This is a genomic window from Deltaproteobacteria bacterium (genome assembly GCA_016183175.1).
Taxonomy (GTDB): Bacteria; UBA10199; UBA10199; order UBA10199; family SBBF01; genus JACPFC01.
Window position 1 is genome coordinate 57,672 of record JACPFC010000026.1, and the last position, 57,164, is coordinate 114,835.

At 55.2% G+C, this 57,164-nt stretch carries 56 protein-coding genes (1 of these 56 only partly in view); 33 read left to right on the forward strand and 23 right to left on the reverse strand.

Annotation, left to right across the window (positions count from 1 at the left end; genetic code table 11):
• The 8 genes in view from HYU99_03270 to HYU99_03305 are tightly spaced (at most 40 nt apart) and all read right to left on the reverse strand, a layout consistent with a single transcriptional unit that may run on beyond the window.
• Positions 1-13, reverse strand: the 5' end (the start) of a protein-coding gene (locus tag HYU99_03270) for a gamma-glutamyl-gamma-aminobutyrate hydrolase family protein (protein ID MBI2339377.1). The gene continues 584 nt to the left of window position 1, outside the view; 13 of the gene's 597 nt are visible here — the first part of the coding sequence; the start codon lies at positions 11-13; its stop codon lies beyond the left edge, outside the window.
• Positions 10-2,343, reverse strand: a complete 2,334-nt coding sequence (locus tag HYU99_03275) for a phosphoenolpyruvate synthase (GenBank protein MBI2339378.1) — start codon at positions 2,341-2,343, stop codon at positions 10-12. Before HYU99_03275 ends, HYU99_03270 begins: the two co-directional genes overlap by 4 nt.
• Positions 2,340-3,110 (reverse strand): class I SAM-dependent methyltransferase, encoded by a 771-nt coding sequence (locus HYU99_03280; GenBank protein MBI2339379.1) that lies wholly within the window; start codon positions 3,108-3,110, stop codon positions 2,340-2,342. Before HYU99_03280 ends, HYU99_03275 begins: the two co-directional genes overlap by 4 nt.
• On the reverse strand, positions 3,107-3,667 hold the full coding sequence (locus HYU99_03285) for an adenylyl-sulfate kinase (GenBank protein ID MBI2339380.1): 561 nt from the start codon (positions 3,665-3,667) through the stop codon (positions 3,107-3,109). The genes HYU99_03280 and HYU99_03285 overlap by 4 nt, the downstream gene beginning before the upstream one ends.
• Complete coding sequence (locus HYU99_03290) at positions 3,652-4,506, reverse strand: aldo/keto reductase (GenBank protein ID MBI2339381.1); 855 nt, start codon at positions 4,504-4,506, stop codon at positions 3,652-3,654. The genes HYU99_03285 and HYU99_03290 overlap by 16 nt, the downstream gene beginning before the upstream one ends.
• A 40-nt stretch (positions 4,507-4,546) precedes the next feature.
• Entirely contained in the window at positions 4,547-6,745 is a 2,199-nt protein-coding gene (gene pseC, locus HYU99_03295; GenBank protein MBI2339382.1) for a UDP-4-amino-4,6-dideoxy-N-acetyl-beta-L-altrosamine transaminase, read from the reverse strand.
• Complete coding sequence (pseB, locus tag HYU99_03300) at positions 6,693-7,733, reverse strand: UDP-N-acetylglucosamine 4,6-dehydratase (inverting) (GenBank protein MBI2339383.1); 1,041 nt, start codon at positions 7,731-7,733, stop codon at positions 6,693-6,695. The genes pseC and pseB overlap by 53 nt, the downstream gene beginning before the upstream one ends.
• A 4-nt stretch (positions 7,734-7,737) precedes the next feature.
• A complete protein-coding gene (locus tag HYU99_03305; protein MBI2339384.1) occupies positions 7,738-8,232 on the reverse strand; it encodes a winged helix-turn-helix transcriptional regulator in 495 nt (164 codons plus the stop codon).
• 315 nt (positions 8,233-8,547) lie between these two features.
• Between HYU99_03305 and HYU99_03310 the strand changes: the two genes are divergently transcribed.
• Positions 8,548-9,675 (forward strand): hypothetical protein, encoded by a 1,128-nt coding sequence (locus HYU99_03310; GenBank protein MBI2339385.1) that lies wholly within the window; start codon positions 8,548-8,550, stop codon positions 9,673-9,675.
• A 21-nt stretch (positions 9,676-9,696) separates the two neighbouring features.
• Complete coding sequence (locus tag HYU99_03315; GenBank protein ID MBI2339386.1) at positions 9,697-10,818, forward strand: SLBB domain-containing protein; 1,122 nt, start codon at positions 9,697-9,699, stop codon at positions 10,816-10,818.
• Positions 10,819-10,834: 16 nt separating this feature from the next.
• Here HYU99_03315 and HYU99_03320 read toward each other — a convergent pair whose 3' ends face one another.
• The 6 genes from HYU99_03320 to HYU99_03345 all read right to left on the reverse strand — a co-directional run bounded on the left by HYU99_03320 (position 10,835) and on the right by HYU99_03345 (position 17,382).
• Positions 10,835-13,516: an FG-GAP repeat protein gene (locus HYU99_03320; protein MBI2339387.1), complete on the reverse strand. Its 2,682-nt coding sequence runs from the start codon at positions 13,514-13,516 to the stop codon at positions 10,835-10,837.
• A 1-nt stretch (position 13,517) separates the two neighbouring features.
• Entirely contained in the window at positions 13,518-14,828 is a 1,311-nt protein-coding gene (locus HYU99_03325; GenBank protein ID MBI2339388.1) for a hypothetical protein, read from the reverse strand.
• Between the two features lie 72 nt (positions 14,829-14,900).
• Positions 14,901-15,290 carry a type II toxin-antitoxin system VapC family toxin gene (locus tag HYU99_03330; protein ID MBI2339389.1) on the reverse strand — a complete coding sequence of 130 codons (390 nt, stop codon included), beginning with the start codon at positions 15,288-15,290 and terminating at the stop codon, positions 14,901-14,903.
• Positions 15,287-15,526, reverse strand: coding sequence for a type II toxin-antitoxin system Phd/YefM family antitoxin (locus HYU99_03335; GenBank protein MBI2339390.1), 240 nt, complete (start codon positions 15,524-15,526; stop codon positions 15,287-15,289). The genes HYU99_03330 and HYU99_03335 overlap by 4 nt, the downstream gene beginning before the upstream one ends.
• 42 nt (positions 15,527-15,568) lie before the next feature.
• Complete coding sequence (locus tag HYU99_03340) at positions 15,569-16,075, reverse strand: hypothetical protein (protein MBI2339391.1); 507 nt, start codon at positions 16,073-16,075, stop codon at positions 15,569-15,571.
• A gap of 2 nt (positions 16,076-16,077) precedes the next feature.
• Positions 16,078-17,382 carry a UDP-glucose/GDP-mannose dehydrogenase family protein gene (locus HYU99_03345; GenBank protein MBI2339392.1) on the reverse strand — a complete coding sequence of 435 codons (1,305 nt, stop codon included), beginning with the start codon at positions 17,380-17,382 and terminating at the stop codon, positions 16,078-16,080.
• Between the two features lie 107 nt (positions 17,383-17,489).
• On the opposite strand from HYU99_03345, the gene lsrF reads away from it, so the two are divergent.
• Together lsrF and HYU99_03355 are read left to right on the forward strand one after the other, a co-directional pair.
• Positions 17,490-18,266 carry a 3-hydroxy-5-phosphonooxypentane-2,4-dione thiolase gene (gene lsrF, locus HYU99_03350; GenBank protein ID MBI2339393.1) on the forward strand — a complete coding sequence of 259 codons (777 nt, stop codon included), beginning with the start codon at positions 17,490-17,492 and terminating at the stop codon, positions 18,264-18,266.
• Positions 18,263-19,291 (forward strand): alcohol dehydrogenase catalytic domain-containing protein, encoded by a 1,029-nt coding sequence (locus HYU99_03355; GenBank protein MBI2339394.1) that lies wholly within the window; start codon positions 18,263-18,265, stop codon positions 19,289-19,291. The genes lsrF and HYU99_03355 overlap by 4 nt, the downstream gene beginning before the upstream one ends.
• A 71-nt stretch (positions 19,292-19,362) precedes the next feature.
• On the opposite strand, the gene HYU99_03360 is transcribed toward HYU99_03355, so the two are convergent.
• Positions 19,363-20,391: an alcohol dehydrogenase catalytic domain-containing protein gene (locus HYU99_03360; protein MBI2339395.1), complete on the reverse strand. Its 1,029-nt coding sequence runs from the start codon at positions 20,389-20,391 to the stop codon at positions 19,363-19,365.
• A 145-nt stretch (positions 20,392-20,536) separates the two neighbouring features.
• Here HYU99_03360 and HYU99_03365 point away from each other — a divergent pair, with 145 nt between their 5' ends.
• The 17 genes from HYU99_03365 to HYU99_03445 all read left to right on the forward strand — a co-directional run bounded on the left by HYU99_03365 (position 20,537) and on the right by HYU99_03445 (position 37,596).
• Entirely contained in the window at positions 20,537-22,159 is a 1,623-nt protein-coding gene (locus HYU99_03365; GenBank protein ID MBI2339396.1) for a ChaN family lipoprotein, read from the forward strand.
• A 7-nt stretch (positions 22,160-22,166) separates the two neighbouring features.
• Complete coding sequence (locus tag HYU99_03370; protein ID MBI2339397.1) at positions 22,167-22,724, forward strand: DUF177 domain-containing protein; 558 nt, start codon at positions 22,167-22,169, stop codon at positions 22,722-22,724.
• A gap of 52 nt (positions 22,725-22,776) precedes the next feature.
• Positions 22,777-22,959, forward strand: a complete 183-nt coding sequence (gene rpmF / locus HYU99_03375) for a 50S ribosomal protein L32 (protein MBI2339398.1) — start codon at positions 22,777-22,779, stop codon at positions 22,957-22,959.
• A gap of 11 nt (positions 22,960-22,970) precedes the next feature.
• A complete protein-coding gene (acpP, locus tag HYU99_03380) occupies positions 22,971-23,225 on the forward strand; it encodes an acyl carrier protein (protein ID MBI2339399.1) in 255 nt (84 codons plus the stop codon).
• Between the two features lie 6 nt (positions 23,226-23,231).
• Positions 23,232-23,681, forward strand: coding sequence for a ribose 5-phosphate isomerase B (gene rpiB, locus HYU99_03385; GenBank protein ID MBI2339400.1), 450 nt, complete (start codon positions 23,232-23,234; stop codon positions 23,679-23,681).
• Between the two features lie 90 nt (positions 23,682-23,771).
• Positions 23,772-25,013, forward strand: coding sequence for a serine hydroxymethyltransferase (locus HYU99_03390; protein ID MBI2339401.1), 1,242 nt, complete (start codon positions 23,772-23,774; stop codon positions 25,011-25,013).
• 113 nt (positions 25,014-25,126) lie between these two features.
• Positions 25,127-25,585 (forward strand): transcriptional repressor NrdR, encoded by a 459-nt coding sequence (nrdR, locus tag HYU99_03395; GenBank protein ID MBI2339402.1) that lies wholly within the window; start codon positions 25,127-25,129, stop codon positions 25,583-25,585.
• Positions 25,586-25,726: 141 nt separating this feature from the next.
• Positions 25,727-26,842, forward strand: a complete 1,116-nt coding sequence (gene ribD, locus HYU99_03400) for a bifunctional diaminohydroxyphosphoribosylaminopyrimidine deaminase/5-amino-6-(5-phosphoribosylamino)uracil reductase RibD (protein ID MBI2339403.1) — start codon at positions 25,727-25,729, stop codon at positions 26,840-26,842.
• Positions 26,843-27,008: 166 nt separating this feature from the next.
• The gene (locus HYU99_03405; GenBank protein MBI2339404.1) at positions 27,009-29,852 is read left to right on the forward strand and encodes a hypothetical protein; all 2,844 of its coding nucleotides are present in this window, start codon (positions 27,009-27,011) and stop codon (positions 29,850-29,852) included.
• Positions 29,853-29,854: 2 nt separating this feature from the next.
• Positions 29,855-30,646, forward strand: a complete 792-nt coding sequence (locus HYU99_03410; protein ID MBI2339405.1) for a hypothetical protein — start codon at positions 29,855-29,857, stop codon at positions 30,644-30,646.
• A gap of 84 nt (positions 30,647-30,730) precedes the next feature.
• Entirely contained in the window at positions 30,731-30,961 is a 231-nt protein-coding gene (locus HYU99_03415; protein ID MBI2339406.1) for a hypothetical protein, read from the forward strand.
• Complete coding sequence (locus tag HYU99_03420) at positions 30,958-31,377, forward strand: PIN domain-containing protein (protein ID MBI2339407.1); 420 nt, start codon at positions 30,958-30,960, stop codon at positions 31,375-31,377. Before HYU99_03415 ends, HYU99_03420 begins: the two co-directional genes overlap by 4 nt.
• 255 nt (positions 31,378-31,632) lie before the next feature.
• Positions 31,633-31,848, forward strand: coding sequence for an AbrB/MazE/SpoVT family DNA-binding domain-containing protein (locus tag HYU99_03425; GenBank protein ID MBI2339408.1), 216 nt, complete (start codon positions 31,633-31,635; stop codon positions 31,846-31,848).
• Complete coding sequence (locus HYU99_03430; GenBank protein ID MBI2339409.1) at positions 31,845-32,213, forward strand: type II toxin-antitoxin system VapC family toxin; 369 nt, start codon at positions 31,845-31,847, stop codon at positions 32,211-32,213. The genes HYU99_03425 and HYU99_03430 overlap by 4 nt, the downstream gene beginning before the upstream one ends.
• A 128-nt stretch (positions 32,214-32,341) precedes the next feature.
• Entirely contained in the window at positions 32,342-36,892 is a 4,551-nt protein-coding gene (locus tag HYU99_03435; protein MBI2339410.1) for a 1-acyl-sn-glycerol-3-phosphate acyltransferase, read from the forward strand.
• A 44-nt stretch (positions 36,893-36,936) separates the two neighbouring features.
• A complete protein-coding gene (locus tag HYU99_03440) occupies positions 36,937-37,164 on the forward strand; it encodes an AbrB/MazE/SpoVT family DNA-binding domain-containing protein (protein ID MBI2339411.1) in 228 nt (75 codons plus the stop codon).
• Positions 37,165-37,173: 9 nt separating this feature from the next.
• The gene (locus HYU99_03445; protein MBI2339412.1) at positions 37,174-37,596 is read left to right on the forward strand and encodes a type II toxin-antitoxin system death-on-curing family toxin; all 423 of its coding nucleotides are present in this window, start codon (positions 37,174-37,176) and stop codon (positions 37,594-37,596) included.
• A gap of 92 nt (positions 37,597-37,688) precedes the next feature.
• Here HYU99_03445 and HYU99_03450 read toward each other — a convergent pair whose 3' ends face one another.
• Together HYU99_03450 and HYU99_03455 are read right to left on the reverse strand one after the other, a co-directional pair.
• Complete coding sequence (locus HYU99_03450; GenBank protein ID MBI2339413.1) at positions 37,689-38,093, reverse strand: type II toxin-antitoxin system VapC family toxin; 405 nt, start codon at positions 38,091-38,093, stop codon at positions 37,689-37,691.
• Positions 38,077-38,346 (reverse strand): type II toxin-antitoxin system Phd/YefM family antitoxin, encoded by a 270-nt coding sequence (locus HYU99_03455; protein ID MBI2339414.1) that lies wholly within the window; start codon positions 38,344-38,346, stop codon positions 38,077-38,079. The genes HYU99_03450 and HYU99_03455 overlap by 17 nt, the downstream gene beginning before the upstream one ends.
• A gap of 108 nt (positions 38,347-38,454) precedes the next feature.
• Here HYU99_03455 and HYU99_03460 point away from each other — a divergent pair, with 108 nt between their 5' ends.
• The 9 genes from HYU99_03460 (at position 38,455) to pnp (ending at position 46,039) form a co-directional block, all read left to right on the forward strand.
• Positions 38,455-39,075, forward strand: coding sequence for a riboflavin synthase (locus HYU99_03460; GenBank protein ID MBI2339415.1), 621 nt, complete (start codon positions 38,455-38,457; stop codon positions 39,073-39,075).
• A 7-nt stretch (positions 39,076-39,082) separates the two neighbouring features.
• A complete protein-coding gene (locus tag HYU99_03465) occupies positions 39,083-40,309 on the forward strand; it encodes a bifunctional 3,4-dihydroxy-2-butanone-4-phosphate synthase/GTP cyclohydrolase II (GenBank protein ID MBI2339416.1) in 1,227 nt (408 codons plus the stop codon).
• Positions 40,310-40,419: 110 nt separating this feature from the next.
• Positions 40,420-40,914: a 6,7-dimethyl-8-ribityllumazine synthase gene (locus HYU99_03470; protein MBI2339417.1), complete on the forward strand. Its 495-nt coding sequence runs from the start codon at positions 40,420-40,422 to the stop codon at positions 40,912-40,914.
• Positions 40,915-40,981: 67 nt separating this feature from the next.
• On the forward strand, positions 40,982-41,383 hold the full coding sequence (gene nusB / locus HYU99_03475) for a transcription antitermination factor NusB (GenBank protein MBI2339418.1): 402 nt from the start codon (positions 40,982-40,984) through the stop codon (positions 41,381-41,383).
• Positions 41,380-41,913 (forward strand): hypothetical protein, encoded by a 534-nt coding sequence (locus tag HYU99_03480; GenBank protein ID MBI2339419.1) that lies wholly within the window; start codon positions 41,380-41,382, stop codon positions 41,911-41,913. The genes nusB and HYU99_03480 overlap by 4 nt, the downstream gene beginning before the upstream one ends.
• Entirely contained in the window at positions 41,914-42,531 is a 618-nt protein-coding gene (locus tag HYU99_03485; protein ID MBI2339420.1) for an RNA polymerase sigma factor, read from the forward strand.
• A gap of 30 nt (positions 42,532-42,561) precedes the next feature.
• Positions 42,562-43,488: a hypothetical protein gene (locus HYU99_03490; protein ID MBI2339421.1), complete on the forward strand. Its 927-nt coding sequence runs from the start codon at positions 42,562-42,564 to the stop codon at positions 43,486-43,488.
• Positions 43,489-43,516: 28 nt separating this feature from the next.
• A complete protein-coding gene (gene rpsO / locus HYU99_03495; GenBank protein ID MBI2339422.1) occupies positions 43,517-43,786 on the forward strand; it encodes a 30S ribosomal protein S15 in 270 nt (89 codons plus the stop codon).
• A 168-nt stretch (positions 43,787-43,954) separates the two neighbouring features.
• On the forward strand, positions 43,955-46,039 hold the full coding sequence (gene pnp / locus HYU99_03500) for a polyribonucleotide nucleotidyltransferase (protein ID MBI2339423.1): 2,085 nt from the start codon (positions 43,955-43,957) through the stop codon (positions 46,037-46,039).
• Positions 46,040-46,172: 133 nt separating this feature from the next.
• Here pnp and HYU99_03505 read toward each other — a convergent pair whose 3' ends face one another.
• The 6 genes from HYU99_03505 to acs form a co-directional block, all read right to left on the reverse strand.
• Complete coding sequence (locus HYU99_03505; GenBank protein ID MBI2339424.1) at positions 46,173-47,636, reverse strand: hypothetical protein; 1,464 nt, start codon at positions 47,634-47,636, stop codon at positions 46,173-46,175.
• 237 nt (positions 47,637-47,873) lie between these two features.
• On the reverse strand, positions 47,874-49,565 hold the full coding sequence (locus HYU99_03510) for a sigma 54-interacting transcriptional regulator (protein MBI2339425.1): 1,692 nt from the start codon (positions 49,563-49,565) through the stop codon (positions 47,874-47,876).
• A gap of 7 nt (positions 49,566-49,572) precedes the next feature.
• Positions 49,573-51,630: a tetratricopeptide repeat protein gene (locus HYU99_03515; GenBank protein ID MBI2339426.1), complete on the reverse strand. Its 2,058-nt coding sequence runs from the start codon at positions 51,628-51,630 to the stop codon at positions 49,573-49,575.
• 225 nt (positions 51,631-51,855) lie between these two features.
• The gene (locus HYU99_03520) at positions 51,856-52,116 is read right to left on the reverse strand and encodes a hypothetical protein (GenBank protein MBI2339427.1); all 261 of its coding nucleotides are present in this window, start codon (positions 52,114-52,116) and stop codon (positions 51,856-51,858) included.
• A 52-nt stretch (positions 52,117-52,168) separates the two neighbouring features.
• Entirely contained in the window at positions 52,169-53,644 is a 1,476-nt protein-coding gene (locus HYU99_03525) for a hypothetical protein (GenBank protein MBI2339428.1), read from the reverse strand.
• Positions 53,645-53,687: 43 nt separating this feature from the next.
• Complete coding sequence (gene acs / locus HYU99_03530; protein MBI2339429.1) at positions 53,688-55,697, reverse strand: acetate--CoA ligase; 2,010 nt, start codon at positions 55,695-55,697, stop codon at positions 53,688-53,690.
• 99 nt (positions 55,698-55,796) lie between these two features.
• Here acs and HYU99_03535 point away from each other — a divergent pair, with 99 nt between their 5' ends.
• The 3 genes from HYU99_03535 to HYU99_03545 all read left to right on the forward strand — a co-directional run.
• Positions 55,797-55,994 carry a hypothetical protein gene (locus HYU99_03535; protein ID MBI2339430.1) on the forward strand — a complete coding sequence of 66 codons (198 nt, stop codon included), beginning with the start codon at positions 55,797-55,799 and terminating at the stop codon, positions 55,992-55,994.
• A 3-nt stretch (positions 55,995-55,997) separates the two neighbouring features.
• The gene (locus HYU99_03540; protein MBI2339431.1) at positions 55,998-56,756 is read left to right on the forward strand and encodes an undecaprenyl-diphosphate phosphatase; all 759 of its coding nucleotides are present in this window, start codon (positions 55,998-56,000) and stop codon (positions 56,754-56,756) included.
• Positions 56,757-56,882: 126 nt separating this feature from the next.
• On the forward strand, positions 56,883-57,164 hold a 282-nt coding region (locus HYU99_03545), incomplete at its 3' end, for an alanine dehydrogenase (protein MBI2339432.1).

Sequence of the window (57,164 nt, forward strand, 5' to 3'; positions counted from 1 at the left end):
CGATGAACCTCATCGGATGACGGATACCCTCTTGTCGGAACAGTCGATATCAAGCATCTCGGCCTTTGCCCATCTTGAATAGAAAATTTCCCCGGCGCCGATCACCGCCGGAACGCCAAGTTCACCCGCCCGGACAGCCATGTGGGAGTTGGCCCCGCCGTACATCGTAATCAACGCGGCGATGCGACGGGAGAAAACCCAGTCATAGCCCGGGTCCGCGCTCGGTATCATGAGAATACTGCCGACGAGTTTTTGGCGGTTCTCATGGTGGACGTGGGCCACCGGGCCTCTGGCCTTTTGGAGGGTGATAAAATTCGGCGCGCTCTCGGGCAGGTGGAAATGCCATACATCCTCCGGTTTCGTAATCAGGGGGGGCAGGGACAGGCTTCTTGTGAGCGAATAATTTTCCTGTCCCGAGGCGATGCTTTTCTTCAAAACCGACGCGGCATCCGCGCTCGACGAATAAAGCTCCTTGATGCAGTTGATATCCGCGTAGGAGCATTGTTCAGGGCTGAATCCGTTTTCATTCCCCAGTTCCCTGAATAATTTGAGGATCTCGCTGACGTTGACGGTAAAGATAAATTTGGCATATTCCCTTGCCGCGACGGCCTTGCCGATGAAATCATAAAGCTCATGGGCATCCAGTTGCAACGGGTGATGTTTCAGAAGTTTGCCGGTTTGCCGCAGTTGATCCGGAGACGGAATAAATCGGCGATTTTCCCGGCGGTTCTTTTTTGGGGAGGGGGCCCATGTGAAGTACTGATCGGGTTCCTCGTCGTACCGGGGGGACAGAATGTCGTAGGTCCCGGGCCTCAAGTGGCCGTATTTTTTTAAAAAGGTCTTGCGGCTTAAATATTGAAAGTCCTGATTCATCTGTGAGCCGATCGTATTCAAACTTCTTGTAAAGAGGTCATATTCGGACCGGTTAAGGATGCCGACACGCTGTAACGATTGAAGAAGTTGCACGGCAATGAATCCGGTGCGCGCCAAACCGGCGAAGGGAAGGGTTCCGTACCGCTTGCAATCTTCCAGGAGCCAGTAGATTTTCGAGACATTGTTCTGCGGGCTTTGCATGATGACGGAATGGCGCTTTTGAAGATCATTTATCTTCTCCAGGTCCTCATGCCATAGCCCGTCTTCGCCGTGAATAATTCTGTTGGTGAGCGCGCCAAGACTTTTTTCCAAACGGGCGCAATCCGGTTTGCTGAAGCCGTTTTTCCGGAGCTCTTCGGAACGGGCGGTGAAATCAAAGGTGTAGCACGTATAAAGAATTTCAAATTCGACCTTGTCATGGTCGGTCGGAGACTCCAGAAGAGACTTGAGGTAGTAATTCACCAAACGCTCCGAGAGCTCGGCGTCAATATCCGCGGGAACGAATGAGTTGAAGTCAACGCGGACGTCGATGTAAGGGAATCCGTGAAAACTGATCAATAAAGGGAAGCTTCGGAGGCTTTTATAGCCGTAGTTATCCCTCTGGTAGGCCCAAATGCTGTCCGTGATCAGTTCTTTATAGAGGGACAGGGTCAGGGGACGAGGCCGAACGCCGATCATCTCGGCCGGATTCCAGTCGGGCATGACGCCATAAATGGTTTTTGAGCCGTGGAGGTATGGGTGCGGTTGCATGGATTCTTTTATCTTGCGGTAAATCATCCCCAGGGCCTTTTCGTGCCTTTCCGTCGAGATGTCGGGTTTGGGAACACCCACGAGAGGACGGGCCTGCAGGAGATAGAGATGACCTTCGGCGCCGACGGCAAATTCGATATCAAGAGAATCCGTTTCCAGGAGAGATTCCAGCTCCCAAACCAGTTTGACGATCCTGCCCCATTGAGGAGAAGGCGCTTTTCTGTGCTTGTAACAGTAAAACATCTTCAGGTTGTTTGATCCGCCTGAAGTGACCGTGGATGTCCCCCGGCCGGCATCATCGTAATTAACGACGATGTAGGGTCCGCCGGTATTCGGATCCCTGCTGAAGGCCACTCCGCTTAAGGCGACATCCTGCAACATCGGTTGAAGGAACACCTGGTCCCCGTCGTTCCCGATGCCGTAAGATTGAATGACCTTTGAGATTGCCTTGCGGACCGCCCTCTCTCCGCTCACATCCTTTACAGAAAGATGGCGGCCGGCCATGGATTCCTTGAAAGAATCCTCAACATACGCACTGCTTCGCACAATCAATGGAATCTCATCCAGCCACCCGGCCTCCCGAATCCGGTGGATCATTCGGGATGGCGATTCCTCCCATTCTTTCACCGTCATCCGGATTTGAGGGAGAACCCTTGCCGACTTTAGGACCGCCTCGAGGCGTTCCAGCGTTTCCGCCTTGGTTCCAAAGCGAACCGTCATTGAAGTTTTTTTTGGACAGTCCACGCGCGAGTCTTGTACGGCACAACAATGCGATCGAGGCCCGAAATTTCACTTTCAATCCGGTCGAGTATTTCCTGAAATTTGAGTTCGCCGGCCTGCGCCTGCAGGTCATTCACCGACCTCCAAACGCCGAGGTATCTTTGCCGATCCATCGTTTCTTCGTGCGGGGCCTCCATAAAGATTGGATGATGAAAGTGGCCGGTGCCGATGAGCGTTTGTTCGAGGCCCCGGGTGTATTTTTCCGCACCGGAAGAAACCCTCTTCAAACCGGGCGCCATCGCACAGACAATTTCCTCGATCCGCTTCTGCAAGGGGCTTTTTTCCAGGTCACGCGGATTCCATAAGGCGCTAAAAAACCCTCCCGGTCTTAAAATGCGGTGAAACTCGGCGAGTGCGGCGATGGAATTCGTCCAGTGAAAAGACGAGGCCATCAAAATCCAGTCGACCGAGGCATCGGACAACCCCGTTTCCTCGGCGGTTCCTTTTGACCATTTGACCCGGGAGCGATCCCTGCAAAGACGCAACCCTTCTTCCCGCATCGCCTCATTGGGCTCGATGGCATAGCCGGAAAGACCAAGATCCATGAGGATCCCGGTCAACTTGCCGGTTCCCGCCCCGATATCGGCGACGAGGAACCCGTCACGGGCGGCGTCCATGTAAAGGGCAAGGGCCTTCAGGACCTGTTTGGAATAGCCGGGTCTGTGGAAATAGTGTTTGGCGAGTTCCGTATAATCACCCGGTTTCATAATCGCCCGTCCTCAAAGGCCGAAAAAAGGAACCGCGCCAGGGAAGCGGGCGTTTGCGTCCCGTCGTTGTCGATGATGGCGTCGGGATTTTTTGGTTCTTCCGCCGGCAGGTCGATGCCCATCACATTTCTTATTTTTCCCCGCAAGGCCCTGCTGTAGAGCTTTTTTGCGTCTCTCTTGATGAGGACTTTCATGGGGGCCCGGACAAAGATTTCCCTGTAATTCCTGATATGGGCCCTGTTCCACGCATGCAATGCCCGAAACAGGGAAATGGTCGCGCAAACCACGTGAATTCCCTGATCCGAAAGGACCTTGCAGAGGCGCGCGTTTCTTGCCGCTATTTTTCTGCGGTGCGCGAGCGAATGGTCGAGAGGACTGTCGAAGACCCTCCGAAGGACATCGCCATCCAGGAAAACGGCATTTTGTCTGTTTTTCTTCAGGCGCCGGTAAAACAATTTTCCGATGGTCGTCTTGCCGGCCCCCGCCAAACCGGTGAACCAGAAAACGGTTCCATGTCGGCCGTTGATTCGGGCCTCCTGTTTTAATGGGGAGGCCATAGCGCGGGATTCAGGATCCGGTCGTCGACGGAACCGAAAACCATGTGGATCCGTTTTGGCAGGGAGGGGTCAACATCCCTTTTCCAACAGGAAATGTTTTGCTTCAGTTGGGACACGCTCTCCGCGCCGAAGACAACGGAAGCGCGAGGGGCCGCCGATTTGATATAGAGCAGGGCGAGTTCCGGGCGCTCCATCACCAGTTCACGGCAAACCGAATCGAGATTTTTCAAAATGGATTTTGCAAAGGCCATTTTCTCCGGCAACTCTTCCGGTTTCATGAGGAGGAGCCCCTGCAAAAAAATACTGCGGACATAGATGCCCTTCCCAAGCCTCTCCGCCAGGCCAAAAACTCCCTGGTCAAGAAAGCGGCGGTCGAAGAGGTTCATGGGAACCTGAACCAGATCGATCCCCTCTGTTTCAAGGGCTTGAAGGGCCCTCTCCGGCCGGTATACCGAGACCCCGATTTTCCGGACGACCTTTTCCTCCTTAAAACGAAGAAGGGTTTCTCCCAGGCCCCGGTTCCAGTGGTCGAGGAATTTCTCCCGGTGCAGGAGGATGCCGGAGAGTTGGGACAACCCGAGTCGTTCAAGGCTTTCGGAAAGGGCCTCTTTGAGGGCTTGTCCGTGAAGATGATTGAGTGAGGGATGAAATTTTGTAAAAACCCCAGCCTTTTGGGAAAGGCCCAGGGCTTTCAGGGCCTGCCCCAGAACCGTCTCGCTCGTTCCATAGTCCTGGGCCGTATCAAATTCCCGGATACCGTTCTCCCAGGCCTCTGCAACAATCTCCTCCGATTCCGACGGACCGGGTTGGCCCTTCCGGTTGGCGATTCCGTAAGGCATCCCGAGTTGCGCCGTGCCCAAAACAAGTCTCGTCGGACGGTCAGCCAACCCGCGAAATCCTTTCCGGCTGGACAACCGATCGGATCGACTGAATCACCCTTTGAACGTCGCTGTCCAACATCGCGGGAAAGAGTGGAATCGAGAGGCACTGGTCGTAGTATTTTTCCGCATGGGGACAATCGCCCCGTTGGGTGCCGAACCGGTTCCTGAAGAGGGGCTGTGTATGGACCGGGATGAAGTGGACCTGGGTTTTGACCCCCTTTTCTTCCAGTTGCGCCATCACGTCGGCCCGCGGCAGACCCCGTTTCTCGAAATCGATCAGGAGGACGTAAAGATGGAAGTTGTTTTGACAAAAGGCGGATTCGTAAGGCGTGATCGCCAGATCCAGTTTCTCAAAATGGGCGTTGTATTGGTCGACGATTTCACGCCTCCGCTTCATGAATCGGGGCAGTTTTCGGGCCTGGGAGATGCCGAGGGCGCACTGAATGTCCGTGATGCGGTAGTTGAAACCGAGTTCGACCTGTTCGTAATACCAGGGAGGGATTGAGGCCTGAAAGTCGGACCTCAACTCCGGATTGACGAACTCGGCCGGATCGCTGGTCATGCCGTGGTTTCGCAATCGCTTGAGCCTCCGGTAGAGTTCCTCATCGTTGGTGAGAACGGCGCCTCCCTCGCCGGTGGTGATATGCTTGACGGGATGAAAACTCAAGACCGCCATATCCGAAAAGGAGCAGGAACCCACCTGCGTTCCCTTGTAGGTCGAGCCGAGGGCGTGGGCGGCGTCTTCAATGATGTATATTTTATGGCCAAACTTCTTCTCCGCCCGGTTTTTAATCCGTGTCATTGCCTCCATATCGCAACTCTGGCCGGCAAAATGCACGGGGATGACGGCCTTGACGCGCCCGGTTATTTTCATTTCCACGGTTTCCGGCGACAGATTATAGGTTCTCGGGTCGATATCGCCGAACACGGGTCTTGCCCCGCAATAGACAATGCAGTTTGCCGAGGCCACGAAGGTGTTGGGAGAGGTAATGACTTCGTCTCCGGGACCGATGTTGGCGGACAGACAGGCGATATGGAGGGCGGAGGTCCCCGAATTGACGGCCACCGCGAACTTTGAGCCGGTAATCCGGCACAAGGCGTCCTCGAACTCGCCGACCTTTGGCCCCTGGGTCAAATAACTTGATTTCAGGACCGCGATGACGGAGCGGATATCGTCGTCGTCGATGCTTTGCCTCCCGTAAGGAGACATGGAACGCCTTGCGCTGTCGTCCGCGTAGGGTTTCCTCTTGATGATTTTTGGGAAGCCGCTTTTGTAATCCCCGTAAAACTTCTCGATCGAATCATCGATGGTCGGCAGGGCGCAATCGAGCGCCTCTGCCAGCTTGCCGACGTTGAGGGTGAGGTCGGTTCCCCTCTTGGCGTCGAAGTTGAACTCTTCGATCGGCGTCGGCTCGACAAGAGACCGGTCCAGTCGAAACCGGTCGGCGAGCCTCACGGCGAATTCGTACTTCGAAATGCCGATGGGACTCCCGCAATTGTAGATGCCGAGCAGGTCTTTCCGCGCCGCCAGTTCCAATACCCATGCCAGTTCCAGCGTGTAGATGGAAGAAAAGCGGGCATTGACAAAACCCTTGATCACTTGTCCCTCCTTAAGCCGATGGATAATCCATTCGGCGAGGCCTTCTTTTTCCTGAATGTTCCATCCAAAGATGTTTGTCCGGAAAACGAGCGTATGGGGATGTTTAAGCGCTTCAAGCTCTCCTTCGTATTTGCTTTTCCCATAATAATTCGGAGGGCTGGGGGGGTCGGTCTCCGAGTAATCTCCCCTTTGACCGTCGTAAACGAGGTCGGTTGATATGTAGATGAGTTTTGCGTCGCAATCCTCAAGACTTTCGACAACGGCCTGCGTGCCCAGGATGTTCGTCTTTTTTGCAAGCTCCCGGTTCCTTTCGCACAAGTCGACATCCGCCAAAGAGGCGCAGTGAATGACGACATCGGGCTTAAAGCCCTTGACAACGGGCTTAAGGGAGTCCTGCGACAGGAGATCGACCCGTTGCGTTTCAACCCCGTCAATGGAAACGGGATGGGAACAATACAATCCGAGCAGGTCGAATTTCCCGCGAAATGCGTGGGCGAGATTGCTCCCAAGCATGCCGCTTACGCCCGTAATGAGGATTTTTTCCCTATTGGGGAACGGCCTCGAGGCCCCAACGCGATTTTTCGATGGAATAGTCATCGGCGGTTTTTTCAATCAGGTCCCGGAGTTGTTCAACCGTGAGCCAGTCTTTGTTCTGATCGGAGGTGTATTTGAAATCGTTCCTGCAAAGTCCCGCATTTCCGTTGCCGGCCGACAATAATTCCTCCAGAGACCGCGGATGGCTTTGAATAATGAAATGTTCCCTGAATTCCACGGTATGACGGGCCTCTTCCCCGCTGATCAGCGTTTCGTGAAGCTTTTCGCCGGGACGAACCCCGATGATGTCAAATCGGCATTCAGGGTCGATCGCTCTCGCCAGATCGACAATTTTCATGGAGGGAATCTGGGGCACGAAGACCTCGCCTCCCCGGACGATCTTGAGCGCCATGAGGACGAAATGGACCGCCTGGTCGAGGGTGATCCAGAAACGGGTCATGCGGGGATCGGTGATCGGTATAACGCCGGCCTTTGCCTTCTCTTTGAAGAAAGGGACCACGGAGCCCCTGCTCCCGAGAACATTTCCGTAGCGGACCACGGCGAACCGGACATTCTGGAATCCGCCATAGGCCTTGGCCGCGCAGAACAGTTTGTCGGCGCAAAGTTTGGTGGCCCCATAGAGATTGAGGGGATTGCAGGCCTTGTCCGTCGAGAGGGCAATGACCCGCGACACGTTATTGTAAATGGCCGCTTCAATCACGTTCATGGCGCCGATGACGTTTGTCTTGATGCATTCTGCGGGGTTGTATTCCGCGGCCGGGACCTGCTTCAAGGCGGCGGCATGGATGACGTAGTCAACCTGACGGAAGGCGAGCATCAGCCGGTCCTTGTCGCGCACATCCCCGAGAAAGTAGCGGATGCAGGGATATTTTTCGGCATCCCATCGCTGGGACATTTCGAACTGTTTGAGTTCATCCCGGCTGAAGACGATCAATTTGTTGGGCGCGTAGTTTTCCAGGATTATCTGCACCATCTTCTTGCCGAAAGAACCGGTGCCGCCCGTGATGAGGATGTTTTTGTTGTTGAGCATCAGACTACTCCTTGTTCACGTTGTTGATATATTCCATGATATTGACGACCTTTCCCGGCGCTTTGAGGGTGGAGCCGGTGAGGTTCAAGACCACCACATCGGGATCATCGCTCCTTTCCTTCAGGATAACGGCCGAATCGTTAAAATGCCTGCGCATGACGCGTTCGACGATATCCATCAGTTCGCCGTCGCCGTGAATGAAGAAATTCCTGTGGTTGTTGTCCACGTAATGGGAAATCAGAAATCCGATTTTGATTTCCAGCTCCCGATATCGGTGGATGGTATTCAGGACCGCCTGGTAGGAGCGTTGCGCCATTTGAACGGTTGCCTTGGGCGTCAAAAGATAATTCAGCTTCTTTTTGTTCAGGGCCTTCACCCGGATATAGCCCCGGCTGATCAATTTTTTCAAGATGGCATTGATCAAACCGATGGAGACCCCCGGTTTTTTTGCGAGCTCCCGCTGGGAGGTCTCCTCGTACGGCGAGGAAATATGGGACAACAGCTGAATTTCCCTTTGGGTCAGCAAAGGCAGGCTACCGCCCGCTCCCTGGAAAAAAGAGTCTGGAAATCAGGGAGATGAAAAGGCCGCCGGCAAAAAACCACATACGAACAACACTGTTCACAAAATGTTCATTTATCGAATGTCCGGGAATATTCAAAAAACGCCGGGCTATATTCAAAATTTATCCGTCGACTGTCAAGAATAAACTCCGGGGCCCGAAAATATTTTTTGACAAAGGGGTTCTTTAAGAGTAGGGAAAAAACCCGCTTGGCGCTTGGACGCCGGTTTAAGCCGGTAAAGAGGTTTTAAATCGTGAGTGATACAGGGTACGAAGTGAATGTGCTTGACGGTTATCGGATTGTCCGAAAACGGATCCGGTTGATTGCCGCGGTGGTTTTCATCACGACCTTTTCTTCGGTTGTCTGGAGTCTTGTTCTTCCCAAGATTTATCGGAGCGAGGCGCTGATCCTGGTTTCGGGCGGTTTATCGGGGGTGGGGGTCACCGAGCTCCTGGCTCTCCAGCTAAGCTTTGGCGGGGGCATGACGGGCGGAGGAGGCGCAGGGGGAAAACTGGTGGCGTTTTTTCACAGCCGGACGATGGCCGAAAGGATCATTACGCGGTTTGATCTTATGAAATATTATTATAAAGACGCCTGGGACGCGGAAAAAAACGATTGGAAGGCGGCGGATCCCGCCGACAAACCCTCCCTGCAGACGGCGGTCGTCAGTTTCAAACAATCGGCATCCTTCTCGGAAGACAGGAAAAAGGGGACGGTCAAGATCAGCGTGGAGTTTACCGATCCCGTATTGGCTACCCAGGTGGCCAACGGCATCGTGGATGAACTGCAACGATTCGTCGATGAAAGCGAATTCACCGAGTCCAAAAGAAAGCGGGTTTTCATCGGCAATCAGCTTTTGGCCAACCGGCGCGAACTTCTTGAGGCGGGAAAGGAACTTTCCGAATACTACCAGCGGAACCGGATATCGGCAACCCTGGCGCAGGTGGATGTGCCCCTGGAATTCTCCGAAACGGAGCGGAACATACCCACGCGCCTGGCGTCCTCTTCCGATGCGGTCATCCCGGAACAGATTCGGAATTTGCAGGAGACCGTGAAAAAGATGGATGCCGCGGCGCCAAAGGGGGAGGTGGTCCACGGAATTCCCCAGCAGGTGTATCTGGAGTATGTGGTCCAAAAGAGGGAAATTCTCAAGGTTCTGGCCGGCCTGCTTTCCCAGCAGTATGAGATGTCCAAGATTGAAGAGGCGAGGGAAAACATTTCTTTTGAGGTGCTGGATAAGGCGCTGGTTCCCGAAAAAAGGGTGAAGCCCCAGCGGCGCCGTATCGTGATGACCGCTTTTGTCTTCAGTATTTTTGCGGCCCTGTTTCTTGCCTTTGTTCTGGAGTATTTTCAGAAAATTCGGCCCCGGCAGGAACGATAGAATATGCGGGGCAAAGGGAAAATGTTTAATCAGCGGAACAATATTGTCATCGCCTGTCTCTTCGGTTGCCTGTTGTTGATGCCTTTTTCCGCCTTTTCCCAGGAAGGCTTCGGTCAGGCCCTGGGCGTCCGAAAATCGCTTTCAGGCACGGCAGACAGTAAAGGCAGGGAAGTGCGGAGTTTTGGTTCGCAAAATCAGACCGTCGAGGTGGAGTCGAGTTCTATTCCGTTCAGCGCCCTGAATCCGGCGGGATCGGGAACCGAAAGCCCTGTTTTTTACAATGTTCATGTCCTGGGAGAAGTCGGTCGTCCGGGCGTTTATAAAATCAGGCCTTCCGATCGGGTTACCGACGCCCTTCAATATGCGGGGGGGCAGTTGCCGAACGGCTCGACACGCCGCCTGCAATTAAGGCGGGAAGGGTCGACAAGAATTCTCGATCTTTTTGCCTACAAATACAACGGCCTGCTCGACAATAATCCTTATCTGATGGAAAACGATGTGATCTTTGTGCCGGTCAAGAAGGGGGAAATTCAGGTTGAGGGACCGGTCAACCGCCCCGGAAATTACGAAATAACCCGCCCCATTTCTCTTGCAAAAGCCGTTGCGATGGCGGGGGGTTTTTCGGTCGGCCTTTCCGCAAAGACCCCGATCCGCATTGTCCGTTTCAACGGCGAGGAAAAAAAGGAGATTATCGAAGTGGAAAACAGCAGGGACGAAATGGCGGGATTTGAGGTCAAAAAGGGGGACGCCATCGTCGTTCCCCATATTTTGATCGCCGACAAGGAATTCGACTACAATTTGAAACGCATTCCCGGAGACAACATTTTTTATCCGACAATCGATGACAATGTCTATGTGATCGGGGCGGTGTCCTTGCCCGGCGCCTACGAATTCAAGCCGCACTATACCTATAAAGAATATGTCAGTCTCGCGGGGCCGGTGCGGGATGCAAAAATGAGAAGCATCCGGCTGATCCGGAGCAATGGGAAAAAACTGCGCGTCAGGAAAAGCACCACAATTAATGCGGGCGATACCCTTGTTGTCCCCCAGCGTTACTGGAAACCGGAGGTAGTTGCCGGTTGGCTGGGAACCGTCACGAATCTTACTCTTTCCACGCTTGTCATTACCGACCGTTTTAAATAAGCGGATTATTTTTGCTTTAAAATTCGCGGCCCAGGATAAGATAGGCCGCTCCTGCATCGGAGCCGCCGCTGTCTTCGGCAGGAGCCCCCGCCAAAAAATCATCGATGGCATCACCGTCGACATCCCCCGCGGGAGCCACGGATCCGGCGGCATCCGAGGCCGCTTCTCCCGTGAATTTGACTTCTGCGTCGGAGAGATCCGTTGTGCCGGTCGCCGGGCCGTAGATGAGGTAGACGGCGCCGGCGTCGGCGGCAGACCCGTCATTTGACGGGGCCCCCACCAGAATATCCGGCGTGCCGTCGTCATTCGGATCGCCGGCGGAAGAAACAAAGGTGCCGGCGCTGTCCCCCGTGTTTTCACCCGTGAATCTTGCGTTGGCGCCTGAAAGAGAAAGGGAACCGCTTAAAGGGCCCAGGACAAGATAGGCGGCCCCCGCACCACTGCTTTCTCCGGAGGCCCCCACAAGCATGTCATCATAGCCGTCGCCGTTATGATCGCCGGCGGGGGCGACAGATGTGCCGGCATAAGCATTGTCCTCCACCCCTTCCATTTGACCGTCGGCGGCAGAAAGGTCAACGGCGCCGGAAACAGGGCCATCGATCAGATAGGCCATCCCTGCCGCCAAACCGGCCGAATCGTTCCCGATGGCGCCGATTAAAATATCGCCGGTTCCATCGCCGTATACATCTCCCGCCGATGCGACCGCCCATCCGGCCGAATCAGAGGCGTCTTCCCCCAGCAATATCGCCTCCGCCCCGGAGAGGTTCCGGGTTCCACTGACGGGGCCGTGGACCAGGTAGGCCGCGCCGGCAGTGATGCCTCCCGCATCATTGTAGATGGCTCCCACGAGCACATCATCATTGCCGTCCCCATCCATATCCCCGGCGGAGGAGGTGGAATACCCTGCCAGATCGCCACCTGCCTCGCCGATAAGCTTTGCCCCCCCGGAAGAAAGATCGGCAGTCCCTGTGAGAGGACCATAGACGATATATGCGGCGCCGGCGTCGGAGCCGCCGCCATCCTCCTGATAGGCGCCGACGATAAGGTCGACATTTCCGTCCCCATCCACATCCCCGGCGGAGGAGACGGCATAACCGGCCATATCGCCATCCGCCTCGCCCAGAAGTTTGGCGCCGGCGGTCGAAAGGTCCACCGAGCCGCTGACGGGTCCGTAGACGACATAAACGGCGCCGGCCCCCGTTGCGGCGGAACTTTCGCCGTATGCACCCACCAGGATATCGTCAAATCCATCGGCGTCAAAATCGCCGGCCGGGGCCAGGGACCGTCCTGCATCGTTGTCGTCGGTTTCTCCAATCAACTTGGCGTCGGCGTCGGCAAGACTGTTTGTGGCGGGTTCACAACCATCGGATGTCCCGTCGCAATTGCTGTCCATGCCGTCGAAACAGGTATCGGTTGACGCCGGATGAGTGGAACTGTCCCCGTCATCACAGTCATCATTTGTTGCGGCCACGCCGGCCGGAGGGTCGCAATAATCAACCGCACTGGCGGTTTCGTCTCCGTAGCCGTCGCCGTCGATATCGGTGTAATAAGAGCTTTTTCCCGTTGCTGAAGAATCATCGTCATCGGCCAGGCCGTCGCAGTCTTCGTCGGTGTCGGAGGCATCACAGATCTCCGTGGCCGAGGGGTTAATCGAAGAATCGCTGTCGTCGCAGTCGGTGTTTGTTGCGGCATAGCCGCTTCCCGGATCGTCACAAAACAGAGTGCCTGTTGTGTCCGACTCATCGCCGTATCCGTCCCCATCGCTGTCGGCATACCATGTGCCCTGGCCCGTAACGGATGAGTCGTCATCGTCGGTTGCGCCGTCGCAGTCGTTGTCGATGGTGTCACAGATTTCCGTGGCCACAGGATTAATGGCCGAATTGGCATCATCACAATCATCGTTCGTTGTCGAGACGCCGGAAGAGGGAGGGTCGCAGTAGTCGGTTCCTGTTGCATCGTTCGTGTCACCATATCCATCGTTGTCGGCATCGGTGTACCGGGTGACCTTGCCTTCAGCTCCATCCGGATCGGCATCATCAGCATATCCGTTGCAGTTTTCGTCAACGTCGTCGGGGTCGCACTCTTCGAAGGCAGAGGGATTAATGGATGGATCGGTGTCGTTACAATCCCCCTCGCAGGAGGCCAGACCATCCCCATCGCCATCGTCGATGTCGGCGATGTCGTCACAGTTTCTGTCTTCGGTGTCACACTCGGTGGGAGCGCCGGGGTAGTAATCGGCGGCGGAATCGTTGCAGTCGTCGTTGGTCGCGGCATAGCCGCTTTCCGGATCGTCACAAAACAGAGTGCCTGTTGTGTCCAACTCATCGCCGTATCCGTCCCCATCGCTGTCGGCGTACCAAGTGGTTGCATCGGTTACATTGTCGTCTTCGTCGTCAATCAGGGAGTTGCAGTCGTTGTCGATTTCATCGCAGACTTCGGCGGCCGAGGGGTTGGTGGCGGCATCGGCGTCATTGCAATCATCGCCGTTGTCCGCATATCCGGCCGTTCCGGCGCAGACGCTTGCCAGAAGGTCGCTTGCGCCGTAGCCATCTCCGTCATCATCTACGAAGGCATCTATGGTGCCGCCAATTTTTGGATCGTTGGGATCACAGTCGTCACTGTCCCAGTAGCCGTCTTCGTCGGCATCGTTGGCCTTGTAGCCGCAGGCGGACAACAAATATAAAAGAAGCGGGTTCATATTAAAAAGTGACTCCCAGTCCCAATTGATATGAGTTCACGGCAAAGGGGGCTCCGGAGGTCCATTCGGGATTCTCCGCGACTTCCCCTTCAATCCCAATCACGGCATGCTGAACGCCGAGCTCCAAAAATACCGACCTGTCCGAGGGGGATTTTTTTTCGATCAAAAACGAGGCCCCCAAAACCGGCGTCTGAATAATAGAGAGGTTTTTAAGTTCAACGTCCGCGCTCCCGACGCCGATTCGCTGGTCGGCCGGCGCGCCAAACGGGGAATCAAAGTTGGCGCCGTGGCCTAAAGAGATTCCGGCGCCAAAGACCGCCGGCTTTGTCCGGAAAAGGGCATGGAGCCTTAAACTCCCCTGCAGATAAGAATTGTCCAGGGCGTACGGGACATCTTCCGTTCCCTGCTGGGTTGTGACGCCGTAGCCAAGCCGTCCCCCCGCTCGGAGACCCAGCTTCCGCGTCAACAACGTTTCGGCAAACGCGCCGGCGAAGAGAGACAGATCTCCCCCTCTCATGACATAAGAGGGGCCGTAGGTGGGAGATGTTGTCCGGCCTCCTCCCATGAGGCCAAGTTCACCATGAATCTGCTGTTTTGCTTTTGTCAAAGGAGGAGCTGTTGCCGCCGCTTCCTTCCGGCCGTTGGTTTTGCCGAGTTTTACTTCCTGATAATTTTCAGAGCCGTTCTTTTCAATCGACTGGAACGTCCAGGTCCGCTGATCTTCCGCGGAGAGAGAAGGCGCCCCTTCCGCGATGGGGACGAACCGGTAATCGATTTCCACAACAGGCAGAAGCCCTTTAAACGATCCTGTTGCCTTGAGTTGGGCATCGGCGGACTCGATGCTTTTTCTTTGATCGGGAGCTATAGGCATTGCGGAAGGGACAAGGGAGTAAGACGATCCCGCGGGGGAAGTGATGTCGACACAACCATACTCTCTTTCGATATAGGCGATGTCCCCCTCCACTTCGGTTTTTACGGAGCCGATCGGATTGCTCTGAAGGGCCAGTTGTTCCCTCCGGTAGAAGGCAAGGGAATCGCCGCGTTCCCTGGCCGCCAAGGCCCCCCAGTGGTGGACCTCCGCATCAATGGGGACATTCAGCGCGAGGATGTCTTGATAATTGTCCTCGACGCCGTCCCATTTGCCTGTCCGCACCAGTTTTTTAACTTCTTCCTTGAGACGGACATATTCGGCCCCTTTCCTGGTGGGCCTCTCCTTTTCCTCTGGAGCCATGGCGATGCCGTCATCTTCCAGCAAATACCAAGGTTCCGTGGCAGAGGGAGCGGTTAATGGCGGTAAATAAGGGGTGTCCATAGGTATTCAACGGTTGTTATCGGCTGATTCTTAAAAAAGTTGCGTTAATAATTATAAAAACAAAAATAATTATTAAGAAAGGGTTTGAAGCCAGTTGGCCTTCAGGAGATTCATGTCCATGGTAGCCAGGGGGATATCGTAGACAAGGGATGTGGCCGCCAAAAAGCGGTCGGCGGGGTCCTGGTGGGGGAGATCGACCTCGCGGCTTTTAATGGCGACCTCGGTGTTTAGGGGGGCCTCATGCAGAGGCGCTTGTTCCAGGCACCTGCGCACCCACCTGACCGGGTCGGTATTAACGCCAAATTTCCCCTTTTGGATCAAAATGATTGTTTCCCAAATTGAAATGGGGGAAAGCCAGAGATCTTCGGTGTGATGATCGAGGGTGTTACGCAAGGAGGCCGGCATGTTTGGAGAGGTCGACACATACCAAAGCCAGATATGCGTATCGAGGAGAATTTTCATTCCTTGAATACTTCCCAATCATCTGTTCCCAAAGGGCTGACAATATCGCCAATGAATGTGACACTATCTTTCATGCACCCGTACGAGGATCTCTTGACAGGAGGTTTTGGAGGAGGGGCGACCATGGCAATCGGAACCCCCTTTTTTGTGACAACCAAAGACTCTCCCGTATTCTTCACTCGTTCCAATAACTTAAGGCATGTAGCCTTAAATTGAGAGATCGCAATGGTTTCCATTTAATAGTAGATTACCATGGTCAATGACTATAGTCAACACTGTCATGCGACCTTCAGTTTTTCCACCTCTGTCCAATGTACCGTGGCGTGCATTTCGTAGTTGATCAGTTTCAAAAGGACCTGCACCCGCCCACAGGCGGGAACCGGTTTTTCGATGATTCCGATCAGTTCTTTAAGCATCCCTTTCCGCACCCGAATCCGGTCGCCCCTCTTTAAAAATGTCTGCCGTTCGATGATCCCGTTGTCATTGGCGTGGGAGCGGATGGTCTGGATAATCTCATCCGACATCGGGACCGGCCTGTTTTCGAACGTGATCACTTTGTTGACGCCGCGCGTGTATTTGACGAGATGGAAATTCCGGTCCTCGCCGAAGTCGGTGTGAACGAACAGATAAGAGGGGAAGAGGGGGGCGGTCCGGAAAAAGGAGGTTGTCGACCGGTACATCAGGTCTTTGATGACGGGATAAAAAGTTTCAAATCCCCCCTGTTTGAGGAGTCGGCAGACATCGTTTTCGCGCCGGGGTTTGGCCTGGACGACATACCATTTCATATTTATACCCCAATCCCATAATAAGTGAACCCCAACTCCTTCAGATGGCTGGCATTCAGAATATTCCGCCCGTCAAAAACCACCGGTTGTCCCATTATTTTTTTCATCCGCTCGTAATCGGGGCTCCGGAATTCATTCCAGTCGGCGGCGATGACAAGGGCGTCGGCGCCGGTCAGGCAATCGTAGCTTGATTTTTCACAGGAAATTTTCGGACCGTAGATTTTTTGGGCGCGGGACATGGCCTGCGGATCGAAGGCCGAAACGCGGCAGTCCGCTTCCAGCAACTGTTCAATCAAAACCAGGGCGGGTGATTCGCGGATGTCATCGGTCTTGGCCTTGAAGGCCAGCCCCCAAACGGCCATTTTGAGCCCTTTCAATTTTTCTTTCCCCCCAAAGTGGCGGATGATTTTTTCAGGCAGAACCTTTTTCTGCCTCTTGTTGGCCTCGCCCGCGGAATGGACGACTTCAAGGGGCACGCCCCATTCCCGCCCCATGTTCAAAAGCGCGGCCACATCCTTGGGAAAGCAGGAGCCTCCGTAACCCATTCCGGGAAAAAGAAAGGCGGAGCCGATGCGCGGGTCGCTTCCGATCCCCTGGCGCACATCATTGATATTTGCCCCCGCCCTTTCGCACAGATTGGCCATTTCGTTCATAAAGGAGATGCGTGTGACCAGCATGGCGTTGGCGGCATACTTTGTCAGCTCGGCGCTCCGCCGGCTCATGACGATCAAACGATCCCTCCGCCGCGTGAAGGGGGCGTACAATTCACGGAGGAGAGGTTCGATAGGGTCGTGATCGAGCCCCACGACAATCCGGTCGGGCTTCATGAAGTCGTTGACCGCATCCCCCTCTTTCAAAAATTCCGGATTCGAAAAGACGACAAAAGGATGGCTTAATTTTTCCCGGAAGACCGCCTCGATCTTTTCGCCGGTCCCCACAGGCACGGTGCTTTTGGTGCCGAGGAGGATCTTCTTTTTGGCGACCCCGGCAATGCCGAAGGCGACATCCAGCACATGCGAAAGATCGGCCGAACCGTCTTCGTTGGGGGGGGTTCCGACGGCGATAAAGCAGACCTCCGATTTGTTGACCCCTTCGGACAAATCGGTGGTAAAGCGGAGACGCCCCTCGCGGCGGTTGAACCGGACCATCGGTTCCAGTCCCGGCTCGAAAATAGGGATGCGCCCCTCATTGAGGTCGGCAACCTTTTTTTCGTCGACATCCACGCAGATGACATCGTTTCCCGCTTCCGCAAAACAGGCGCCGGTGACAAGTCCCACGTAGCCGGTTCCGATGATGCAAATTTTCATGGCAGGGTTCTTATATTGAACCTCATGGAGAGAAGCAAGAAAGGAATAGACTGCCGGCAACATTCGGTTGACAGCAAAGGAGGCTTTAGTTTAATCATGCAAATCCAATGTCTTGGGGCCTTCAAAATCGTCTCTCGCAGATCATCAGGCCGGACACAGGCAGAACGGTGATGCTGGCGGTGGATCACGGTTATTTTCTGGGGCCGACTTCCGGCCTGGAAAATCCGGGCAAGACGATCGCACCGCTTCTCCCTTACGCCGACAGCATGATGCTGACCCGCGGGGTCTTGCGCACCTCGGTGGATCCACGCCTTGCCAAGCCTGTTATCTTAAGGGTTTCCGGGGGCTCCAGCATTTTGAAGGAGCTTTCCAACGAAGAGATCACCACCACCATCGAAGAGGCGATTCGTTTGAATGTGTCTGCCGTCACCTGCTCCATCTTTGTCGGCGCCGAGTACGAAAAACAGACGCTCCTGAATCTGGCCCATCTGGTGAACGAGGCTGAAGCCTGCGGCATTCCGGTCCTTGCCGTCACCGCAGTCGGGAAAGAAATGGTCCGCGATGCCCGTTATCTGGCCCTTGCCTGCAGGATCGCGGCCGAACTGGGGGCCCATTTCGTCAAAACGTATTATTGCAAAGACTTTGATCAGGTTGTCGGTTCCTGTCCGGTTCCTGTCGTGATCGCCGGCGGGAAAAAAACGCCCGAACGGGAGGCCCTTGAGTTAAGCTGGAACGCCGTCAACGAAGGGGCCGTGGGGGTCGACATGGGGCGCAATATTTTTCAGTCCGAAAATCCGGTTTCCATGATTCAAGCCGTCAGAGCCATTGTCCACGAAAAAGCCACGGTCGATAAGGCCTATCGATTGTTTTTCTCCCGTCCATGAAAGTTGCCGTCTATTATAACAATCGGGACATCCGCATTGAAGAGCGTCCGGTTCCCTCCGTGAAAGAGGGGGAACTCCTGATCAAGATCCATTCCGCGAGCATCTGCGGAAGCGACGTTACGGAATGGTACCGTGTGGAAAAGGTCGGCCGGGTCCTCGGCCATGAGATAGCGGGCGAAGTTGCGGAAGTGGGCGCTGGGGTTGCCGCCTACAAAAAGGGGGACCGCGTTGTCGCCTCCCATCATGTCCCCTGCTATCAATGCCACTACTGCCGGCTGGGGCACCACACCTTGTGCAGTACGCTCAAGACGACCAATTTCGATCCCGGCGGTTTTGCCCAATTAATCCGTCTTCCCGCCATTAATGTCCGCCATGGCGTGTATCGTCTTCCGGATCATGTGTCGTACGAGGAGGGAACCTTCACCGAACCGCTGGCCTGCGCCATCCGCGGCCAGCGAAAGGCCGATGTCCGAAAGGGGCAAACGGTGCTCATCATCGGGAGCGGGATTTCCGGACTTCTTCACCTTCTCCTGGCCAGGGCCAATGGAATCGACCGCATCAGCGCCGTGGATATCGATGAATCGAGGCTTAAGGCGGCCGGGGATTTCGGCGCCGACCAAGTTTGGCACGCCTCGGAGGACATCGGCAAAAGGCTTCTTGAGTGGAACGAAAACCGCCTTGCCGATTGCGTCATCGTCTGTTCGGGGGCAGAGACCTCGATCAGGCAGGCGCTCGACTGCGTCGGCCTTGGCGGAACCGTTTTGTTCTTTGCACTTATCGGCCCCGACTGTGTTTTTCCCATGCCGATGAACCGCATTTTCTGGCAAAAAGGGGCGACCCTCATGAATTCCTACGCCGCGAGCCCGGAAGACCACCATGAGTCCCTTGAACTCATCGGTTCCGGAAGGATCCCCGTCAGGAAGATGATCACCCATCGTCTGCCGTTGGGCCGGATCGGGGAAGGTTTTCAACTTGCGGCGGAGGCCAAAAAATCGCTGAAGGTGATTATTGATCCGAATAATTAAATCGGGGGCTTTGCCGCTGGCGCCCCCGTACCCCCCGTTCGCTCGCGCTTCATTACTCCGACGCTTGCTCACTAAGGTATAATTGCGATCTTGAGCGGATTGGTGGGCATCCCTTTTCTGAAGATCTGATGGAGTTCGCCGAGCCTCTTTTCTCCCTGAATCAACGCTTCGATGTTGATCTTTCCCTCCGCGATCAACCCCAGCGATTTTTCAAAGTGGTAAGGGGTGTGGTGAAAGACGCCATGGCAGGAAATTTCATCGTAATGAAGCCGGTGGGTATCCAGGGAAACATGCGTCCCTTTGGCGCATCCGCCGTAAAACCAGACGCTTCCCCCTTTTCGGACAAGTTCGGCGGCCAGCTCCCATGTTGCCGGTTGACCCGCGGCGTCAATGACGATATCGGGCCCCCGGTTATCGGTGAGCTTGAGGATTTCCTTTTGAAATCCCTCCTGCAAAATCGAAAAGGTGTGATTGGCCCCAAGCCTGTGTGCCAGGTTCAATTTTTCTTCGCCCCGTCCGATGACGATCAATTTGATGCTACGGAGTCTGCACAACTGGGTGAACAGGAGGCCGCAGGTGCCGGCGCCGATGACACACAGGGTTTGCCCCTCTTTTAGCGGAAGACGGTCAAAGCAATGCAGGACGCAGGCCAGCGGTTCCGTTAATGCGGCCTCCTTGAAGGAAAGTGGGCCGGGAATTTTGTAGAGATTTTTTTCAACAATTTGGGCGGGAACGCGGATGTATTCCGCATAGGCCCCGTTTAAAAATTCAAGGTTTTCGCACAGGTTCCACCTTTGTTCCCGGCAGAAAAAACATCCACCGCAGGGGGCCGAATTGGCCGCCACGACGCGATCCCCTTCCCGAAAGCCTTTAACCGCCGGACCGATCTCCGCAATCGCGCCGGCAAGCTCGTGCCCAAAAGGAGAGGGGAGGTTTTTGACCAGAACCGGATGCCCCTGGCGAAAAAGCTTGAAGTCGGTGCCGCAGGTCAGCGCCGTGCCGACTTTGATCAAGACCTCTCCCGGACCGACGCGGGGCACATCGACTTCTTCAATCCGGATTTGTTCGGGGCCGTACCAGAGGGCCGCTTGCATTTTCATAATTTTGCATGTTTTCTTCTGCGGCGTTGCACCACACGTCACATGATTTGGATCCGCCACGCCGTTGTAAATTACTTGAGCAGGTGTTCTTTTAAATCTTTCGGCCTTGCTTGTCAACGACGGAGTCGGAGGATAGAATAGGCCCGTGCCTCCCCTTTCCCCCCGCCAGGAACTTCTTCGGCTTCAGAAGCGGATTTTTCTCAAGAACAGGCAAATCATCGGGGCCTCCGTCATTCATTCCGACCGGTCATTTACGGCTTACGAAGAGCGATACTTGAAAGGAGTGCGAAATTTCAAGTCGGCCGCGGGCGTGGAAGAGGTTGTCGAGGCGATGGCGAAGGCCGACATCATCTACGTGGGGGATTACCATACGCTCAACCAGTCACAGAGGTCTTTTTTGCGCGTGCTCCGGTCGTTTATCCCGAGGACGCGAAAATTTTGCATCGGGTTGGAGGTCATCGGGTGGCGGCATCAGGAGTTTTTGATGCAATATGTGCAGGGCCGGATCGGCGACCGGACCTTCCTGAAAAAAATCGGTTTCCGGGAACACTGGTTTTTCGACTTGTGGGATCACTTCCGCCCGATATTCGATTTTGCCCGGTATCACCGGATTCCCCTCTACGGCATCGAGGCTTATCCCCAGGACGGAGCCGGGCTTCAGAGGCGGGATGCCGGTTGTGCGCGGCTCATTCATGAGATTTACCGGGAAGACCCGACGCGAAAGATTTTTGTGTTCATCGGCGATTTGCACCTCGCCCGGGCGCACCTCCCCGCCGAGGTCAACCGGGTTTTCAAAAGGGAGGGGATTCGGCCCAAAACCGTCACGCTGTTCCAAAACAGCGCATCCATCTACTGGAAGCTGGCCGAAAAAGGGATGGAGCATCAGGCGCAGGTCGTCAAAATTTCGGAAAACGAATTTTGCCGGATGCACACCCCCCCGATTATCGCCCAGCAGTCGTATCTCAACTGGCTGGAGCATGAGGAGGGGGTGTTCGACTATGCCGACGCCAAGCAGACTTTTATGGACTATGTCGACCAGATCGCCGGTTTTTTGGGCCTTTCTGCCGGCCCCGAAAAGGAGAATGTGGAGGTTTTTACCTGCGGCGATTTGAGTTTTTTGAGGAAACTTGGGGAGTCGGGGCAATTTTCCCCCCGCGAACTGCGGGAGATCAAGCGGCAGATATTGCGATCGGAGAGCTATTACATTCCCCGGATGAAATATGTCTATCTCGCCGATGTCTCCATCAACCACGCCTCCGAGGAGGCCTCGCACTATCTCAAGAACCTGTGCTCCGGCGAGGAATTCGCGCGGCCGATGCAGGACGCCTTTTACGCCAATGCCCTCCACGAGGCGGTCGGTTTTTTCGGCTCCCGGATCATCAACCACCGCCGAAAGTGCCGCCGCCCCTCGGAGTACGTAAAACTGATCCGTTATTTAAGCCGCAACCGCCGGGCCTTGAAGGGGAGAGAGCTGGAATTTCAGACCGCGATTCTTTTTCTGGATCATGAGCGAAAGGCGAAGAAGGGCGTTGCCTTTCACCCCAACACAATCAAGTCTCTGTCCACCGACCTGTTTTTATCGGTGACCCACGCGATTGGGTATTCTCTCGGGGAAAGGATGTTCCACGGACTTTTGGGAGGGCAGTTGACCAAGGGCTATGCCCGCGAGCTTTTTTACGATCCCATGGAGGAGGAGGGGGAGCCGGTGAGGAGATATTTTGAATTGCTGAAAAAATTGAAGGGGGTGAAACTGCCGAAGAGGGTTTAGGGTTTTTATGAAACTTACCGTCTCTTCAATTCCGCTCGAAGGCCAAACCATCGAGCTGACACCTCGTTTAAGCTGGTTATGCGAGATCGTCGCCGAGGCGCTCTCCGGGTTAAACGGCTCCGCCGAAAGCCTTGCGGGAAGTTTGAGCCTGAACCGCGTGGACAGGATTGTGAGCCTCCGGGGGGAGATGGGTGTCGACATCAATCCGGCCTGCGACCGCTGTCTGACGGCGTTTGTTCAAAGACTGCATGTGCCTCTGCATATCGATTTGTCTCCCCGGACGGAAATCGGCGATTCCGCCGGCTCCCCGTGGAGTGATGAAGAAATGGAGACGAGCGCCGCCGACCTCGATTTCAGCTTTTACCAGGAGCCTGAAATAGATCTTAAGGAGATCATCCGCGAGCAGGTGGTCCTGGCCCTTCCGCTTCAATTTCTTTGCGCCGAAAATTGCCGCGGTCTCTGCCCCCGGTGCGGCGCGAATCTCAATGTCGAGCTGTGCCGTTGCCTGCCCGACAATCCGGCCGATCCGCGATGGGGCCCCCTCAAAAAATGGAAGCAGGCTTGACACCAAACCGGGGGCGTAGTAATCGGTTCAGCTTCTTTTTTTGGAGTAGAAAATGTCAATTCCCAAGCGCCGTGTCTCCAAGTCCAAACGAAATATGCGCCGTTCACACGATGCCTTGAAGGCGATTTCGCTGTCGGTCTGCCCCCGGTGCCGGTTGCCCAAACCTGCACATCGCGTCTGTATTCACTGCGGTTATTACCGCGACCGTGAAGTCATCAAAATGGACCAGGTATAGCGAGGATGGATATGTCTACCAGAAAACGCGCCCAGGCGATTGAAACGCGAATCAAGGAAATCATCGCCGAACAGCTCGGATTAAAGGAAGAAGAAATCAAAAACGAGGCCTCCTTTTTGGACGACCTTGGCGCCGATTCGCTGGACATCGTGGAACTGGTGATGGCGATGGAAGAGGAATTCGAGATGGAAATCCCCGACGAAGACGCCGAAAAAATTCTCAAGGTGCAGGACGCCGTCGATTATGTGGTTAACAAGAGTCAGTGAGTTTTTATGAAACTCATCATCGCCTGCGACCATGGCGGTTACCTCCTCAAGAAAGAAATTCTCAACGCCCTGAAAGAATCCAAAATCGCCTTTGAAGATCTGGGTTGCGATTCCGAAAATTCGGTCGATTATCCCGATTACGCCGGCCTTGTCGCTTCGAGGGTTTCCAGGGGGGAGGCCGACCGGGGGATCCTGGTCTGCGGCACCGGCGTCGGCATGGCGATTGCCGCCAACAAGTTCAGGGGGGTGCGGGCGGCGGCCCTGACCGATCCGTTTTCCGCCCGGATGGCCCGTGAACACAACGATCTGAATGTCCTCTGCCTCGGTGGGCGGGTGATGGGGCCCGGGCCGGCCAAAGAACTGGTGGAGATATTTTTGAACACGCCGTTTGCGGGGGGGAGGCACGAGGCTCGAATTTCGAAAATCAAGAAACTGGAGCAGAAGAATTGTAAATAATTGTGCCCGCGGGCCCGCGTTCCCGTGTAAACACGGGCACCCAGGCACCCGGGCACACAGGCACACAGGCACTTAAGACACCCAGGCACGATGAACCGTCAGTCTTTAAAACAATTCGACCCCGAAATTTACGACGCGATCCAAAAAGAAATCGACCGGCAGTCGTCCACGCTTGAGATGATCGCCTCGGAAAATTTTGTATCCCCGGCGGTGCTGGAGGCGCTTGGTTCCGTCATGACCAACAAGTATGCCGAGGGGTATCCGCACAAGCGCTACTACGGCGGATGTGAATTTGTCGACCAGGCCGAGGATCTGGCGATCGAACGGGCCAAAAAACTCTTCGGCGCCGACCATGCCAATGTCCAGCCGCACAGCGGCTCGCAGGCCAACATGGCGGTCTATCTGGCGGCATGCAAACCGGGAGACACGGTGATGGGGCAGAACCTGTCCGAGGGGGGGCATTTGACCCACGGCTCGCCGGTTAATTTTTCCGGTCAACTGTTCAAGGTCGTTTCCTACGGCCTGCATCCCGATACGGGGCGCCTCGACTACGACCGGATTCGCGATTTGGCCAGGGAGCACCGCCCCAAGCTTATTGTCTGCGGCGCCTCCGCCTACCCGCGCCAAATCGATTTCAAAATCTTTCGCGAAGTAGCCGACGAGGTGGGGGCCCAGGTGATGGCGGATATCGCCCATCCGGCCGGTCTTGTGGCGGCCGGTCTCCATCCCAACCCTATCCCCCATTGCGAATATGTCACCACCACGACGCACAAAACTCTCCGCGGTCCCAGAGGGGGGATGATCCTCTGCCGCGAGGCGGCGGCCAAAGAGGTGAACAGGAAAATTTTTCCCGGCATTCAGGGGGGGCCGCTCATGCATGTCATCGCCGCCAAGGCGGTGGCCTTTAAGGAGGCGCTGGAGCCTTCGTTCAAAGAATATTGCGGACAGATCATCAAAAATGCGCAAGCCCTCGCCAAAATATTTCTCGATTCCGGCTACAACCTCGTTTCGGGGGGGACCGACAATCATCTCATCCTTGTCGATCTGAAGAAGAGGACCATTTCCGGAAAAGACGCGGAAGAGGCGCTGGGGAAGGCGGGCATCACCGTCAACAAGAACACCGTCCCCTTTGATCCCCGTTCCCCCTTTGTCACCAGCGGCATTCGTGTCGGCACACCGGCCTTGACCACCCGCGGCATGAAGGAGGCCGAGATGAAACAGATCGGCGCCTGGATGGTCGAGGTTTTAAACGATATTGCCGACGGGAAAAAACTCGCTGAGGTGCATAAAAACGTCGAAGAATTGTGCAAGAGGTTCCCGTTGTACCGATGATAATTAAGCGAACAATCCGGCTTTGCCGGTTGTGAGCGCGGGGGCATTGTGAGGCCGAGCCGTAACAGTAATGCGAGTAGCCACCATCGAGGCCGAACAGGGCCCCCATTATAATGAAATGCCCCTTTTGCAACCACCCCGAAAGCAAGGTCATCGATTCCCGTGAATCGGGGGAGGGGGACATTATCCGCCGGCGGCGCGAATGCGAGGCCTGCCAGAGGCGCTATACAACCTACGAACGAATCGAAGAGATTCTGCCGCTGATCGTCAAAAAAGACGGCCGGCGCGAGCCGTACGACCGCCTGAAAATCGTGAACGGCCTTAAAAAGGCGTGCGAAAAAAGGCCGGTTCCGGCGGAGGTGATCGAGGGGATCGCCGACGAGATCGAACAGGCCCTCCAGGAAAACGGCGAAAAGGAGGTTTCCTCCCGTTTTATCGGCCAGAGGATCATGTCGTCCCTGCAAAAAATCGACCCCGTGGCCTATGTCCGTTTTGCCTCCGTCTACCGTTCGTTCAAGGATGTGAATGAATTCATGGAGGAGTTGAAGGGGATTGTGGAGGGAAAAAAGTAAAATGACAAAGTTCAAATGTCAAAGGAAACTCCAAAAAAACAATGTCAAAAAAAACCTTTGTTGTTTGCTTTTTTGGCATTCCTTTGGAATTTGAACTTTGAACTTTGACATTTTAATATGGTTAAGCGCGATGTTTATTTCATGTCCCGGTGCCTCCAGTTGGCCCAAAAGGCCGCTGGACACACATCCCCCAATCCTTTGGTCGGCGCTGTCATCGTCAAAAATGGCAAACTCCTCGCCGGAGGCTACCACCACAAAGCGGGTCTGCCTCACGCCGAGATTGAAGCCCTGAAAAAAATCAGCTTTAGGGCGGAAGGCGCTACCCTCTATTGCAACCTCGAACCCTGTTTTCACCACGGCCGGACGCCGCCGTGCGTTCATCCGATTATTAAGAGCGGCATCAAACGGGTGGTGATCGCCCACCGCGACCCGAATCCGCTGGTTGCTGGAAGATCGGTCCGCCTCCTTAAAAAATCGGGGATTCAGGTCACCGAAGGGGTTTTGGAAAAAGAGGCGCGGCATTTGAACCGGTTTTTTCTGACTTGGGTGACAAAGAAAAGGCCGTATGTGATTTTGAAGGCAGGGGTGAGCCTCGATGGAAAAATTGCAGGAGGGAAAAAATGGATCACCAGTCCCCCCTCCCGCCGCCGTGTCCATCAACTCCGTTCCCAAGTTGACGCTATTCTGGTCGGCGCACACACAATCAGAACCGACAACCCGCGTTTAAACGTTCGGGGAATCAAGGGAGCGAAACAGCCCTTAAGGATTATCTTAGGGAGTAGGCGTCAGATTCCTGTAAATGCAAGAATTTTTGCGGGGATCCAGCCATGTCCCCCTGAAAATCTGGATTCCCGCTTGCGCGGGAATGACAGATTGATGTTTTTTAGAGGTGCCCTACCGACCCTTATGCGAAAACTGGCCCGGCGAAACGTAACCTCGATTCTGGTAGAAGGGGGGGCCAAGGTTTTTGCCTCGTTTATCAAAAATAGCCTTTGCGACGAGCTCATCCTCTTTATCGCCCCGAAAATTTTGGGACCAAGTGCCCTTGATGTCTTTCCGCCATCACTGCTGAAAAAATTTCCATTTAAGATTTCCTCAATAACCCCTTCCGGCCCAGACTTGGAGGTTCGGTTTGGGACAAAGAAAAAAGGGGCTATTGCCAAGGCCTGCCAAAATGCCAATAAGGATGCGAAAACCAATCGGTTGATCCGGGAGTGGCAGGGTTTTGACGAAAAAGCGGATGGTGAATGGAAATGACCGGAAAATTTCCAAGACGGGGAGATATCCGGGGACATTGTCAGCTCGTAAGGTTTACTTTCCATAAAATTTATTAATTAAAAAACCGCGCAACTTTTTCGGCGTTGCGCCGATAATCGGATTAAATCCCTGGCAGGTTGCCGTTTTTTGATTTAGGGCACAAACAATGGCCGACTTATTTTCACCCCTTTCCTTTGCGGGCTCTGCCGTTTCCGCTCTTGCTACTTATGCCCGTGCAGAGGTCGCTGAATATCTCGACGAAAACCTCTCTCCGGCAAAACTTGCCGGCGAGGCGCTCCGTAACGGCAAAGAATATCTCGATCTCATCGGAGACGCCGCGCGTTTTCTTCCGGCGCCGTTTAGCCCCTCTCCCATCCTTGCCTCCACCTCAACAGCGGGCGACGGCTCCGTCACAGGAGGGGGCGGTGTCGAGGAGGCAGGGCCGACTTCCGGCGTTACTGAAGCCCCTCCGGCAGACGTGGCAGACCCACCGGCCGCGGCGCCGGAAGATCCGGCGCTTACGGATGAGGTAATTGGCCAGCGCCTCCAACGTTACGGCCTCCAAAACAATGAGTTTAACCGAAGGGCCTACCGTCAGGCCTACAACATCGGCAAAAGGGATGTCCCGCTCGATCTGACCGACGCGCAGATAAAAAAAATGGGGCTGACCGATCTCCCCAAGACAGTGAAGGGTGTTCCCGTCTGGGACATCGACCATACCAATTTCTTCTGGCGGCAATCGATTCCCACCACGGCTCTGGACTATGTCATCGGACAAATTGACGGTTTCCTGGAAAGAATGCATTCCCCCCTTCGCTGGAAAGGCGAAGCCCCCATTGTTGTCAATAATCAGTGGGGGGCGGGGCGCCAGGCCATGTTGCTGGGCTTTGCCGACGGTTCCGAAAAAGTCATTCCCGTTGACAGCCGCGGATTTCCTTGGCGGCTGGCCGATCTCTCCATGCAATCGCCCGCCTTTGCCAAAGCCCTTTTGGGGATCGAACCCGAAGAGATGAACCGGATGAAAATCGAACGGGGGCATGACGCCACCCGTGAGGAGCTGATTCGAAAAGTCCGGACGGCGCCCAATATTTTCACGTATGAGAATCTGCCGGCCGTGGTCAAGGAGGCCTTCGACCAGTATACGCGCAATCCCGAAGAGATGACCCCGGCCGAGTGGCTTGTCGTCGCATTGGAAACCAGAAAACCGGGAAGTTCCAAGACCAAACCGTGGTATTATCACGTCGTTGGCGAAAGGGTGATGGTAGCGCTTCACTCTCTGGGAGTGGGCCATGTGGACGACCGGCGGGAAACAGCCAGAAACGTCACGACGCCCGCCGCGCGAAGCCGTATTGTCCTCCTCACAAACCCCGAAGAGGTGGGAGAATTTGCCTGGGGAGGGGCCGCTACGATTCAGGCCGACCTTGTCAGGGGGACCTCGACGCATCAGACTTCCCTCATCCTTCAGGCGGTGGAACGACTCACACTCCCGTTGACGGGGGAAGATGCCTCCTCCGGGGAGACTGCACAGGATGCGTTGCGCACCGGGGAGCAGGTGATCCAGATCCCCCTTTCACGCGGTGCAGGGGAGAAAAGCGTCATTGTCCTGCGCGTGCCGAAACCGCTTCCGGAAGGATCCTACGACTCCTCGGCTGACACGGTAATCATGTATGTCCCGTCTGTTGATTTTAATAAACAGTATTTCGGTTCGAAAAGTCAGGCCCGCGGAACCATGGTCCGGGCGCACCTGGATGGCGCTACCCCTCCCATGAGGTTGTCGACGGAATATATCCGTTATCTCGCCTCCAAGGGGGGATTTTCCATGCTGGAGATGGGGGGTTCTCTTTATCTCGCAAAAAGCCTGGTTGGAGAGGAGATGGATTGGCGGGAGGTGGGGCCGGAGGTCGGCATTTTTTCGGCCTTTGGGTTAGTGGGGGGTGCGATGGGGGAGCTCCGTTTTTACCGGGGACCTTTCGCCAACATCCTGACCCCCTTTGCCGCCATGTCGGCGGTGCAGGTCTATTACCACCGCGAGGTGACGCCGGTGGCCAACGCCGGAGTGGCCGGCGGTTTTGCCTTGGCGCACTGGGGGGCCCATCGCTTCATCACCCAGCCGTTCATTGTCCAGCCGCTGGGGGCCCGTGCCATCCGTGCCATGCAAGCCGGCGAAGCGGGCAAGGCGCGTCTGGTGCAGATGGGCATGAGGGGAGCCGCCGGCGCGGTGAGCTTTGGCCTTTCCACCGTCCTTTTTACCGGTTTGGAGTGGTGGGCCCGCGACAGCAGGATTGAATATTATGAAAATTTCCGCCAAAACATAACCGACCGTCTCCTGAACAGTTATGTTGATTACCGCAAAAAGGCCTCTGTTCTGGAGGCAAAGGCCGCACGGGGAGAGGCAATATCGTCGGGAGAATCTGGGGAAGTCGATCGCCTCTTTAGCGGCTTTGAAGAAAATTTGGGGGACTCCGCCAATACCCCCTATCTGGTTGCAGGCGATTTTCCCGACATTGAAGGGAAACACTACATCGAATCGCAGATTCAATATGCAACGCTCGGCAGAGAACTGGAACAGGAGGGGGATGAATATGTCCGGACCACCCTCTATGAAAAGGGGTTTTCGGTCGGCCAAACCGACCTGATCAAGGCGGAACTGGACAAATATTTTAAAGACTCTGGAAAATTGGAAGAATTAAACCGCGCCAAACAGACTGCCGAGCGGGCAACAAAGGTGCTGGAGGCAAGACGGATGCAGAAGGTGATCGTGGATCAGGAACATCTGGAAGAGGCGGGAAACGAAATTTTAGGCCGGCTTGAGGGGAAGGTTTCCCTCGAAGAGGTCAAGGCCGTTTTTGAAGGGCTTAAAGGATACGAGCTGGCCTATGTCTGCGCCATGCTCCTTGAAAAGGAGCGCGGGAGAAGGGGGGAGTTTTTGAAGAGCCTCCCGGAGCGACCGATAGGGCCGGAACTGCCTGCTCAAGAGGTCGAGCCGAAGAAAGGATTGGAAGGAGAGTAATTATGGGAGACACACGACCCCCTGTTATTTATTTTGATCCCGTGGACAAGAATCTCTTTGAAGAATGCGGGGCCATTTTTCCAAGCGATCAGAAACCGGGGACGCTCAAACCGGATAATTTCGATGTCACGAATCTTCGTCCGGAACTGCGGAAGCTGTACGCGGGGGAAAATCCTTATTCTTTTTTTGTGCAGGAATTCCGAACGGGAGGGGGTCACGTCAGCCGGGAACGGATGGAGGAGCTGGCCCCAATCTGCCGCGATCCCGAGGCCTACCTCGATGGAAAGAAAGGGTTCCCATGCTACTGGTTAGAAGAAAAAACCGGTTTTCCGGGGTGGGTCTGCGAGGCAGGCGCTTGGACGGTGGGAGGGGCGGTGGTCGCCGAAGGGGTGCGAAGAGGGATCAAATATGTCCGCCAAAAGCCCGGTGGCGGGGATCCTCCCACGGAACCGCCGGCCGGTTCGGCTCCGGCGGGAGAACCGGCTCCTGCGGGTGCTCCTCAAGGAGATGGGCCAGCCGTGGTCCCTCCCGAGGCGCCGCCGGTTGAGGGGGATCAACAGGCCGAATGGTCGGTTCCTTCCATCGACTGGGCGACCGCCGGCTACATCGCGCTCGGCACGGGGCTTGCTGTGGGGGCGGTGGTGCTTTTTTGCATCCCTTTTGACGGTCCATTTGGCGAGGGGGCGGCGGGGGCCGGATCGATCGCCAGCTTTACCGCCGCCGCGGCGCGGCTGGGACTTTTTTCCTCCCCGATGACGGCCCCTGTGTTGGCCTACGCCCGTACCCTGCGATAATTTATCTCGCAATTCACCCTGCTCGCCGACGCCGTTTGATTAGGTTGACAATTTGGAATATATATTCTATTATTTGGAATAATTATGAAAACAACCTTGATGATCGACAACTTTCTTTTCAAGGAGGCGCGGAAGGAGGCCGTTAAAACGGGGCGTTCCCTAAGCGAGACAATCAGCCTGTGGGCACGGGCCGGGCATGCGGCGATGTCCCGCGGGAAAAAAAGACCCCCCGTGTTAAAAACCGTCGACCTCGGAGGGCCGGCCGCCATCGACATCAACTCCCGCAGAAACTGGATGGATGCGCTCGATTCATGATCGCCCTCGACACCAATGTCATCATTCATCTTCTGGTCCGCTCGCAGGCGGAGCATCCGCGGGCCAAGGCATGGTTTGGGCAAAATGACGAACCATTGGCCACCACGTCAACCAATGTGGGGGAGGTCTTGCGCCTTTTGTCGCATCCGCGGGTCTTTTTGGCCCCTTTAACGCTCGCAAAGGCCGTCGATCTTTTGAAAAGTTTCGTGGAAGACCGGGAGATTTCTGTTCTCGATGAGGCCGAGGCCTGGTGGTCCGATCTGGGCGAGCTTGCCCGGGAACTGCCGACGGTGGCCGGCAATGAGGTCTTCGATGCCCGCATTGCCCTCTGCCTCCGTCACCACGGGGTACGGCATATCTGCACCCTCGATGACGATTTTTTAAAATATCCTTTTTTGAAACAGGTGAAGATTTAATCCGGCAGGAAAGCCCCACGATTGCTTTTACTACTCTCCCATTTTTTATTAAAAAAACCACGCAACTTTTCTTGAAAAGACCGGGAGGTCACACAGTGTCTGCCGAAGGCAAGAGGGCTAGGCCCAGGCCTTTAGGCCGGGGAGATTCACTTGTGGGCGCCGAGGCCGTTTTACGGATTAAATAAATGTTTGACAAAAAATTATTTCGTAATACAATAAAGTCAGCATAATAAATCTGTATTTCTTTTTTAAGTTATGACATACACTTCGGTTTCTCCCAAATTTCAGGTGGTCATCCCCAAGGCAATACGGCAAAGGGTTGCCATGCGCCCCAGACAAAAACTGATGGTCATGGAAAAGAGGGGGATTATCCACCTGATCCCCGAGACGCCCCTTGTCCAAATGAAGGGCCTGTTCAAGGGGCGGGGCCTGACCACGGCCAATCTGCGTGAAAAAAAGGATCGGCTATGAAGGTCGTGGTCGATTCTTCCGGATGGATCGAGTTTTTTGCCGGTCTCCCCAAGGCGGACAAGTTCGCCAAATACCTGCTCGGGTCTCATTCTCTTTTTATTCCCGCCGTGGTCATTTACGAAGTCTACCGGAAAACGAAAAAAGAACTGGGCGAAGAGGAGGCAATCATGTGCATGGGCCAGATGCAAAAAGGAACCATTGTCCCCTTCGATTCGGATATGGCCCTTTATGCGGCCGATTTGTCCCTGCAACACGGATTGCCGATGGCCGACTCGCAGGTCTACGCCGCGGCCCTTTTCCATCAGGCCCAACTGGTGACCTCCGATAACGACTTCCGGGGCCTTCCGGGGGTGGTGTTGATCTGAACGCCTTTTTTACTATCCCCCCATTTTTTTATTAAAAAAACCACGCAACTTTTCTTGAAAAAATCCGATAAGACGTGTAAGGAACCCGAAATTTTGGCCCAAAATTTTTCCGCCGGGAGACCGATTCCATGGCCGATATCCGAATTCCAAATGGTTTGCCGACAAGTCCTCCCGAAAAACCTGCTGTCCCCGATACGTCTGCCGGCGTGAATAAGTCCGATGCCGTTGAGCGGGGGGGCAACGGAGGAAACGGCAACGGCGATTCTTTTGTTCAGGGGGAAATACCCCCTGTATGGATGAGGGCAGGCGCCGAGCCTCCGAGTCGAATCGTGGCAAGGGTTTTTGCCGGTTTGCCGGCGCCGGAAACACCGCCTGAAACTGTAACGCGCCCTGTGGCGCCCGTTGTGTCGCCGCTGGTTCAAGAAATGGCCGATCGATGGGGGACAGATACGACGGTTGTTCATCAAGCTCTCGAACGATTTTCCCGCCTGGTTGGGAATGGACCGGAAGATCTTCCAAGCCACAGCCGTTTGACAAGCGTGCAAATGGGTTTTTGGTTTGCCTTTGCGATTGCCGATCTTCTGGTCCAAATCGTGAAAGGAAAAGTCAAAGGGGATATTCGTCTGGAAGACTTCAACCGACTTCTTCCTGTCGTATCGAGTTACATCATGCGGGCCTCCGGCTGGTCGCCGAATATCGATCCAACAAGTCTTTCAGCAATCACGCGGGCCATCCTTCGTTCTCGTCTGGAGAATCGCCCCCTGCTTATAACCAACACCCACGAGAGCTGGACCGATATTACCGCAATTGCGAGTTTGTTTCGGGGTCTGCCGAACCGGTTTGTCTACAAAAAAGAGTTGGAATTGGTGCCGGGCCTCGGGTTCGTATTGATTTTTGCCGATATGACCCCTGTTGCGCGCCCGCCCAAAAAACCGGAAGAGGCTGACTTTGTGAATAAGAAGGGATTCATGAATTGGAATAAATATGAAAATGCCCTGGCAAAATATGAAAGAGCGCTTGCCGGGGCAATTGCCGAGATGGAGGCCACTGCTGAAAAAATCACCCGCTTGGGAACCATCAGCATCGATTTTACGCCGGGAACCAGAAGCCGGGCCGGGGCCGGTGTGGGAGTGGCCAAAAAAGGTTTTGCCAATCTGTTGATCGATCTGGATGCCGTCGGTTTGGTTCTGAACGTTGAAGGGACCTCGCAGATTATGCCGGTCAGTTGGGGAAAATTTCTCGCCACGGAAGGGGCCGGGACCAACCGGCGTGTCGATGTCCGGGCGGTGGATATTTACCACGAGGATTATAAACCAGCGGAAGGGCTGTCCGAAGGCGACCAACGCAAAGCCCACGTGCAGGCCATACGCGATGCGGCCGAGGCCATCCAGGTCCGGAATGGAATTGCCATTATCGACGATTGGCGTCGGTCGGCTTCTTCTCTGGGAGAGGTGGCTGAACCGGCTCAGCCGGTTGAACCGGTTCAACCGGCCAATCGGGAACGGGTCCAGCTGGACGAACTGTTGGACCACTTTGTGGATGCCTTTCGCCTGATCGATACCCACGATGAAAAAGGATTGCGGACATGGTGTGAAAAAGGGCGTGTGGCTGTCGATTATGTTCGGGCCTTACGGGAATGGATTCCCACAGCGGAACTTAAGGCCCTGTATATGCGTTATCCGGACGAGACCGACTTGCCTTGGCTCCTTGAGATAGCCACCCCCCTTTCCGACCCTTTTGGCAAAAACAAAGAGGCCCCTGTCGAGGCGCGTCGGGCCCGGGATCTGGTGAATCAATATCTCGATGCCTCGCGGGAGGCCTTTTTGCAGTTGCGGCTCGAACCGGAAAATTTCAATTCCTGGGCCGAGGATCATGGTATTGACGCCGCCTCTGTCCGCTTGCTTGCAGAGAGCCTCCCTCCCGAAGAGATCGATGGTGTTTTTGCGAGAGCCGGCCATGTTTTGTACAGACCGCTTAAGGGGGGGCAACGGTACGAAGATGCTGATAGAACCTGGCAGACCATGCGCACCCAGAGATTCGGCAAATGGCTTGTCGGTAATCTTCTTTCCCGATCCGGCAGAAAATTATTGACACCGTGGAAAAGCCCCGTGCCGGGGAGACCGCAAATCGGGCAACGGGAGGCGCCCGGGGAACCTCCCGGTTTCGAACGTCTCGCCCACGCCTACGATTCCGTTTATGCCCCTGAATACGAAAGGACACGGGCGCTTATCGAAGATCAATTGCAGTTGCAGTCGGACGATTTTAAAAGGAAATGGGACAGGTTTTTTAAGGAGGCACGATCCCTCCAATCGGGCTACCGGGAGCATTTCCGGGCATTTGTCGACAATTTTTTTGGAAGAGAACTGCCTTCAGCGGAGCCGGTCAGTCAGGCGAGCGATCGCCTTCACCGGGCCATCGTGGCAAGCCCTCTCCTTGACTTTCTGCCCGCAACACAGCGCATCGAGACGTTTTATCTGATGCAGGCACAAAGTGACTATGACGCCCTTCACGTTCCCGGCGAAAGGGGAGAGGCTTATCTGCGGGCTCGCGCCCATTTTTATGGGCTGTTGGGAAAGATTGCTTCTTTGAGGATCAAGGATAAGATTGCCGACAATCTTAAAACCGATCCCCGCCGGGCCGGTTTTAAATCACTGCCGAGATATCTGTTTTATGCCCCCTGGAATATCGCCCTTCGAAACCGCGCTGAACGGGTGGTTCTTGTGTGTGAGGCGCTTGCCCGCGGTGTCGCGCTTGACCGGTTGCTGGAAGAGATTCAAGGGCAGATCAAAGCCCATCAAGAAACCAACAAGTGGCTGAAGCGTCATATGCCGGTGCAATATGCCAAGGAAAAGCAACGGCAACTTCAGGCCCGGCGTCACCATTTGGGGTATCTTGTCAAAAAATATGGGGCTGACTCGGACCTCAATGAGGTGTTGAACGAGTTAATCGGTGATGAATTCCAACCGCTTCCCGAACAGGAGAATCTTACCTTTGAAAAATTATTGAAAGGCGATTCAAATTTGAGGGGGGCCCGGGATGGTTATGAAGAAGCTTACGACCAATGGGTAGCCGCTTCCCGAGTCGACTTTGACCGCTTTGCCCCGCAAGTTTTTGAAACCGAGAAAGTGCTTTTTCGTTTTACCTTGGAATTACACCGCCTCGATGCTGTTTTACAGACGGCTCGTTATGCCGATTTGATGCAACAGGCACGAGAGTATGGAGGAGTGAGCCGGGAGCATGAGAAAAGGTTTGCGCAGGCCATGGGGGCCTATCGTTTGGCCATGGACGAGTATTTTGCGAACGCCGAGGCCATAGCCAACTTGGCTCCGGAGGGGAAGGAGCCCCAGCGAAAAACAAAGGAAACGAAGGTTTTGAGGGAGGCGTGGCTTGCCTTGCAATGGGTTGTTGCCGACATCTATAAAGAGATTGAACATCCTCATGCCGGGAGGCTGGAACCATTTTCGGCCATGTTTGTGAATCAGGCGCCCTATTTGAATAACGTGGCTTCCGGAGAACAGGAGGGGATTAAGCCTTTCTTTGAGGCGATTACCTTCGACAAGAGCCTTCAGGCCTGGATGGAGACCGTTCTGGGGGGACGCGATCCGCGGCGGGTTGCCCAGGTTATCGGGGAATTTGGATTGGATGCCCTCGCGCGGAGCCAAGATGATGTGGTAATCATGGGCGGAGCCGTTTTGGCAGGATTGGTGGGGCAGTCATCGGGGGCCGCCCTGGCCGAAGGGGGCTTTCATCTTCTCACCGAAGCCCAGGCAAGGGATTACGGTTTTGTCCCCCGAACCGTGGTGTACGATGCCAATCATGTCGGATATAACGATCTTCAACTGGTTGCTTTAAAATATGGAGTTGGGTTGGGGCAATCGGCACAGGCCTACGAGAAGAAAAATTTTGAGCAGTTTCCTACCCTCGGTACGGCCTTTGTGTATGGGGATGGGGTGGGATTCGAAAGGGATCGCGATGGGAGTGAAGGATTGCAAAGGGCGCTGGCCAATGCCCACGATCGCGGTGTGTCGCCGTTTGTTTTCGGCTCCGGAACCATGAGGGTCTTGGCCGAAATGCTTCCTCTTTCGGACGAACCGATAGCCCTTTTTGCTCCCCGGCCTTCCATCGTGGGGGGTAATCGGGCCGAAGCGGCTTTGATGGCCCGCAGGGTAGGCACCGTCCTTGTTCATGTCTGGCAGGCACATCCCCAATCGGTTCATCCCGATATCGGCTTATCGGGTGGTTTATGGGCGAAAAATGTCATCGAACCCTACGGCCTTCTTCCGGGGGTTCCTCTGGGGGGGACGGCGGTTCTGTCCTATGGTTCTCCTTTCCCGGGAGAGGCCTTCCCCGGCACTGCCGATGAATTACACGCACGCCTTGGTGTTGAAGGAGCAAGGCCTAAACAGGAGGGGAATGGGGAGGTGCGTCGCTACATGGCCGCCTGGACCGAGATGGGTAAAGTAGGGGCCTATTTCAACTGGCTTGCCTCGGAGGCGGCGCCACTGAACACGGTTGCCGGTTTGGGCGTTTCCGCCCCGGCCCTTTCCCCGGTTAGTCCGGGCATCGCCGGTGTCGCCGGTGTCGCGGGCGCCGCCGCAACTGTCGCTTCCGTGGCGGTTCCATTAGCCCCCGCTGTTCCCCTTGTAGCAATGCCGCCGGTAGCCGTGCCGGCGGTGTAGGTCCCTTGACAATCCTCAATTTTATGTACTAACATTGGTATAACATGGAAACCGTTAAACCGGTCAGCAAAATCGGCAACAGTTACGGAATCATTATTCCCTCCGGTATGCTTAAAGAAATGGGACTGAAAGGCAAAAATAAAGTCCGCCTGGTAAGCGGCGGAGGTTTTATCCAGATCGAACCGGCGGAAGGGCGCGAAGACAAAATCATGAAGGCCGCGGCCAAATACGTCAAAAAATACCGCCTCGATTTCCGGAAACTGGCCCGTTAATAAATCCCCATGATACCGGTCACCTATCTCACAGCCGAAGAGATTCTGGCTTTGCACGAAATTTCCATCAACGAGTTCGGGGGATCTCGCGGCATCCGTGATGTGGGATTGCTGGAATCGGCCGCTTATCAGCCCCGGCAAGGTTTTGGCGGTGTTGAGCTTTATCCCGAAATCCGGGATAAGGCCTCGGCCCTTGGCTATTCCATCTCTGAAAATCAGCCCTTTATCGACGGCAACAAGAGGACTGCCGCCTTAAGCATGCTGGTATTCCTGGATATCAATGGCTATCAGGTTTCGGTTCCCAGGGGGGCCATCCATCAAATCATGGTGAAAGTGGCCAACAAGAGGTGCTCCCGGCAAGAATTGGCTGACTGGTTGAAGAAAAACTCCAAACCGGTTAAGGGTTCCCGCCGAGCGCCGACCGAAGGGTGACAGGGCAGAGGGATCATGACATTGCACAGGTTTCAGCCGCCCCATCGGCCCGGTCATCAATGATGGTCCGGTAATAGCGGAAGGGTCGATTTTCAGGCCAACAGCCGGCTTATTTTAAGCGGCGCGATTTTTCGATGCGCCGTTTCGTCGAACGTCAGCCAGATCCCCTTGAGCATTTTGGCCAGAGCGACATAGGAGGCGTCGTAACCGGACAGCCCCATCCGTTGATACTTTCGCGTCAGATCAAAAAGTTCCCCGGTCATCGAAAAACGCCGGAGGGCCAGGACAAGCACCTGGTCCATCAGTTTCAACTGGCCTTCATTGGGGACGGGAACAAGCCGGTTGAAGGCATTGGCCAGTTCAAAATAAAAAAGCTCGGGGACGGCGTGAGTTTGGGGGGATTCGAGGATGTTTTGAAGGATTTCCAGCGCCGATTCGCGCCCTTTTTCCTCGACAAACCATTTGATGGCCACCGAGGCGTCAATGATTGGAACCATAACGGATCTCGCGCAGGACTTTCAGGGAGTCGACAGGAGAGCGGGTGGCCGACAACCGGGCCAGCTTGAGAATTTCGTCCCTTTTTTCTTTTTCCCGGTAGTCGATAAAACGTTCCTTGAACGCTTTCAGGGAAAGCAGTACGGCAACCGGCGCCCTTCCTTTTTCAATCAAAAGGGGTTCGTCCTTCTTCTTCAGCCGCCTTAAAATCTTCCCGAACGACTGGCGGATTTGAAGGGCGTTGACCGTATCCATGTATCAAGTGTATATAAATGTGTATAGACACGTCAATATAAATTTGCCGGGCCGCCTCCATTGACTTTGGCGGCCCGACCGCGGTACACCCTGTAATCATTACTTCTTATGTTTACAGGCATCGTTCAAGGCACCGGCAAGGTGGTTTCCTTCCACGGCGGGAAAAAAGGGGGAAAACTCACCATCACCGGCGGCATTTTGCCTCATGGACTTAGAACGGGAGAAAGCGTCGCCGTGGACGGCTGTTGTCTCACCGTGGTCGGCCATCGGCGAAAATCGCTGGTTTTCGATGTCTCGGACGAGACCGTCCGAAAGACCAAAATCAGATCGTACCGCCACGGAACCGTCGTCAACCTCGAACGGGCGTTAAAATCCTCGGACCGGCTGGGGGGGCATTTCGTTCTCGGCCATGTGGACGGGGTGGGGCGCGTCGAGCGGATCAAAAAAAATCCCGGTTCGCTGGCGGTCACTATTTCCCATCCAAAAAAACTGGCCCCCTTCCTGATCGAAAAAGGGTCGGTGGCGGTGGACGGCATCAGCCTGACCGCCACGCGGCTGGCCGCATCTCTTGCGGGGCGAAACCGGTTTAGGGTAACCATTATTCCGCACACAAAAAAGGTCACGAATATGGGCTGTCTCAAAAGAGGGGATTTGGTAAACTTGGAAATGGATATGCTGGGGAAATATGTGGGGCGCTTGATTTTGGGGAATAAGTCCTATAGGACTTAGAGGACGTATGGGACCTGTTAAAATCTTAAACGAATCCTACTTCCGCGTCGAGCGGGCCCTGCAGGATCTGTCCGCAGGCCGGATGGTTATCCTCGTGGATGACGAAGACCGCGAAAACGAGGGAGATCTGGTTATTTCCGCCGAAAAGGTCACGCCGGAAGCCATCAACTTCATGTCCAAAAATGGGCGGGGGCTTGTCTGTCTGGCGCTGACCGAAGATAAGGTGAAGGCGATCGGCCTTCCGATGATGGTCACCGACAACGAAAGCCGGTTTCAGACCGGCTTTACCGTCTCCATCGAGGCGCGCGAGGGAGTGACCACCGGCATCTCGGCGCACGACCGCGCCCATACGATTCTTACGGCGGTCAGGGACGACTGCAAACCGGCCGATCTGGTCCGCCCCGGGCACGTTTTCCCATTAAGGGCGCGAAACGGCGGGGTGCTGGTCCGAAGCGGCCAGACCGAGGGTTCGGTGGATCTGACCCGTCTCGCGGGGTTGAAGCCGTCTGCGGTCATCTGCGAGATTCTCAAGGAAGATGGAACGATGGCGCGCCTCCCCGACCTCGAAAATTTCGCCGCGGAGCACGATCTCATCATCGTCTCCATCGCCGACATCATCAAATTCCGTAAACGATATGAGACGCTGGTTCATCTGGAGGCCGAGGCGAATGTCCCCACCGACTTCGGAACCTTCCGCGTCCGCGTTTTTTCCAGCGACGTGGACGACCGTCATCATGTGGCCTTGAGCCGGGGAGAAATCAATCCCGAGGAGCCGACGCTGGTGCGTGTCCATTCGGAATGTCTCTCGGGCGATGTGTTCGGCTCGCTTCGGTGCGACTGCGGCCCCCAACTGCATGCGGCCCTGCGGATGATTTCGGAGGCGGGGAAAGGGGTTTTGCTTTACATCCGTCAGGAGGGGAGGGGGATCGGATTCATCAACAAGCTCAAGGCCTATGCCCTTCAGGAAAAGGGGCTCGATACGGTGGAGGCCAACGAGCAGTTGGGCTTCAAGGCCGATCTGCGTGAGTACGGCATCGGGGCGCAGATTCTGTCGTCGGTGGGCCTGAAAAAAATCCGCCTGATGACCAACAATCCAAAAAAGATCATCGGCCTCGAGGGATACGGCCTCGAAATTGTCGAACGGGTGCCCATTGAAATGGCGCCGTCGGACCACAACATGCTTTATTTGAGGACGAAGCGGGAGAAGATGGGGCATTTGTTGAAGAAGGTTTAATGGTGGATAGTGGATGGTGGATAGTGGATGGTGGATAGTGGATGGTAAAAACCATTCACCATTCACCATTCACCATTCACCAAGCATGATTATTGAGGCAAGCATCGCGAATCCGGGTTGGCGTCAAAAAAGGCAAGAAGCCCCGCGTGGCAATCATCGCCAGCCGTTTCAACCCTGACATTTGCGAGGGGTTGCTGAAAGGGGCGAGGGAGGCGCTGAAGGAGGCGGGGTTTGGCGAGGCGGACTATGATGTTTTTCGCGTACCTGGGGCGTTTGAAATTCCGCTGGCGGCTCGCCGCGTGGCGGCTTGCCGCGTGGCGCCAAAAAAGCGCTCTGCCGCCAAAAAATATCGCGGCATTATCTGTCTGGGGGCGGTCATCCGTGGCGAGACGCCCCATTTTGAGTATATATGCCGCGCTGTGACCGATGGAACGGCGCGCGTTGCGCTTTCTGCCGGTATCCCGATGGCGTTTGGTGTCCTGACAGCCAATACGATCGATCAGGCGATGGCCCGGTCGAGAGCCGACGAATACAACAAGGGGCGCGAGGCGGCGGTGACGGTGTTGGAGATGGTGGATCTTTTAGAATCGATAAAGCGTGGATAGTGGATAGTGGATAGTGGATGGTAAAAAACCATTCACCATTCACCATTCACCATTCACTGTAGTTGAAGTGGGAACCAGGCGCAAAGCACGGGAACATTGTCTTCAGATTCTCTTCCAGATCGAGTTTGCGGGGGGAAAACCGAACGAGGTGTTGAACCAATTCTGGAAGGAGAATGCCGCCTCCGAAGAGGTGCGGGTGTTTACGGAGGAACTGGTCTTCGGCGCTGTCCGCAATCAAAAGGAAATCGACGGGCTCGTTGAGGCCCATTCCACCAACTGGAAGCTTTCGCGGATGGCCTCGGTCGACCGGAATCTGCTCCGGCAGGCGACGTTTGAGCTCCGTTACTGTGACGCCATCCCCGCCAGCGTCACGATCAACGAGGCGGTGGAGATCGCCAAAAAATACGGCACGGAAGAGAGTTCGGCGTTTATCAACGGGATATTGGATAAGATTGCGAAGGAAAAATGACACTCCACATCAAATTCACCTCCAAACCGTTCGACAAAATCGAAACGCGGTGCGCCGCGATGACGGTCTATTCCGATTTCCGTCCGCTAAAGGGGGTTTCGTCGCTGGTCGACTGGCGGCTGAACGGCCGGCTCTCGCAGGTTTTAAAGACCAACCGGTTTCAGGGAAATTTCGGCGAGTGCCTCCTCATGCCGGCCGAAAGGCGCATACGGGCGCAGACCATTCTGGTGATGGGGCTGGGGCCGCGCGGGGTTTTCAACGAGTCGCATGTCGGGGCGACCACGCAACTGCTTCTGGAAAAAATGGCGCAGAAAAAGATCGGCGACTTCCTGGTCTCCTATTCCGATTTCATCGCCGACCGGTTCGAGTGGCGGAACGGCGTGAGACTGCTCGTCTCGAAACTGCACGATTTTTCAGAAATCGGGGCGGTCACCCTGTGCGAACCGGACGACTGCGTCCGCGACGCCAAGAGGCGGCATATGGATTTTGGGGGGAATGTGGATGTCGCCTTTGAGATGATGGGTTCATGAGTGTCTACCAAACTGCGAGTTCTTGGCAATGACGAAGCGGCTTCTGACGAGGCATTGATGGCCTCCTACCAGAAAGGGGACCTGCATGCCTTTGAGGTTTTGCTCACCCGCCATCAAAAGGGAATTTATAATTTTCTTTACCGGTTTTTGGGGCACAATCAGAACACGGAGGAGGCCTTTCAGGAGGTTTTTGAGAGGGTGATCCGCGGGGCCTCCTCCTATGCCCCCACGGCGCGGTTTTCCACCTGGCTTTATACCATCGCGAGAAACTACTGCATCGATCTGTCCCGAAAGGGGCGTTTCAGAAAAACCGTTTCGCTGGACGACGCGCCCTCTGAAGAGAAGGCTCTCCCCTTGAGTGAACGGGTCGTCTCCGCAGAGCCGAATCCCGACGAAATAGTCTCTGCCTCCAATCTGGAACAAAAACTGGAAGAGGCCCTGGCCCGGATCAACCCCGATCAGCGGGAGGTGTTCCTCCTGCGCGAAAGGCAGGGGCTTCCTTTCGAGGAGATCGCTCAAATCGTGGAGGTTTCGGTCAATACGGTAAAAAGCCGGATGCGGTATGCCCTTTCGGCCCTTCAAAATGAGTTTAAAAAATTGGGGATAACAGATCATTAAGGAAATTCATGCGTTGAATAAGGGGTGACAATGGACTGCCCGAAGATTCAAGACAATCTGCTCGATATCATCTACGAAGAGGCCTCTTCCGCTGTCCGCGAAAAGGTAGAGGCCCATTTGACCTCATGCCGGGCCTGCCGAGAGGAGATAAATCAACTCATTGAAATAAGGTCAGTTTTCAGCAAACTCCCCGATTGTGAGCCGGCTTCTCGTCTTGTGAGCAATGTCATGGCTTTGGCCCGGTATACCCCCGGCACCGGCCCTGCCGGCAAGGCCCGTTACCCGTTACTTGTTACTCGTCACTCGTCACTCGTTGGGCGGTTTTTGGATGCTTTTTTTGTTCTCCGTCCGGTCCCCTTGATGGTTGCGGCGTCGATGATTTTGGCGGTAACCCTCCTTTTTAATTCAAGGGCCCCTTTGCAGTCTCCTTCCTATTCCTCCCTTCCCGATCATGATTTGTTTGTCGTCAACGAGGCGGCCCTTCGGGAGCGGGTGCTGGAAAATCCTTTTGAAATCGAAAACCCCGCCTTCGATCTGAAATATAGGGATCCTTCGGGCAGGATGCAGGCGGTTTCTCCCGGCTTCAACATGGAAATTCTTGACGATGGGGCTTCTCTTGCAGGCATCGAGAAGATTCTGATGGAGAGGCGAAAGATGCTTGTGGAGGCCGACGCCGACAGCCTGATGATGCGCGGAAGGCGCCTGAAGGCGATGGGGAGGGTCGATATGGCCCTCAAGGATTTTGAGACGATCTACCGTTTTTATCCCGACTACACCTACATCGGCGATGTCCTTATCTATCGCGCGCAGTGCCATGCCGTTTTGGGGGAGTACGACAGGGCCCTCGAAGGCCTCGATGTCTATTCCGCCAAATTCCCGGAGAAGGCCTCTTTTGTCCGGTCGATAATCGAACAGGTCGAAGGCCGGAAGACAAAAGAAAAACCTCCTTTACAATAAAGAAAACGGTGTGTTAAAAGCGTCGGCCATGCCTTTATACGGACCCCGAAAACAGGAAGTGATCGCGCATTACCGGCGGGACGAAAAAGACACCGGTTCGCCCGAAATTCAAATCGCCCTGCTCACCCGGAAAATCGGCGATCTGACAAAACACTTCGAGGCGCACAAGAAAGACCACGCTAGCCGTCGGGGCCTCCTTAAAATGGTGGGGCAGAGGCGGAGGCTTTTGCGGTATTTGCAGAAAAGCCGGAAGGATCGTTATTCAAAACTGATTGAGGAGCTTGGAATCCGGAAGTAGCGAAGATTCAGGGCATGATTGAAACGGGCGTGAACTGATAATTTAGTCGGTCCCGTAGGGGCGTACAGCCGTACGCCCGTACTGAACAGCCTAGATTATCAGTCCGAAAAAGCGCCCGGCTTTTCTCCCTTGAGTTTTCCTCTTTCAATTTTCAGGCCTGATCCATTTATGTCAACACGTGTATCCACGCAACTGGGCGGGCGGGAGATTTCAATTGAAACAGGAAAACTGGCGCGGCAGGCGGGGGGTTCCGTCACGGTGCAGGCCGGCGACACGATTGTCCTTGTCACCGCGACCGGATCGGCCGAACCGAAGAAGGTCGATTTTCTCCCTCTGACGGTCGATTTCATCGAAAAAACCTTTGCCGCGGGCAAAATTCCCGGCGGATTTTTCAAGAGGGAGGGGAGACCGTCGGAATTCGCCACACTGATTTCCCGTTTTATCGACCGGCCGATCCGCCCCCTTTTTCCCGAAGGGTATCGTTACGAAACGCAGGTGATCGCCACGGTCCTCTCGGTGGACCCGGTCAACGACCCCGATACGCTGGCGATCATCGGCGCCTCGACGGCCCTCTGCATTTCGGATGTCCCCTTTGTAACGCCGGTGGCGGGATGCCGCGTCGGCAGGGTTGATGGAAAATTTGTCATCAATCCGGCCGCCCCCGACATGGAAAAAAGCGACATCGATCTCATCATCGCCGCCACCGAGTCCGCCGTGGTGATGGTGGAAGGGGGAGGGGACGAGGTGCCTGAAAAAGACCTGGTCGACGCCATCCAGTTTGCGCATGAGTCCCTGCAGGCGGTGATCCGGATTCAAAAAGAGTTGATGTCAAAGGTGGGAAAACCGAAGCGGGAGGTTGCAGAGCCGGTCAAAGACGAAACGATCTTGAAAGCCCTTAAAGGGGTGGAAAAAAAGGTGCGCGAGGCGATCACCATCAAGGCAAAACAGAAACGCTACGACGCCTTGGCCGGCATCAAGGATGAACTGGAGGCCTCGTTGATCAAGGAGGACGATCCGGATGGGGAGACGAAGAAAACTCTGTTGGACAATGAATACGAGGAACTCAAAAGCCGGATCATGCGCGGGATGATTTTGTCGGAATCCAAACGGATCGACGGAAGAGGCTTGAAAGAGATTCGCCCCATCACGGCGGAGGTGGCGGTTCTGCCGCGGACGCATGGTTCCGGCCTCTTCACCCGCGGCGAGACGCAGGCAATGGTCGTGGCCACGCTGGGAAGCTCCGAGGACGAGCAGATCATCGATTCGATCATGGGCGATGCCAGCAAGACCTTCATGCTTCACTACAATTTCCCCCCCTTTTCGGTGGGGGAGGTGAAGCCGCTCCGTTCGCCGGGGCGCCGCGAGATCGGCCACGGGGCGCTGGCCGAACGTTCGATTGTCCGCATGCTCCCCCCGCACGAAAAATTTCCCTACACCATCCGGGTTGTCTCCGAAATTCTCGAATCGAACGGTTCTTCTTCCATGGCCACCGTCTGTGGGGCCTCGCTTTCGCTGATGGACGCGGGCGTTCCGATCAAGGCCCCGGTGGCGGGGATTGCGATGGGGCTGATCAAAGAAGACGACCGCGTGGCGGTCCTCTCCGATATTCTGGGGGACGAAGATCACCTGGGGGACATGGATTTCAAGGTGGCGGGGACCGAAAAAGGGGTGACCGCTTTTCAGATGGACATCAAAATTTCCGGACTGACGGTGGAGCTGATGACAAAGGCGCTTGCGCAGGCGCGCGAGGGGCGTCTGCATATTTTGGGAAAAATGAGCGAGGCGATTGCCGAGCCGCGCACCTCGCTGTCCAAGCATGCGCCGAAAATCGTCTCGATGGTTGTCGCCAAGGACAGGATCAGGGATGTCATCGGTAGCGGCGGAAAAAATATCCGCGGCATCATCGAGGCCACGGGATGCAAAATCGACATCGAAGACGACGGGACGGTGAAAATCTTCTCCTCGGATGACGCGGCGATCCAGCAGGCGATGAAGATGGTGAAGGAGTTGACGGCCGAGGCGGAGATTGGGCAGATCTACGAGGGGACGGTGAGAAAGATCATGGACTTCGGGGCCTTCGTGGAAATTCTCCCCAAGACCGACGGCCTTGTCCACATCTCGGAGCTTTCGCAGGAGCGGGTCCGCCGTGTGGAAGACGTGGTCCGCGAGGGGGACCGCGTGACGGTGAAATGCATCGGGATCGATGACCGCGGCAAGATCCGGCTTTCGATGAAACAGGCGCCGAAGGAATAACCATTTCTCAAACAAAAAGGGTCCCTTTGTCTTCGCAATTTTCGTAAGCCGCTTAAGAGTCGGCCTGTCTCGCCGGAGATGTAGCTGGCGGGAACGAAAATTGCTTCGTCAAAGGGACCCTTTTTGTTTGAGGTTATTTCTTTTTTCCGCCGCCGGGCGGAGTTGCCGGCGGACCGCCGCCGCCGCTGTTTCCGGGCGAGGTATCCGTCGTAGAAGTATCCGTTGTAGAGGTGTCGGTACTGCTGTTGGTCGTCGTCGTTGTATTGTCCACCACCGCCCCGTTGCCGCTGTCGACATACACCGAATGAGTCACGGTGGTGGAATGGTCGGTTGTGTGGCCGCCGCCGTTGCCGTTGTTCTCCACGGTGGATGTCGTCTCGGTGGTCGTACTGCCGGTCTTATCCAGGATGATTCCCCCTTCGTCCTTGTACTCGATTGTCATGCTCCCTTCAATCGACGTTGAATGTTCAACTTCGGCGGTAGCTCCGTCTGTCGTCTCCCCCTTGGGTTTGCCTTTCTTGTTTCCCTTCTCGGCGATGGCCGATGACTCGTCCGCCGTGAATTCTCCCTCAAATTCGCTGTCCTCCACGGCGCCCGATTTGATGTTTTTCATCGAGGTGTTCCCCTTCACATGCGAGGAGGTCATTGTGAGGTCTTCGATGGTATCCAGGGCGAGGTTGGCATCCACGGTGAGTTCTTCAAGAACCACCTTCGCGCAGTCGGCAATGGAGAGGTCCGATATCGTTGTCGGGTCGATAAAAACATAGGCGGAGCCGCTGATGGTCACACGGCCGTTGATGGTGGAGTCGATGATCGTGATTTCATCCAGATCGGAAAGGTCCACGTCCCGATTGAGCGTTTTTCCTTCCATGGTGAAGGAGCGGACCAGCGTGCCTGTTTCGTCATAGTATTCGGAAAAGAAGTCTACAAAACCGTCGCCATCTTCATCGGTTTCATTCACGTCGAGGATGCCGTCGTTGTCGTCGTCCAAATCTTCCAGATCGTTGTATCCGTCGTTGTCGTCATCCGTAAGTTCGAGCGGGTTCACTTCGGGAACCGCCCACTGGTCGCGTTGAGCCACCACCCCCAGATCCATCTCTTCCGTGGCGTTGTCGAGAAGGAGGGTATCGGTCGTCCGCGAGTTCTTTGTATCCAAGCCGAACACCATCGTTGCCAGATATTCCCCTCCCGCGAAAAGCTCCACGCGCGAGGCGGTCTCTTTTCTCGCCTTCACGGCGAACGAGCCGTCGTCGTTGGTGACCGTTGAGAAGGAATCCCCCATCGAATTGGTCAGGACGACAAGAACATCGCCGTCCCCATCGGCCGACTCATCTCCATCGGCGCTTAAATTTACGTGAAGGGCGGGGATTGAACTGCCGCCGGATGAAGCAGGGAGCTGGAGCGAAGAGAATGCGGAAGAATCGTCGGAATTCAGATCGACCTCGCCGGTGATCAAACCGAATCCCGGTGTCGGTCTTGTGGCCGGGTTTGTGCTCAACGGTCCCACCGTCTGGTCGGTCCCGCAATGATTCAAGAGGACCCCCAAACCGATAAGGGCAACTGTCGACAACAACCCTCTTTTCGCCCCAAGAAGCATGAACCCCCCTTCCCCCTAAAGGCGGACTACAGGCATTATTACTATACTTCTAATATAGTTATTATGCAAGATTCGTTCCACTTTTTGTAATAATAATCCGTTTAAATTTCAGCTTGTTATGGATAGTAACCCATCCAGTAGTTATTTAATAGAGGTAAAAATTACCCATAAAATATAAAAATGGGTAACATTGGTTGATAGGATTTTGACAAAGGCTTAACAGAATTTTGACAAGCGCTATTTTTCTATCTGGTAGCGTTTGATGAGGCGGGAGACCTGCGGGCGGGGCATCTGGAGATGTTCCGCCGCCTTTCCCACGCGCCCTTCGTGAAGCTTCAGCACCCGCAGAATCTGCTTTTTTTCAAAGGCCTGCTTGGCCTCGGGGAGGGTTATTTTTCGTTCGTCGATGGCCTTCGCCAGGTCATCGGGGGTCGTGTCCGCCGGGAACTGTGATGGAGGCAGAACCGCGGGGGATCCGCTCCCGTCAAAAAGGTCCTTTCTCGCTTCCACCTCTTTTAGGGTGATCCGTTCCGCCTCGGAAAAGACACAGAGGTTATAGAGGGTGTTTTCCAGCTGGCGGACATTTCCCGGCCAGGTCTGCTCGGTGAGACAGGCCAGCGCGTCTGCATCAATCTGCTTTTTCCGCCCGCCGGGTTGTTTGGCCCATTCCTCGAGAAAGTGGCTGATGAGAAGGGGGATGTCCTCCCTTCTTTCGCGAAGCGGGGGGATGACAATCTCGGCGGTGTTGATCCGGTAGAAAAGATCCTCACGGAATTTTTTTTCCCGGATCATCTCCTCAATGGGGCGGTGGGTGGCGCAGATGACCCGCACGTCGACCTTTTTGTCGTGGGTCGCCCCCACGGGGCGGATGGTCATGTCCTGCAGGGCCCTTAAGAGTTTGACCTGCATGTCGAAGGGCATGTCGCCGATCTCATCCAAAAAGAGGGTGCCGCCGTCAGCCTGCTCGAAAAGGCCGGTTTTGTTTTCAAACGCGCCGGTGAAGGAGCCCTTCACATGGCCGAAAAGCTCCGATTCCAGGAGGGTAGCCGGAATGGCGCCGCAGTTGATGCTGACCATCTGCCTCCCCTGCCGCCGGCTGTTGTAGTGGATGATCTTGGCGATCATCTCCTTTCCCGTCCCCGATTCGCCGCGAAGCAAAATGGGCACCGGCGTGTCGATCACCCGGTCGAGGAGTTCGAAAACGGCCAGAATCTTTTCCGACCGCCCCAGAAAGTTTTTGTAAGAATAGCGAAAGTGGAGTTCCCGCTCCTGTCGGTCCAGCGTCTTTTTGGCCTGGTTGAGTTGCGCCTCCGCCTTGCCGAATTCCCGCGCGTTGTGAAGGGCGATGCCGATCTGGTCGGCCAGCGCCTCGAGGTAGGGGAGGTCGTCCTTTTTCAACTGCTCCGATTTGAGCCGGCTGTCGAGATAGACCGCCCCCATGACCTCCCCGCGGAACAGAAAGGGGAGGATGACAATCGACTGAAGCTGAAGGCGCTGGACGCTCCGCGTTTCGGCAAAACGCTCGTCCCCGAGGGCATCGATGGTCATCAGCGGTTTGCGATCGGCCAATGCCTGTTTGGTCAGCGTCCAACTGATGGCGTCGGACTCCTCCTCGTTTTTGATCGAACGGGTGTCCATCTTGTGCGTGTAGGAGATCACCGGTTCCGTGTCGGCCAACAGAATGACAAAACCCCGGTCGGTCCGCGTCACCTCCAGCATCAGGTGGAGGATTTTCCGGACAAGAATGTTGAGGTCGAGTTCGGCCATGAGATCGCGGGTGGTGTCGAGAATTCTTTTGAGCAGAAAAGTAGCTGTCGGCTGGATCGCCGTCTCCCGCGGGTGGTGGCGGTAGAAAAAGAAAAAGCGTTCGCGGTAGTCGGGGGGGAGCTTTTTGTCGCAGAACCGCAAGAGCTCGTCCTGGTATTCCATCAGCGCCTCATACTCGGTCTGCCATTTCCTTTTTTCGCAAAGCCTTATGGCGCGGGAGAGATTGTCCAGCGAAAAAAAGCCTTATGGCGCGGGAGAGATTGTCCAGCGAAAATTCGATGTCCCCCTGGCTCACCATCTCTTTCAACGGACTGATGAGCCTTGAAGGCTTGAATTCCTCCTCCTTCCCGAAGAGAAGGGCGGCCATTCGAAGCGTCTTCAACCGTCCCTCGAGCAGGGGGTCTTTCTGGGCCCCGGCAAACTTCTCCAGCGCGTCCAGCCCTGTTTTGGCCTCCGACGCCTTCCCCTCTTCCAGCGCGATCTCCACCCGCGAGACCAGAAGGTCGCCCGTTTCCGCCTCGGTGTAGTGCCCCTTCAAAATCTCTTGGGCTGAATCCAGATGTTTTTTGGCCTCGTTGAAATTTTTTTTCTTCTTTTCGAGGTCGGCCGAGAGAAGGCAGGTATAGAGATTTAACTGCGGATTGCCGAACTCGGACAGGTAGGCGCGCGATTGGTCCAACAGCTCGCGCGATTTTTCCAGATGCCCCATGAAGCGGAGAATGCCGGAGAGGTTAAGGGCGGTCCGGATCGCCTCCAGCCGGTTTCCCGCCAGTTCGTTGATCCTTCGCGCCTTTTGGTAGGCCTCGATCGCCTCTCCCCACTGATGGCGGGCCAGTTCGGCATTGGCCAGATTCATGAGCGCCATCGCCTCCAGATGGACAAAGCCCCCGTTCCCGGCTACATTAACGGCCTTTTCGTAGTGCGACACCGCCGGGCCGATCTGCCGGTTGAAGAGGAGAAAGTTTCCGAGATAGATCTGATAATTGGCCAGCTTTTCCTCATCCTTCCGTTCACGGGCCTGGACGATGGATTTTTCCAGAAGTTTTTCGCCCGCCTCCCTTTCCCCCAGATGATAGAGGGCGGTGGCCCACGGGGGGATGAACCTTTCGTCGATGGAATTTTTCCTCCCTTTGAGAAGCTCGGCGGTTTCCTGATAGCGCCCCTCGAGATTGGAGAGCTGGACTTCAAAGTAGAGGCGGTCGTTGCCGGAGAGTTCCCCCAAAAGGGGGCGGATTTTGTCCGTGTCGGCCCTTTTCATATAAATCTTCAGAAGGGTGGCCAGCTCGGCGGGGGTCCTGTTTTTTTTCTTTTCCAGCTGTTGCAGGGTGTCGTTTAGGAGGGAATAGCCCTTGAGGACGCGAATTTTTTCCTGACCGGCAAGAGTTTCGGGTTCCGGTTCCGTCTCGAAGGGGGTCTTGCAGATCCGGTTGAGTTCGCGGATGAACTCGTTGGCCTCCAAAAACCGCTCGGCCGGCTCCCGGTTCAAAAGCCTTAAAACCAGAAGGCCGAATTCCTCCGTAAGCCCCTGGGACGCTCCCCCCGGCGCCGTGCCTGCACGATGGGCGGCCGGATTGGGGATTTCGCCGAACAGATGCGCCTGAATCAACTGCGGGTAGTCATCCCCCTTCACCGGGACCTCTCCCGTCATGAGAAAATAAAGGACGACCCCAAGCGCATAGAGGTCGCTTTGAATCGTGGGGGGATTTCCGTAAAAAAGTTCCGGGGCCATGAACGACGGCGTGCCCCGAATCGGCGTGCCTCCCTCGTGGCGCCTTCCCAAAAATTCAAAGTCGATGAAGGCGACCTTTCCCCGGTCGAAAATAAAATTGTTGGTGCTGACATCGCCGAAGATCATGCCCCGGAAGTGGATATGGGCCAGCCCGCGGGCGATTTGGACGGCGATCGACCGGATCTGGTCTTCGGCGAGCCTCCCCCCGTAACCGGCCAGCGACTCGCCGCCGACAAACTCACGAATGAAAACCCCGTACTGGTTCTGGGTCGCGTCGTGCCACCCGAAAACGGCGGGGAAAGAAGGGTGGGGATGCCCTTTTAAAAACTCGCAGGCCTTTTTCAGATTTTCCCCCGCCTCGGGGGTCAGAGGTATTTTTAGAAGATGTTCCTTGCCGTCTGTACGATGGGTACCCCGGAAGAGAAGGGCAAACTGCGTTTTTGCAAGCTCCTTGCGGTCGGTATAATCCCGCGTGACAATTTCCGGCAGTACGGGCATGGTAACGTTATGTTACCATAGGTGCCGACGAGGTGTCACTCTTTGTTACACAGCAAGCACAACAATTCAGTCTCGGTGTTTGCTTTCAGTTCCATCGGAACTCGCGGTCTTTTTGATCGCCACTCTGCTTGTTGATCGGGGCTTGGTTTGTTCTGGTTGGCGATGTTTTTAGGGAGCACTCAAACAGCCGATGGAACCTCAAGACATCCATCCGAGACTGAATTGTTACAGGATCTTGTAGACCTTGTCGTGCTCCCGGCACTTGCCGACCACTTTAATGCCGACGTCGTCGCCTGCTTTGGCCTCCGTCACCGACTTGTGATCCAGCTCGATGGCCGAGATGGTCTCTTCAAAGTCGGTGGTGTGTCCTTTCACATGAATCTTGTCACCCACCTTTAAGGCCCCTTTGGCGATCACGACCCCGGCGACATTGATGTGGTTGTAGTAGTGCTTGATGACCCCGATTTCCTCTTCTTTTTTTTCCATAGTTATCCCTCCGCTTGATGGGAATTTATCCTTTTTTTGTTTTGAGTTCAATTCAATCTTCAATCTCAAACGGCGGAGGGGTGACAACTTTTAGGGGCACGACCTGTGTTTCGGAATAGACCCCCTCCCGCGTCTGGACAACGTGGAGGACGATCCGTTTGTTTGCCATGTCTTTTGAATGTTTGGGGTCGAGGACAACCGAGGTGTAATAAACCGGATTGCCGTCATCGCCGCCGATTCTGTACGTCGGCGAAACGGTGAAATCGCCGAAGGCAAAGCCGTCCCTCCCGTTGACGCGGAATTTGAAGCGCCCTTTCTGCTCCCGCGGGGAAAAAAAACCCAGATCCCTCATTCCGCGGCCGTTGCCTGTCGAAAAAGAAATGTCGATGAAATCCCTCGATCCGTCGGCCGAAAAGAATCTTATTTCCTTCAGCTCATAGGCGGTTTGTTCGCCGTTGAGCGGGATTTCCTCTTCGTAGTAATTGGCGGAATAAGGGGCGGCGCTCAAGCCGATTGTGGTGATCCGTGTCTTTCCGGCAAGAAGTTGCGTCCGGTTTGGGGGGACAACGGCGGTGTCCGTATTCTGAAAGATGGAAATTCCGTTGTCGCCGGTCCGCTGATAATATTTTCCCTCGAAAAATCCCCCCGCGGTTTGCGAGAGAAGCAGGACCAGCCGGTTGCCGTTCAATTTATCCGGAAGCGCCGGTTCGCCGTCGATGGCGAGCCGGATTGATTTTTTTTCCGCAAACAAAATCTCTTCAAGGTCGATGACGGCCCCCGCCGTGTCCTGATAATGCTGGGCCGGGCGTCCGTTGTTCATGCCGATAAATCGCATCAGCCCCGTGATGAAATTTTTCTTTCCCTCCTTTGGAAGTTTGGCGTCGAAGTCCAAAACAACCGTATGCGATTTTCTATCCCACGTGATTGCGGCGGGGAGGGAATATTCGGCGTGGACTTTTTGGATGCGATCGGAATCGGGAGAGGTTTTTTCGATCTTTACCGCGCCGGGGATGTCGTACGCCCTGATGAGCGAGGCCTCGAAACTGTCGTAAGCGATCGGCGAATTCGCCTCACGGGTGTATATCAGCGCCTGTTCACCGCTGTCTCCATGTTCCTGCAGGTTCAGCATGATATCGTCAAAGGCGCCGGAGGATGTCCGGACCCGCTGGGTCCCCAGTTCGGTGAGCCTCTTGCCGAGGCTTAACACCACCTCGCGGTCGACATCGTAACCCAGCCCGCGAAACAGGGCCTCGGTGAAATTCGGCTGATCGGGAAAAAGCGCTCTTTCATATGCCGCTTCCGACACTTTTGTGCCGTTGAACCAACACCTTGTTTTGCATTCGCGGACAAAATCGGGGGTCCAGCCGCGGTTCAAGGTCTTGTTGATTTCCGGTTCCATCGTGCCTTCCTGCCGTTCATAGATATCCCGGAACGGCGCAATGGAATCCCCGATCGCCTCGATTTGTGCGGGGATCAATTCGTCCTGCGGGATGGGCGCGACGTCCGCCAAAACAGGTGGGGTGGACATAAAGGGGTTATTTTTGGATGCCTATGACGGGCGGGAAGGGAAATCAAGGCCCTTGCGTTGCCCCTTCGATGAGAGAGGCGACGACGGCGGGATCGGCCAGTGTCGTGATATCGCCCAGATCTTCTGCCCGGCCGGTAGCACCGGTGGCGCCGGTAGCACCGGTGGCGATTTTGCGGAGGATTCTGCGCATGATCTTGCCCGAACGGGTCTTGGGAAGGGCGGGGGCGAACTGGATTTTGTCGGGAGCGGCAATAGGGCCGATGGTTTTGCGCACCTCCTGCACCAACGCCTGACTCAAGGCCTGTGAAGGGGTCTGGCCCGATTTGAGCGTGACGAAGGCGTGGATTCCCTCTCCTTTTATGGGGTGAGGAAATCCGACAACCGCCGCCTCGGCAACGGCTTGGTGACCCACCAGAGCCGATTCCACCTCGGCGGTGCCGATCCGGTGCCCCGAAACCTTGATGACGTCATCGAGCCTCCCCATAAACCAGATGTCGCCGTCTTCGTCCCAATGCGCCCCGTCGCCGCTGTAATAAAGGCCGGGAAACCGGCTGAAATAGGTTTCCCTGAATTTTTCGTGGTGGCCATAAACGGTCCGCATGATGCCGGGCCAGGGTTGGCGAATGCAGAAGTAGCCGCCTTCATTCGCTGTGGCAGGCGTTCCGTCCTCTTTTAAAATCACCGGATCGACGCCGAAAAAAGGGATGGAGGCGGAGCCCGGCTTCAGCATTGAAATTCCCGGAAGCGGCGTGACGAGAATCCCTCCCGTTTCGGTCTGCCACCAGGTGTCCACGATGGGGCAGTGTGATCCACCCACCACCGTGTGGTACCACATCCATGCCTCCGGGTTGATCGGCTCTCCCACGGAGCCGAGGAGTCTTAATGTCGAGAGATCATGCTTTTTCACCGGCGCCTCCCCCTCGCGCATCAGCGCCCGGATGGCCGTGGGCGCCGTGTAGAATATCGTCACTTTGTGACGGTAGCAAGCATCCCAAAAACGGTCCGGTCCCGGCCATGTGGGGATTCCCTCAAACATGACCGTTGTCGCAGAGTTGGCCAGCGGGCCGTAGACAATGTAGCTGTGGCCGGTGATCCAGCCGATGTCGGCGGTGCACCAGTAGATGTCCTCCGGTTTGTAGTCAAAAATGTATTTGAACGTCAGGGCGGTAAAAACCATATAACCCGCCGTGGTATGCAGAACCCCCTTCGGTTTTCCCGTGGAACCGGAGGTGTAGAGGATGAAGAGGGGATCTTCGGCTTCCATTGGTTCGGGGGGGCAGACGGTTGGTTCCTTCTCAATCAGATCGTGCCACCAGATGTCGCGGTTTTCGGTCCAGGCGATTTTTTCCCCGCTTCGTTTGAGGACGACGCAATTTTTTATTTGGTGGCCGCTTTTTCGGCAAAGTTCAATGGCTGTATCGGCGATTTGTTTTAGCCCGATTTTTTTGTCTCCCCGGCTTGTCCCGTCCGCGGTGATGAGGAGATGGGATTTCGCGTCGATGAGACGGTCGGCCAGCGCCTCGGCCGAAAATCCGCCGAAGACCACCGAGTGAACGGCGCCGATTCGCGCGCAGGAGAGCATGGCAACGGCCAGTTCCGGAACCATCGGCATGTAAATGGTGACGCGGTCCCCTTTTTTGACTTCCAGCTTTTTAAGCGCATTGGCAAATCTGCAGACCTCCTTCAACAACTCGCCGTAAGAAATTTTCCGTGTTTCGCCCGGTTCGTTTCCTTCCCAGATATAAGCGGTCTTGTCTCCAAGACCCGATTCCACATGGCGGTCGAGTCCGTTGACCGTGATGTTGGTCTGCGCCCCGTCAAACCATTTGATGAAAATTTTGTCTTTGAAGTCATATTCCAGAACCTTGTCCCATTTTTTAAACCAGATGAAGTCTTTGGCGGCCTTGCTCCAGAAGGTGTCAGGATTTTCTATCGATTCCTTCCACATTTTTTTGTATTCAGCGGCCGATCGGATGTGGGCCTTCTTTTGAAAGTTGGACGGAGGGGGGAACCGGCGTTTTTCGTGGAGAATACTTTCTATTCCTGACGGCATTTCGCCAATACAGCCTTTTTTAACGATGCTGTCAATTTGGAAAGAAAAGCGTTGTTTCCGGGACTTTTTTTCGATATGTTTTAAGAAAGGGGAGCAATAATGGAAAAAATGGAAGAGTGGTTTCAGGTCTTGAACAAGAAAATCGACAAGATGGGAACCGACGTGATGGCCGTTCGGGAAGAGCTTTCCGATATTCGCGATTTTATCGAACTGCATCAGTCCGATATCCGCCTCTGCAAACTCGCCATCGAAAGAATCGACGACAAAGTCGAGGCGCTTAGAAAGAATACCCACTAAATAATGACCTATTTCCAGTCGATTTTGCTCGGCATCGTCCAGGGTCTGGGCGAGTTTTTGCCGATTTCCAGCTCGGCGCACCTTGTGATCACCCCATGGCTCTTCAAATTTCCCGATCCGGGGCTCGTCTTCGATGTCGCCCTTCACTTCGGCACCCTGTTGGCCCTCTTGGCCTATTTTTGGAAAGACTGGATCAAAATTATTCTCGAAAAGAGGCGCCTCTTTCTCTTCGTGGTTGTTGCCACCATCCCCGGCGCCGCCGCCGGATATTTCCTCGAGGATTTGGCTGAAACAGTCTTTAGGCATCCCCTTTTGACGGCTTTCAACATGTCGTTTCTGGGGGCTGTGCTCCTTTATGCCGACAACAAAACAAAAAAGGAAAAGGGCTTGGGAGAGGTCGGCTGGAGGGATGCCGTGATTGTCGGTTTTTCACAGGCGCTGGCGCTGGTGCCGGGGGTCTCCCGCGCAGGGGTCACCATCACCGCCGCTCTTTTTTGCGGTTTTTCCCGCTCCACCGCCGCTTTCTTTTCATTTCTGCTCGCCATGCCGATCACCTTCGGCGCCTGTGTTTTTAAAATGGGGCATCTCTTTGAAAACGGCGCCGGGGGGGTTGAATGGACCGGTATTGCGATTTCGGCCGTCGTCGGTTTTTTAAGCATCAAATATCTGCTCAAGTATGTTCAAACCCACAACTACCGCATCTTTGTCTACTACCGCTTCGGCTTCACGATTCTTGTGGGTCTTGTTTATTTTTTGCGGTAGGCTATTTGTTTGTGAGGACGGGTGACGCCGAGGGAGGGTTCCCGATCGAGCCGCAGTCCCGCAACGCGGGACGAGGACGAGAGCGGGAAACCCGAAGGCGGCAGGACCCGTCCTCATAATGCCGGTATGATTATTGGCGTTCCCAAAGAGTCCAAAGAGCGTGAATACCGGGTGGCGCTGACGCCGGCGGGGGCGCGGACGCTCTCTGCCGCCGGTCATCGTGTCCTTGTCCAGAAAGGGGCGGGGGGGGGGAGCGGCTTTGCCGACCGGGAATATGCCGACGAAGGGGCGGCGATGGTCTCGTTCCTTCAACAGGTTTTGCGAAAAAGCGATCTGGCGGTCAAGGTCAAGGAGCCGACGCCGGCCGAGATCGGCTTTTTTCGCGAAGGGCAGGCCCTTTTCACCTAT

Bases quoted from the DNA above. Each gene is read 5' to 3' on its own strand.
- HYU99_03275 (MBI2339378.1), bottom strand. From the start codon at position 2,343: ATGACGGTTCGCTTTGGAACCAAGGCGGAAACGCTGGAACGCCTCGAG.
- HYU99_03280 (MBI2339379.1), bottom strand. From the start codon at position 3,110: ATGAAACCGGGTGATTATACGGAACTCGCCAAACACTATTTCCACAGA.
- HYU99_03285 (MBI2339380.1), bottom strand. From the start codon at position 3,667: ATGGCCTCCCCATTAAAACAGGAGGCCCGAATCAACGGCCGACATGGA.
- HYU99_03290 (MBI2339381.1), bottom strand. From the start codon at position 4,506: ATGCCTTACGGAATCGCCAACCGGAAGGGCCAACCCGGTCCGTCGGAA.
- pseC (MBI2339382.1), bottom strand. From the start codon at position 6,745: ATGACTATTCCATCGAAAAATCGCGTTGGGGCCTCGAGGCCGTTCCCC.
- pseB (MBI2339383.1), bottom strand. From the start codon at position 7,733: ATGCTCAACAACAAAAACATCCTCATCACGGGCGGCACCGGTTCTTTC.
- HYU99_03315 (MBI2339386.1), top strand. From the start codon at position 9,697: ATGTTTAATCAGCGGAACAATATTGTCATCGCCTGTCTCTTCGGTTGC.
- HYU99_03320 (MBI2339387.1), bottom strand. From the start codon at position 13,516: ATGAACCCGCTTCTTTTATATTTGTTGTCCGCCTGCGGCTACAAGGCC.
- HYU99_03325 (MBI2339388.1), bottom strand. From the start codon at position 14,828: ATGGACACCCCTTATTTACCGCCATTAACCGCTCCCTCTGCCACGGAA.
- HYU99_03330 (MBI2339389.1), bottom strand. From the start codon at position 15,290: ATGAAAATTCTCCTCGATACGCATATCTGGCTTTGGTATGTGTCGACC.
- HYU99_03335 (MBI2339390.1), bottom strand. From the start codon at position 15,526: ATGGAAACCATTGCGATCTCTCAATTTAAGGCTACATGCCTTAAGTTA.
- HYU99_03340 (MBI2339391.1), bottom strand. From the start codon at position 16,075: ATGAAATGGTATGTCGTCCAGGCCAAACCCCGGCGCGAAAACGATGTC.
- HYU99_03345 (MBI2339392.1), bottom strand. From the start codon at position 17,382: ATGAAAATTTGCATCATCGGAACCGGCTACGTGGGACTTGTCACCGGC.
- lsrF (MBI2339393.1), top strand. From the start codon at position 17,490: ATGTCTTGGGGCCTTCAAAATCGTCTCTCGCAGATCATCAGGCCGGAC.
- HYU99_03355 (MBI2339394.1), top strand. From the start codon at position 18,263: ATGAAAGTTGCCGTCTATTATAACAATCGGGACATCCGCATTGAAGAG.
- HYU99_03360 (MBI2339395.1), bottom strand. From the start codon at position 20,391: ATGAAAATGCAAGCGGCCCTCTGGTACGGCCCCGAACAAATCCGGATT.
- HYU99_03370 (MBI2339397.1), top strand. From the start codon at position 22,167: ATGAAACTTACCGTCTCTTCAATTCCGCTCGAAGGCCAAACCATCGAG.
- rpmF (MBI2339398.1), top strand. From the start codon at position 22,777: ATGTCAATTCCCAAGCGCCGTGTCTCCAAGTCCAAACGAAATATGCGC.
- acpP (MBI2339399.1), top strand. From the start codon at position 22,971: ATGTCTACCAGAAAACGCGCCCAGGCGATTGAAACGCGAATCAAGGAA.
- rpiB (MBI2339400.1), top strand. From the start codon at position 23,232: ATGAAACTCATCATCGCCTGCGACCATGGCGGTTACCTCCTCAAGAAA.
- HYU99_03390 (MBI2339401.1), top strand. From the start codon at position 23,772: ATGAACCGTCAGTCTTTAAAACAATTCGACCCCGAAATTTACGACGCG.
- nrdR (MBI2339402.1), top strand. From the start codon at position 25,127: ATGAAATGCCCCTTTTGCAACCACCCCGAAAGCAAGGTCATCGATTCC.
- ribD (MBI2339403.1), top strand. From the start codon at position 25,727: ATGTCCCGGTGCCTCCAGTTGGCCCAAAAGGCCGCTGGACACACATCC.
- HYU99_03405 (MBI2339404.1), top strand. From the start codon at position 27,009: ATGGCCGACTTATTTTCACCCCTTTCCTTTGCGGGCTCTGCCGTTTCC.
- HYU99_03410 (MBI2339405.1), top strand. From the start codon at position 29,855: ATGGGAGACACACGACCCCCTGTTATTTATTTTGATCCCGTGGACAAG.
- HYU99_03415 (MBI2339406.1), top strand. From the start codon at position 30,731: ATGAAAACAACCTTGATGATCGACAACTTTCTTTTCAAGGAGGCGCGG.
- HYU99_03420 (MBI2339407.1), top strand. From the start codon at position 30,958: ATGATCGCCCTCGACACCAATGTCATCATTCATCTTCTGGTCCGCTCG.
- HYU99_03425 (MBI2339408.1), top strand. From the start codon at position 31,633: ATGACATACACTTCGGTTTCTCCCAAATTTCAGGTGGTCATCCCCAAG.
- HYU99_03430 (MBI2339409.1), top strand. From the start codon at position 31,845: ATGAAGGTCGTGGTCGATTCTTCCGGATGGATCGAGTTTTTTGCCGGT.
- HYU99_03435 (MBI2339410.1), top strand. From the start codon at position 32,342: ATGGCCGATATCCGAATTCCAAATGGTTTGCCGACAAGTCCTCCCGAA.
- HYU99_03440 (MBI2339411.1), top strand. From the start codon at position 36,937: ATGGAAACCGTTAAACCGGTCAGCAAAATCGGCAACAGTTACGGAATC.
- HYU99_03445 (MBI2339412.1), top strand. From the start codon at position 37,174: ATGATACCGGTCACCTATCTCACAGCCGAAGAGATTCTGGCTTTGCAC.
- HYU99_03450 (MBI2339413.1), bottom strand. From the start codon at position 38,093: ATGGTTCCAATCATTGACGCCTCGGTGGCCATCAAATGGTTTGTCGAG.
- HYU99_03455 (MBI2339414.1), bottom strand. From the start codon at position 38,346: ATGGATACGGTCAACGCCCTTCAAATCCGCCAGTCGTTCGGGAAGATT.
- HYU99_03460 (MBI2339415.1), top strand. From the start codon at position 38,455: ATGTTTACAGGCATCGTTCAAGGCACCGGCAAGGTGGTTTCCTTCCAC.
- HYU99_03465 (MBI2339416.1), top strand. From the start codon at position 39,083: ATGGGACCTGTTAAAATCTTAAACGAATCCTACTTCCGCGTCGAGCGG.
- HYU99_03480 (MBI2339419.1), top strand. From the start codon at position 41,380: ATGACACTCCACATCAAATTCACCTCCAAACCGTTCGACAAAATCGAA.
- HYU99_03490 (MBI2339421.1), top strand. From the start codon at position 42,562: ATGGACTGCCCGAAGATTCAAGACAATCTGCTCGATATCATCTACGAA.
- rpsO (MBI2339422.1), top strand. From the start codon at position 43,517: ATGCCTTTATACGGACCCCGAAAACAGGAAGTGATCGCGCATTACCGG.
- pnp (MBI2339423.1), top strand. From the start codon at position 43,955: ATGTCAACACGTGTATCCACGCAACTGGGCGGGCGGGAGATTTCAATT.
- HYU99_03505 (MBI2339424.1), bottom strand. From the start codon at position 47,636: ATGCTTCTTGGGGCGAAAAGAGGGTTGTTGTCGACAGTTGCCCTTATC.
- HYU99_03510 (MBI2339425.1), bottom strand. From the start codon at position 49,565: ATGGAATACCAGGACGAGCTCTTGCGGTTCTGCGACAAAAAGCTCCCC.
- HYU99_03515 (MBI2339426.1), bottom strand. From the start codon at position 51,630: ATGCCCGTACTGCCGGAAATTGTCACGCGGGATTATACCGACCGCAAG.
- HYU99_03520 (MBI2339427.1), bottom strand. From the start codon at position 52,116: ATGGAAAAAAAAGAAGAGGAAATCGGGGTCATCAAGCACTACTACAAC.
- HYU99_03525 (MBI2339428.1), bottom strand. From the start codon at position 53,644: ATGTCCACCCCACCTGTTTTGGCGGACGTCGCGCCCATCCCGCAGGAC.
- acs (MBI2339429.1), bottom strand. From the start codon at position 55,697: ATGCCGTCAGGAATAGAAAGTATTCTCCACGAAAAACGCCGGTTCCCC.
- HYU99_03535 (MBI2339430.1), top strand. From the start codon at position 55,797: ATGGAAAAAATGGAAGAGTGGTTTCAGGTCTTGAACAAGAAAATCGAC.
- HYU99_03540 (MBI2339431.1), top strand. From the start codon at position 55,998: ATGACCTATTTCCAGTCGATTTTGCTCGGCATCGTCCAGGGTCTGGGC.